The sequence below is a fragment of the Methylocystis parvus genome (assembly GCF_049675845.1).
GTDB lineage: Bacteria > Pseudomonadota > Alphaproteobacteria > Rhizobiales > Beijerinckiaceae > Methylocystis > Methylocystis parvus_A.
The window spans coordinates 1285001-1342671 of record NZ_CP187161.1 but is presented as its reverse complement, the minus strand read 5'-3'; the positions used below and the strand labels follow the sequence as shown (position 1 = coordinate 1342671).

At 61.0% G+C, this 57671-nt stretch carries 46 protein-coding genes, 1 tRNA gene and 1 pseudogene (2 of these 48 running past the window's edge); 34 read left to right on the top strand and 14 right to left on the bottom strand.

Annotated elements, in window-relative coordinates; translation table 11 throughout:
• The 3 genes in view from addB to ACPFMJ_RS06990 are tightly spaced (at most 57 nt apart) and all read left to right on the top strand, a layout consistent with a single transcriptional unit that may run on beyond the window.
• A protein-coding gene (gene addB, locus ACPFMJ_RS07000; RefSeq protein ID WP_424363106.1) for a double-strand break repair protein AddB crosses the window boundary here: on the top strand, positions 1–918 show its end. 2178 nt of this gene lie to the left of the window's left edge; only the last 918 of its 3096 coding nucleotides appear in the window; its start codon lies off the left edge, out of view; the stop codon is at positions 916–918.
• Complete coding sequence (gene addA / locus ACPFMJ_RS06995; protein ID WP_424363105.1) at positions 915–4355, top strand: double-strand break repair helicase AddA; 3441 nt, start codon at positions 915–917, stop codon at positions 4353–4355. The genes addB and addA overlap by 4 nt, the downstream gene beginning before the upstream one ends.
• A gap of 57 nt (positions 4356–4412) precedes the next feature.
• Positions 4413–5813, top strand: a complete 1401-nt coding sequence (locus ACPFMJ_RS06990) for an ATP-binding protein (protein WP_424363104.1) — start codon at positions 4413–4415, stop codon at positions 5811–5813.
• Between the two features lie 236 nt (positions 5814–6049).
• Here ACPFMJ_RS06990 and ACPFMJ_RS06985 read toward each other — a convergent pair whose 3' ends face one another.
• Complete coding sequence (locus ACPFMJ_RS06985; RefSeq protein WP_424363103.1) at positions 6050–6799, bottom strand: hypothetical protein; 750 nt, start codon at positions 6797–6799, stop codon at positions 6050–6052.
• Between the two features lie 141 nt (positions 6800–6940).
• Here ACPFMJ_RS06985 and ACPFMJ_RS06980 point away from each other — a divergent pair, with 141 nt between their 5' ends.
• The 8 genes and pseudogenes from ACPFMJ_RS06980 (at position 6941) to ACPFMJ_RS06945 (ending at position 16654) form a co-directional block, all read left to right on the top strand.
• Positions 6941–9046, top strand: a complete 2106-nt coding sequence (locus tag ACPFMJ_RS06980; protein ID WP_424363806.1) for a 4Fe-4S binding protein — start codon at positions 6941–6943, stop codon at positions 9044–9046.
• Between the two features lie 31 nt (positions 9047–9077).
• Positions 9078–11009: a TAT-dependent nitrous-oxide reductase gene (nosZ, locus tag ACPFMJ_RS06975; RefSeq protein ID WP_424363102.1), complete on the top strand. Its 1932-nt coding sequence runs from the start codon at positions 9078–9080 to the stop codon at positions 11007–11009.
• Positions 11006–12352: a nitrous oxide reductase family maturation protein NosD gene (locus ACPFMJ_RS06970; protein WP_424363101.1), complete on the top strand. Its 1347-nt coding sequence runs from the start codon at positions 11006–11008 to the stop codon at positions 12350–12352. The genes nosZ and ACPFMJ_RS06970 overlap by 4 nt, the downstream gene beginning before the upstream one ends.
• Positions 12349–13272, top strand: coding sequence for an ABC transporter ATP-binding protein (locus ACPFMJ_RS06965; protein WP_424363100.1), 924 nt, complete (start codon positions 12349–12351; stop codon positions 13270–13272). Before ACPFMJ_RS06970 ends, ACPFMJ_RS06965 begins: the two co-directional genes overlap by 4 nt.
• Complete coding sequence (locus ACPFMJ_RS06960) at positions 13269–14099, top strand: ABC transporter permease subunit (RefSeq protein WP_424363099.1); 831 nt, start codon at positions 13269–13271, stop codon at positions 14097–14099. Before ACPFMJ_RS06965 ends, ACPFMJ_RS06960 begins: the two co-directional genes overlap by 4 nt.
• Positions 14100–14114: 15 nt before the next feature.
• A complete protein-coding gene (locus tag ACPFMJ_RS06955) occupies positions 14115–15062 on the top strand; it encodes an FAD:protein FMN transferase (protein WP_424363098.1) in 948 nt (315 codons plus the stop codon).
• 286 nt (positions 15063–15348) lie between these two features.
• Positions 15349–15437, top strand: a pseudogene (locus ACPFMJ_RS06950).
• An 89-nt stretch (positions 15438–15526) separates the two neighbouring features.
• Positions 15527–16654 (top strand): tyrosine-type recombinase/integrase, encoded by a 1128-nt coding sequence (locus ACPFMJ_RS06945; RefSeq protein ID WP_424363097.1) that lies wholly within the window; start codon positions 15527–15529, stop codon positions 16652–16654.
• Between the two features lie 48 nt (positions 16655–16702).
• Here the strand turns inward: ACPFMJ_RS06945 and ACPFMJ_RS06940 are convergent, their stop codons facing one another.
• Genes ACPFMJ_RS06940 through ACPFMJ_RS06930 form a run of 3 tightly spaced genes read right to left on the bottom strand, consistent with a single transcriptional unit; the run spans position 16703 to position 20259 of the window.
• Positions 16703–18553 (bottom strand): AAA family ATPase, encoded by a 1851-nt coding sequence (locus ACPFMJ_RS06940; protein ID WP_424363096.1) that lies wholly within the window; start codon positions 18551–18553, stop codon positions 16703–16705.
• Positions 18554–19048 (bottom strand): ABC-three component system middle component 2, encoded by a 495-nt coding sequence (locus tag ACPFMJ_RS06935; RefSeq protein WP_424363095.1) that lies wholly within the window; start codon positions 19046–19048, stop codon positions 18554–18556.
• A complete protein-coding gene (locus ACPFMJ_RS06930; RefSeq protein ID WP_424363094.1) occupies positions 19045–20259 on the bottom strand; it encodes an ABC-three component system protein in 1215 nt (404 codons plus the stop codon). Before ACPFMJ_RS06930 ends, ACPFMJ_RS06935 begins: the two co-directional genes overlap by 4 nt.
• Before the next feature lie 333 nt (positions 20260–20592).
• Here ACPFMJ_RS06930 and ACPFMJ_RS06925 point away from each other — a divergent pair, with 333 nt between their 5' ends.
• Complete coding sequence (locus ACPFMJ_RS06925; RefSeq protein ID WP_424363093.1) at positions 20593–21042, top strand: hypothetical protein; 450 nt, start codon at positions 20593–20595, stop codon at positions 21040–21042.
• Positions 21043–21123: 81 nt separating this feature from the next.
• On the top strand, positions 21124–21210 hold the full coding sequence (locus ACPFMJ_RS06920) for a hypothetical protein (protein ID WP_424363805.1): 87 nt from the start codon (positions 21124–21126) through the stop codon (positions 21208–21210).
• Positions 21211–21326: 116 nt separating this feature from the next.
• Here the strand turns inward: ACPFMJ_RS06920 and ACPFMJ_RS06915 are convergent, their stop codons facing one another.
• Genes ACPFMJ_RS06915 through ACPFMJ_RS06905 form a run of 3 tightly spaced genes read right to left on the bottom strand, consistent with a single transcriptional unit; the run spans position 21327 to position 24584 of the window.
• The gene (locus ACPFMJ_RS06915; protein WP_424363092.1) at positions 21327–22328 is read right to left on the bottom strand and encodes an SIR2 family protein; all 1002 of its coding nucleotides are present in this window, start codon (positions 22326–22328) and stop codon (positions 21327–21329) included.
• 34 nt (positions 22329–22362) lie between these two features.
• Positions 22363–23565 carry a restriction endonuclease subunit S gene (locus tag ACPFMJ_RS06910; RefSeq protein ID WP_424363091.1) on the bottom strand — a complete coding sequence of 401 codons (1203 nt, stop codon included), beginning with the start codon at positions 23563–23565 and terminating at the stop codon, positions 22363–22365.
• Complete coding sequence (locus tag ACPFMJ_RS06905) at positions 23562–24584, bottom strand: HsdM family class I SAM-dependent methyltransferase (protein WP_424363090.1); 1023 nt, start codon at positions 24582–24584, stop codon at positions 23562–23564. Before ACPFMJ_RS06905 ends, ACPFMJ_RS06910 begins: the two co-directional genes overlap by 4 nt.
• Before the next feature lie 240 nt (positions 24585–24824).
• Here ACPFMJ_RS06905 and ACPFMJ_RS06900 point away from each other — a divergent pair, with 240 nt between their 5' ends.
• The 4 genes from ACPFMJ_RS06900 to ACPFMJ_RS06885 all read left to right on the top strand — a co-directional run bounded on the left by ACPFMJ_RS06900 (position 24825) and on the right by ACPFMJ_RS06885 (position 29638).
• The gene (locus ACPFMJ_RS06900) at positions 24825–26075 is read left to right on the top strand and encodes a type IV secretory system conjugative DNA transfer family protein (RefSeq protein WP_424363089.1); all 1251 of its coding nucleotides are present in this window, start codon (positions 24825–24827) and stop codon (positions 26073–26075) included.
• A gap of 31 nt (positions 26076–26106) precedes the next feature.
• The gene (locus ACPFMJ_RS06895; protein WP_424363088.1) at positions 26107–26460 is read left to right on the top strand and encodes a hypothetical protein; all 354 of its coding nucleotides are present in this window, start codon (positions 26107–26109) and stop codon (positions 26458–26460) included.
• Positions 26457–28529: a hypothetical protein gene (locus ACPFMJ_RS06890; RefSeq protein WP_424363087.1), complete on the top strand. Its 2073-nt coding sequence runs from the start codon at positions 26457–26459 to the stop codon at positions 28527–28529. Before ACPFMJ_RS06895 ends, ACPFMJ_RS06890 begins: the two co-directional genes overlap by 4 nt.
• A 221-nt stretch (positions 28530–28750) precedes the next feature.
• Positions 28751–29638, top strand: a complete 888-nt coding sequence (locus ACPFMJ_RS06885; protein WP_424363086.1) for a replication-relaxation family protein — start codon at positions 28751–28753, stop codon at positions 29636–29638.
• 32 nt (positions 29639–29670) lie between these two features.
• On the opposite strand, the gene ACPFMJ_RS06880 is transcribed toward ACPFMJ_RS06885, so the two are convergent.
• Positions 29671–29880 (bottom strand): hypothetical protein, encoded by a 210-nt coding sequence (locus tag ACPFMJ_RS06880; protein ID WP_424363085.1) that lies wholly within the window; start codon positions 29878–29880, stop codon positions 29671–29673.
• Positions 29881–29947: 67 nt separating this feature from the next.
• On the opposite strand from ACPFMJ_RS06880, the gene ACPFMJ_RS06875 reads away from it, so the two are divergent.
• Positions 29948–30736 carry a CHC2 zinc finger domain-containing protein gene (locus ACPFMJ_RS06875; RefSeq protein WP_424363084.1) on the top strand — a complete coding sequence of 263 codons (789 nt, stop codon included), beginning with the start codon at positions 29948–29950 and terminating at the stop codon, positions 30734–30736.
• A gap of 64 nt (positions 30737–30800) precedes the next feature.
• Here the strand turns inward: ACPFMJ_RS06875 and ACPFMJ_RS06870 are convergent, their stop codons facing one another.
• Complete coding sequence (locus tag ACPFMJ_RS06870) at positions 30801–32363, bottom strand: DUF4189 domain-containing protein (RefSeq protein ID WP_424363083.1); 1563 nt, start codon at positions 32361–32363, stop codon at positions 30801–30803.
• Between the two features lie 178 nt (positions 32364–32541).
• Here ACPFMJ_RS06870 and ACPFMJ_RS06865 point away from each other — a divergent pair, with 178 nt between their 5' ends.
• The 3 genes from ACPFMJ_RS06865 (at position 32542) to ACPFMJ_RS06855 (ending at position 34292) form a co-directional block, all read left to right on the top strand.
• Entirely contained in the window at positions 32542–33093 is a 552-nt protein-coding gene (locus ACPFMJ_RS06865; RefSeq protein ID WP_424363082.1) for a hypothetical protein, read from the top strand.
• An 18-nt stretch (positions 33094–33111) separates the two neighbouring features.
• Entirely contained in the window at positions 33112–33558 is a 447-nt protein-coding gene (locus tag ACPFMJ_RS06860) for a J domain-containing protein (RefSeq protein ID WP_424363081.1), read from the top strand.
• A gap of 227 nt (positions 33559–33785) precedes the next feature.
• The gene (locus tag ACPFMJ_RS06855) at positions 33786–34292 is read left to right on the top strand and encodes a hypothetical protein (protein ID WP_424363080.1); all 507 of its coding nucleotides are present in this window, start codon (positions 33786–33788) and stop codon (positions 34290–34292) included.
• A gap of 276 nt (positions 34293–34568) precedes the next feature.
• Here the strand turns inward: ACPFMJ_RS06855 and ACPFMJ_RS06850 are convergent, their stop codons facing one another.
• Together ACPFMJ_RS06850 and ACPFMJ_RS06845 are read right to left on the bottom strand one after the other, a co-directional pair.
• Positions 34569–35396, bottom strand: coding sequence for a hypothetical protein (locus ACPFMJ_RS06850; RefSeq protein ID WP_424363079.1), 828 nt, complete (start codon positions 35394–35396; stop codon positions 34569–34571).
• A 106-nt stretch (positions 35397–35502) separates the two neighbouring features.
• A complete protein-coding gene (locus ACPFMJ_RS06845) occupies positions 35503–39378 on the bottom strand; it encodes a DEAD/DEAH box helicase family protein (protein WP_424363078.1) in 3876 nt (1291 codons plus the stop codon).
• A 154-nt stretch (positions 39379–39532) separates the two neighbouring features.
• Here ACPFMJ_RS06845 and ACPFMJ_RS06840 point away from each other — a divergent pair, with 154 nt between their 5' ends.
• From ACPFMJ_RS06840 to ACPFMJ_RS06815, 6 genes are all read left to right on the top strand, one after another.
• Positions 39533–40201 carry a hypothetical protein gene (locus ACPFMJ_RS06840; RefSeq protein ID WP_424363077.1) on the top strand — a complete coding sequence of 223 codons (669 nt, stop codon included), beginning with the start codon at positions 39533–39535 and terminating at the stop codon, positions 40199–40201.
• A 68-nt stretch (positions 40202–40269) separates the two neighbouring features.
• Positions 40270–41742 (top strand): hypothetical protein, encoded by a 1473-nt coding sequence (locus ACPFMJ_RS06835; RefSeq protein WP_424363076.1) that lies wholly within the window; start codon positions 40270–40272, stop codon positions 41740–41742.
• Between the two features lie 738 nt (positions 41743–42480).
• Complete coding sequence (locus ACPFMJ_RS06830; RefSeq protein WP_424363075.1) at positions 42481–42804, top strand: hypothetical protein; 324 nt, start codon at positions 42481–42483, stop codon at positions 42802–42804.
• Between the two features lie 207 nt (positions 42805–43011).
• Positions 43012–46986, top strand: a complete 3975-nt coding sequence (locus tag ACPFMJ_RS06825; protein ID WP_424363074.1) for an immunoglobulin-like domain-containing protein — start codon at positions 43012–43014, stop codon at positions 46984–46986.
• A gap of 50 nt (positions 46987–47036) precedes the next feature.
• Positions 47037–48428 (top strand): glycoside hydrolase family 5 protein, encoded by a 1392-nt coding sequence (locus tag ACPFMJ_RS06820; RefSeq protein WP_424363073.1) that lies wholly within the window; start codon positions 47037–47039, stop codon positions 48426–48428.
• 292 nt (positions 48429–48720) lie between these two features.
• Positions 48721–49572 carry an ArdC family protein gene (locus ACPFMJ_RS06815; protein WP_424363072.1) on the top strand — a complete coding sequence of 284 codons (852 nt, stop codon included), beginning with the start codon at positions 48721–48723 and terminating at the stop codon, positions 49570–49572.
• A 90-nt stretch (positions 49573–49662) separates the two neighbouring features.
• Here ACPFMJ_RS06815 and ACPFMJ_RS06810 read toward each other — a convergent pair whose 3' ends face one another.
• Positions 49663–50058: a hypothetical protein gene (locus ACPFMJ_RS06810; RefSeq protein ID WP_424363071.1), complete on the bottom strand. Its 396-nt coding sequence runs from the start codon at positions 50056–50058 to the stop codon at positions 49663–49665.
• Positions 50059–50731: 673 nt separating this feature from the next.
• Between ACPFMJ_RS06810 and ACPFMJ_RS06805 the strand changes: the two genes are divergently transcribed.
• Positions 50732–51001, top strand: a complete 270-nt coding sequence (locus ACPFMJ_RS06805; protein ID WP_424363070.1) for a hypothetical protein — start codon at positions 50732–50734, stop codon at positions 50999–51001.
• 42 nt (positions 51002–51043) lie between these two features.
• Here ACPFMJ_RS06805 and ACPFMJ_RS06800 read toward each other — a convergent pair whose 3' ends face one another.
• Positions 51044–51604 (bottom strand): hypothetical protein, encoded by a 561-nt coding sequence (locus ACPFMJ_RS06800; RefSeq protein ID WP_424363069.1) that lies wholly within the window; start codon positions 51602–51604, stop codon positions 51044–51046.
• Between the two features lie 203 nt (positions 51605–51807).
• Here ACPFMJ_RS06800 and ACPFMJ_RS06795 point away from each other — a divergent pair.
• The 6 genes from ACPFMJ_RS06795 to ACPFMJ_RS06770 all read left to right on the top strand — a co-directional run bounded on the left by ACPFMJ_RS06795 (position 51808) and on the right by ACPFMJ_RS06770 (position 55766).
• Positions 51808–51882 (top strand) — tRNA-Gly (locus tag ACPFMJ_RS06795).
• Positions 51883–52010: 128 nt separating this feature from the next.
• Positions 52011–53351, top strand: coding sequence for a 3-phosphoshikimate 1-carboxyvinyltransferase (gene aroA, locus ACPFMJ_RS06790; protein ID WP_424363068.1), 1341 nt, complete (start codon positions 52011–52013; stop codon positions 53349–53351).
• On the top strand, positions 53348–53980 hold the full coding sequence (cmk, locus tag ACPFMJ_RS06785) for a (d)CMP kinase (RefSeq protein ID WP_424363067.1): 633 nt from the start codon (positions 53348–53350) through the stop codon (positions 53978–53980). Before aroA ends, cmk begins: the two co-directional genes overlap by 4 nt.
• Positions 53977–54972 (top strand): glutamate--tRNA ligase family protein, encoded by a 996-nt coding sequence (locus tag ACPFMJ_RS06780; RefSeq protein ID WP_424363066.1) that lies wholly within the window; start codon positions 53977–53979, stop codon positions 54970–54972. Before cmk ends, ACPFMJ_RS06780 begins: the two co-directional genes overlap by 4 nt.
• A gap of 240 nt (positions 54973–55212) precedes the next feature.
• A complete protein-coding gene (locus ACPFMJ_RS06775; RefSeq protein WP_424363065.1) occupies positions 55213–55476 on the top strand; it encodes an acyl carrier protein in 264 nt (87 codons plus the stop codon).
• Positions 55477–55505: 29 nt separating this feature from the next.
• A complete protein-coding gene (locus tag ACPFMJ_RS06770; RefSeq protein WP_424363064.1) occupies positions 55506–55766 on the top strand; it encodes a phosphopantetheine-binding protein in 261 nt (86 codons plus the stop codon).
• A 3-nt stretch (positions 55767–55769) separates the two neighbouring features.
• Here the strand turns inward: ACPFMJ_RS06770 and ACPFMJ_RS06765 are convergent, their stop codons facing one another.
• A protein-coding gene (locus tag ACPFMJ_RS06765; protein ID WP_424363063.1) for a M23 family metallopeptidase crosses the window boundary here: on the bottom strand, positions 55770–57671 show its 3' portion. The gene runs 162 nt beyond the window's last position; only the last 1902 of its 2064 coding nucleotides appear in the window; its start codon lies beyond the right edge, outside the window; it ends in the stop codon at positions 55770–55772.

Here is a 57671-nt window from a genome sequence, read left to right as displayed (position 1 = left end):
CTCGACATTGCGATGGCGCTCGACCGGCCGAAGGCTGCGGAAAACGTGACGCTGCCGCGCCCGGCGCCCCGTCCGCCGGTCGATCTGCGCCCGCAGCGGCTGAGCGTCACGCGCATCGAGGTCTTGCGCCGCGACCCCTACGCCATCTTCGCCGAACAGATCTTGAGGCTGAGACCTTTGGAATCGCTCGGCGTCGAGATTGGCGCGCGAGAGCTTGGCACCGCCATTCACGCCGCGCTGGAGGAGTTCGTCAGGCGCCATCCGAGCGGCCCCTTGCCGCATGACGCGCGCGACGCGCTTCTGGCCATCGCGCGGGACGGGCTTTCCGAGTTCTTCGCCGATCCTGCGTTCGAGACCTTCGCCTGGCCGCGCCTCGTCGCGGGCCTCGATCACGCGCTCGAATTCGAACATGAGCGGCGCGCGCAGCGCGGCGCGATTTACATGGAGAAATCCGCCGCCTGGCCGCTGACGCTCGGCGATGGGTCGATCTTCACGCTGACCGCGAAGGCCGATCGCATCGAAGTCGGGCCCGACAAGGAAGCGCGCGTCTTCGACTACAAGACCGGCAAGCCGCCGACGATGAAGCAGGTGCAGGCCGGCTTCGCGCCGCAATTGACGCTCGAAGCGGCGATGGTGGAGGCGGGCGCATTCGAAGAGATCGGCGCGCATCGCGTCGCGGGCGCGGCCTATGTGGGCCTCAAGGATGGCGGCAAGACCCAGCCGTTGAAATTCGACGCGCCTTTTGCCGATGTCGTCGGCAAGCATTGCGAGGAGCTCGTCAAAATGCTCTCGCAATTCCGTCAGCCCGAGACGCCCTATCCGTCGCGGCCCTTCGTGGCGCTCGTGGCCTATGAGGGCGATTACGACCATCTCGCGCGCGTGAAGGAATGGTCGCGCGGCGGCGGGGAGGGCGCATGAGCGACCTCGCCTTTGTCTCCATGACCGTCCGCGCCCAGCAGCGCGCTTCCGATCCGAATGTGTCGGCCTGGGTGTCGGCGCATGCGGGGTCCGGCAAGACCTATGTGCTCACGCAGCGCGTGCTTCGCCTGCTGCTCCAGGGCGTACGTCCCTCGCAAATTTTGTGTCTGACCTTCACCAAGGCTGCGGCGGCCAATATGTCGACTCGCGTCTTCGACAAGCTCGCGCAATGGGCGCTGCTCGACGATGTGGCGCTGATCAGGGAAATCGAAGAGACCGGCGCGGGAACGCCGGGCCGCGACCAACTCGACTTCTCGCGGCGCCTCTTCGCCCGCGCGGTCGAGACGCCCGGCGGGCTCAAAATCCAGACGATCCACGCCTTCTGCGAGAAATTGCTGCACATCTTCCCCTTCGAGGCCAACGCCCCGGCGGGGTTTCAGGTCGTGGACGATAGGGCGCGCGCGGAATTGCTCCAGTCCGCCAAGGCGCGCGCCATCGTCGAGGCGATGCGCGCGCCGGGGCCGTTGCACGACGCCTTGCAGCTTATTGCGGCGGAAACGACGAGCAGCGGTTTCGACGATCTTTGCGACGAGTTGCTGACCCATCGCGCCGCGCTCGCGCAAGCCTTCGAGCGCGACGATTATGCGCGCAGGCTGCGGCGACGGCTCGGGCTCGGCGGCAAGGAGACGCTCGCAGACATAGACGCCGAGATCATGGCCGACGCCGCGACTTGGCCCGATCTCGCGAGCATCTTGCGGCAGGGTTCGTCGAACGACCAGAAGCTCGCAAAGGCTTTGGACGAAGCAATTACGCTAGCGCCGGATTCCGAATGCGTGGACCCCTACATCTCCGTTTTCTACACGAATGAAGGAAAGCCGCGCGGCTCTGGCAAGCAGAAGATCGTCACTTCCGGTTTGGAGAAGCGCGCCCCCGGCATTCTCGACAGAATGGAGGCCGAGCGCGACCGGCTCGCCGCGCTGATCGACAAGCGCAAGGCGGCGGCGGTCGTCGAGCGCTCACTTGCGCTGGCCCTGCTCGGCGACGCGATCGTCACGGAATATGAGCGCGCCAAGCGCTATCGCAACCTGCTCGATTACGACGACCTCATCGACTGCGCGCGTCGCCTGCTTCATCGCTCGAACCCGTCCTGGGTGCTCTACAAGCTCGACGCGCAGATCGATCACATCCTGCTCGACGAGGCGCAGGACACAAGCGCGCGGCAATGGGACATTCTAACCGCTATTGCGAAAGAATTTTGCGCGGGCGTCGGCGCGCGTCGCATCAGCCGCAGCTTCTTCGCCGTGGGTGACGACAAGCAGTCTATCTTCTCCTTCCAGGGGGCCGCGCCGGAAAAGTTCGACGAAATGCGTCGCGCGTTCGAGCGAGCCTTTTTGACTGTCGAGCAACGCTTCGAATCGGTGCGCCTCGTTGAATCCTTCCGCTCGGCGCCGGGCGTCCTCTCGGCCGTGGACGACGTCTTCAATTTTGGCGACAACGGCCTTGGGCTGACATGCGATCCGGACCCAAACAAGCCGCCGCTCGCGCATGAGGCCGCGAAGAAGCACGTTGCCGCCCTGGTCGAGATCTGGAAGCCGATCGGCCCGCTCGAAAAGCAGGAGCCCGAGGACTGGCGGCTGCCGCTGGATTACGCGAAATCCAGCGACCCGGCCGAGCGGCTGGCGCAGAATATCGCCGGGAAGATCCGCGATCTCCTCGACCCCGAAAGCGGCGAATGCGTCGAGGACAAGGGAAAGATGCGTCCCGTCGAGCCGCGCGACATCCTCATCGTCGTGCGCAAGCGCGGCGCTTTCTTCGAGGCGCTGATCCGCGCGCTGAAGACGGCAGGCGTGCCCGTCGCCGGCGCTGACCGGCTCGATCTCGCCAACCACATCGCCGTGAACGATCTCGTCGCGCTCGGCCGCATGACGCTTCTCGTCGAAGATGATCTCACTCTTGCGACTGTGCTCAAATCGCCGCTGATGAGTTTCGACGATGACGACCTCATTCGTCTCGCGCCGCGCCGCCGGGGCTCCCTTTATGAAGCGCTCGCGCAAAGCGGCGAGGAAAGGGATCGCGCGGCGACCGCGCGGATCGACGCCTGGCGCGGGGACGCGGCGTCGATGGCGCCCTTTGAATTCTTCAGCAAAGCGCTCGGCCCCGGCGGCGGGCGCCGCCGGCTCGTCGCGCGGCTGGGTCCGGAGGCGAATGACGCGATAGACGAATTTCTGCGGCTCGCCATGTCGTTCGAACGTGAACAGTCGCCTTCTCTCGTCGCCTTCCTGGCGATGGTCGAGACGCTCGATCTCTCGATCAAGCGCGATATGGAGGCTGCGGGCGATTCAGTGCGCGTGATGACGGCGCACGCCGCGAAGGGGCTCGAGGCGAAGATCGTCTTCCTGCCCGACACTTGCGGCGCGCCGGCGGGAAAGCACGATCCCAAGCTCTTTGCGCTCGGAGAAGCGGAGGAGTTGTCGCTTGTCTGGGCGCGGGGCAAGGACCAGGATCCCGTCGCGGTCATGGACGCCCGCGAAGCCAATCGCGACGCCGAGCGCGCAGAGCATCGCCGCCTGCTCTATGTTGCGATGACCCGGGCCGAGGAGCGGCTTTATATCTCCGGCTACCATGGCGAGAAGGGGCCCGCCGAAGGCTGCTGGCACAATATGGTTGTGGAGGCGCTGGAATCGGGTTGCGAAAGACTTTCTGATCCAGGCGATCCCGAGGGCTATATTCTGCGGCGCGGCGACGCGCCCCGGCGACAGGACCTTTCTCGCGCCGTCGCCGCCGAAGGTGAAACGCTCATCCCCGCCTATGCGATGACGCCGGCGCCGCCGGAGACCGCCGCTTCGCCGCCATTGCGTCCGTCGAGCGCGTTGGCCGGCGCTGACGCGCTCGCGTCCATTGGCGGGAGCGCGCCGACGCGCCGAGACGCCGAGCGCGCCCTTGTCGGCAGGCTGACGCATGCGCTGCTTCAGCACTTGCCCGGCTGCGCGCCCGGGCGCCGGTTCGACGCCGCCATGCGCTTTCTCGAATTGCGCGGGCCGGGTCTCGGCGAGGAGGCGCGCCGGGCTGTCGTCGACGGCGCCCTCGCCATCATTGAAGACCCGAAACTTTCGTGTCTCTTCGGGTCGCAATCGGCGGCCGAGGTGGACGTCGTCGCGACGTTGAAGGATGGGCTTGCGATTTCAGGTCGCATCGACCGCCTCGCGGAGACCGAGGACGCGGTTCTGATCGCCGACTTCAAAACCGGCCGCCCGCGCGACGTTCCCGGATCTGCGCAACTCCGCCAGCTTGCGCTTTACCGCGCCGCCCTGACGCCGCTTTATCCCGCCAAGCCCATCCGCTGCGTCATCGTCTGGACACAAAACGCGTCCGTGGTCGAAGCGGAGGACGCGGCGCTACGGGAAGCGCTGGCGGCTGCCCTCGCAAGCGTCGCCTAGCGGCGCGGTGTCTCGCGTCCAATGATGCGCGCGGCAGAATCTTGAAAGTTAGCACAAATGATCCTGTCGGATTTTTTCCGCCGTTTGCGACCCGATCATCTGCTCGGACAGATCTCGCTTCTCATCCTTGGTTCGATTGTCGTCTATCAGATCGGCATCATCGTCATGCTGCATGTGATGGAGGCGGAGGGCCGCAGGCATTATGTTTCGGAGGCTGATTTTCTGACCAGCGTGCTGGTTGCGCTAGATTCCGTTGCGCCGACGGATCGCGGCGCGCTGATCCACAAGATCCATTTCTCCGCTCCCTATACGAACATTGTCATTCGGGACGACAAGCCGGTAGGGCTGCAAACCGACGAGCCGATTTTCGCCGCCGAGATCCGACGCATCAACGCTCATCTGGTCGGGGTCGAGAAGGCTTTCGCAACGACGCCGCTCCACAACACGCACGACACGCTGGCGCTGGCGCTGGAAAAAGGCGGCTACGCGGTCGTTTCGGTCGCTCAGCACCGCAAGCCGTCGCGATTGTTGTGGCGCTGGCTCTCGGAGCCGGAATCCCGCTATCCGTTTTTCATGACGCGCTGGGGGCGCGCTGGCTTCCTGTTCTTCGTCAGCGCCTCGATCATTTTGATCTTCCTGTCGAACTACATCATCGCCCCGCTGGACGAACTTGCGAAACGGGCTGAATCCTTTCCGAGCGGCGACCGTCTCAAAACGCCGCTGATCGAGCGCGGGCCGCGCGAAATTCGTGATCTCGCCCGCGCCTTGAGGGGCATGAAGACGCGCATTCTCGACATGATTGCGGAGCGCACGCATATCCTCGCGGCGGTCAGTCACGATCTGAAGACGATCATCACGCGCATGAGCCTGCGGACGGAATTCATCGCCGACGAGGAACTGCGCCGAAAGATGCAGAAGGACATCCATCTGATGGACGCCATGCTGCGCAAGAATCTCGAATATCTGCGCACGCAGGACAAGCGCAGCGACCATTCGATGATCGATCTTGGCAGCGTGATCCAGACGGTGACTGACGAGTTCAACGACCTCGGTTACAAGGTGCACTACGCCTGCGACAAGACGCTCATGATGCGCGGCTCCCTCACGGAGATGCACCGGGTCTTCACCAATCTTGTCGAGAACGCCGTCAATCACGCCGACCATGTGGAGATCGACGTCGCGGAGGGGCCCGACGGCTTCTTCGAAATCGACGTCGCCGACGACGGCCCGGGCATCCCCGATGCGGTCAAGAAGACCATGTTCGAACCCTTCGTGCGCGGCCAGTCGGGCCGCACTGTCGGCGAGAAAAGCGGCTTCGGCCTCGGCCTCTCCATTGTCCGCTCGCTCGTCGAGGGGCATGGAGGCTCGGTGCAGATGCGCGACCGTGCGCCCCACGGGCTGATCGTACGAGTGACCTTGCCGCAGGTCAGGGCGGAAACGGAGCGCGAGCCGGTGTGACGGGACGACCGCGGTAGGCTTTCCCCGAGCCGCTCGATGTTCAAGGCGGCGGAGAGAAAGAAAGGGCGAAAGCCTGCGGACAGAAAGATCGCCCACGGGGCGTCGCCCTGGGCGCGGTAACGGGGAATGGGCGCCATGTCGCCTCCGCCGAACTTGGAATTGCTTATGAAGAAATTAGGCGGGTCGGCGCGTGAGACTCTACCCGCTGGCCAGGCAGAGCCCTAATTGGCTGTCTCTTATGCTGTCTTTTCGTGCGCCGCGCGGCGTAACGCGCTTAGGCGTTGCAATGAAAGCGCCGCGCGTCGCCGCGCACGACTTGCGTCTGCGGCGTTCTCCGCCTTCGTCACACGGTCGATGTAGATGTCAGCGAGTTCTTCCGCATAACGGGCCAGTCGCCCCGGCACGGGGGCGCCAGGTCGAAGCGCCTGTCGCGCCGGAAGACTGCGCATTTCCGCGCGTAGGAGCCGTTCCTTCTCGGCTACGCCCCCCGCCATGCGCTCCCCCATGCCCGCGCGCTCGGCCCGCCAGGCCAGGCGCCGCTCTTTGCGAAGCGCGCCGGCGCGCGTGAGCGCATCCAGCGCTAGCTCTTCCGCGGCGGCGCGGGCGGGCGCGTCCTCGAGCTCGGCGGCGACATAGGCCCAGGCGACGAAGGCGCGGTCGCAATGGCTCACCGCCGCGCACAATGCGCGGAAAGGGGAGGTCAGCGCCGAGCTTTCAAGTTCTAGACGCTCCTCGGCGCCTATTATGGATAGCGCGGTTCGCGCGCCATTTTTGGGTCGGGCGTCGCCGCAGCGGTCCGAAAGGCTCCGCATGCGCGAGCGCTCCCAATCCGCGAGGGTGCGGAAAACTTGGCCTGTGGCGGCGCGATCGGCGCCCATCGCCGCCGCAAGGCCGTCATAGGCGCGCGCAACTTCGCCGGACGTGCAGGCGGCCAGACTATAGACATCTTCAATGCCGACTGGCGTTTGTGACGAAAAGACGGACATGTCCCCTCCTGCCATGGAAACAGTCTGGCTCGCTTCCCCTCGCGCTCTTTCTAACTATCGACGGCGACACCCGATCCAAGCCCTTCACATTCTAGAGCACGGGAGGCCTGTTTGCGCCGCAATCCGCTTGCCCGGCTTCTTATGCTCGCCGCTATCCTAATCGCGGCGTCGGCTCCCGCGGGTGCGACGACGCTGCGCGACTATCTCGGCAGGGCCGATCTGTCGACTCTCGTGCCGGGCGCAGAACGGCTTGGACCGCCCGCGGGCGAGCCGCCCATCGCCCCCGCGCTTTCCGGCGACAAGACCGTCGGATATGTCTATCTCAATACGGATTTCGCCGAGTCGACGGGCTACTCGGGAAAGCCGATCCGGCTTCTCGTCGGCCTCGGCGCGGGCGGCGTGCTGACAGGCTTTCAGCTCGTCGAGCACAAGGAGCCGATCGTTCTCGTCGGCATCCCCGAGAAACGCATCGTCGCCGCCGTCAACCGGCTCATCGGAACCGATCTTTCGAAGATCGCCAGCGGGGCCGCGACCGCGCCGCAAGTGGATATCGTCAGCGGCGCGACAGTGACGGTTCTTGTAATCGGCGACAGCATCGTCCGTTCGGCGACGCGGCTGATCCACAGCGGACGCCTCGCGGCCGTGCAGGGACAGACCGCCGCGCCGGCCGAGAAGGCGCCCGCGAAAATCAATCCGGATGTGACGCAGACGCTGGACTGGAACGCGCTTCTCGCGGAAGGCGCCGTCGCGCAGCTGCGGCTGACGGTGGGCGCCCTCAATGAGGCCTTCGCCAAGGCCAATCCCAAGGCCGCCACGGCGCCGGAAGCCGGCGCGCCGGACGATGTTTTCATCGATCTCTACGCCGCGCTCGTCAGTGTCCCGGCGATCGGCCGCAGCCTTCTCGGCGAGGAGGAATACCGCCGCCTCGCGGAGCGTCTGCGGCCGGGGCAGGGCGCCATACTCGTGGCGGCGAACGGGCTCTATTCCTTCAAGGGCTCGGCCTATGTGCGTGGCGGAATCTTCGATCGCTTCGAGATATTGCAGCACGGATCGGGCTTCCGCTTCCGCGACAAGAACCACCAGCGTCTCGGTGCGCTCGCCGCCGACGGCGCGCCGGGGTTCAACGAAATCGGTCTTTTCGTGGCGTCGCCGGAAACGGACTTCGACCCGACCGAACCCTGGCGGCTGCAATTGCTCGTGCAGCGCGCCGTGGGCGAGGACAAATTCATCGTCATCGAAGACCTGAACTACAGGCTTCCCGAGAAATATCTCGTGCGTCAGGCGCCGGTTCCGCAAGCGGCGCAGGCTCCGGCGCCGGCGCCCGAGGCCGCGCCGCTCTGGGAGCGCATGTGGCGCGGCAATGTCGGCGAGATCGCCATCACTGTCGCGGCCCTCGTCGCGCTCACGGGAATTTTCTTCTTCCAGAACCATCTCGTGCGGCGACCGGCGCTGTACGCGCGCATTCGCGGCGCTTACCTCATCTTCACACTGGTCTGGCTCGGCTGGTGGGCGAATGCGCAGCTCTCCGTCGTCAATGTGCTGACCTTCAGCAATGCGCTGCTCACCGGTTTCAACTGGACATATTTCCTCACCGCGCCGCTCGTCTTCATTCTCTGGTCAGCCATGGCTGTGGCCCTGCTGTTCTGGGGTCGCGGGCCGTTTTGCGGCTGGCTGTGTCCCTTCGGCGCGTTGCAGGAGCTGACTAATCACGCCGCACAGCGACTCAAAGTGCCGCAATATCGCGTGCCATGGGGGCTGCACGAACGATTGTGGCCGATCAAATACATCATCTTCGTCGGCCTCTTCGGCCTGTCGCTGTCCTCGCTGGCCTCAGCCGAACAGCTCGCCGAGGTCGAGCCCTTCAAGACGGCGATCGTGCTGAAATTCATGCGAAGCTGGCCCTTCGTGCTTTATGCCGTCTCGCTTCTCGTCGCGGGCCTGTTCATCGAGCGCTTCTTCTGCCGCTATCTGTGTCCGCTCGGCGCCGCGCTGGCCATTCCGGGGCGCATTCGCATGTTCGAATGGCTGCGGCGATGGCCGGAGTGCGGGTCGCCCTGCCAGCGCTGTGCGGCCGAATGTCCCGTGCAGTCGATCCACCCGGAAGGGCACATCAATGTGAATGAATGCATCTATTGCATGCACTGCCAGGAGCTCTATTTCGACGACCAGCGTTGCCCGCACATGATCCAGTTGCGCCTCAAGCGCGAGAAGCGCGAGGCGCTCTCCTCGCCCTCGATGAGACGGTGAAATCGCCGTAGTGACTTCTCCGGAGCACAAGATGAATGAAGATCGTCCCCATCAACCGAGCCGGCGTCGCGTCATCGGAACATTGGCCGCTGGCGCGGCGGGCGGCGTCATCGCCGAGAGCCAGCTCGCGCAAAGCCAGACGCCGCCCGCGCCGCCGACCGGCCCTCGGAAGGAAGGCCCCGCGCACAAGACGGAAGTGCCGCCCGGCCAGCTGGACGATTATTATGTCTTCTTCTCAAGTGGGCAGACAGGCGAGGTGCGCATTTATGGCCTGCCGTCCATGCGCGAACTCATGCGCATTCCCGTCTTCAACCGCGACAGCGCGACAGGATGGGGCCTGACCAACGAAAGCCGCAAGATTCTCCAGGAAGGCGTGCTGCCGGAATACCGCCCGCATCTCGCCGCGCGTGGGGGGATTTACGACAATGGCGATCTCCACCATCCGCACCCGTCTTTCACCGATGGCACCTATGACGGGCGCTATCTCTTCGTGAACGACAAGTCCAACACGCGCGTTGCGCGCATCCGTCTCGACGTGATGCGGTGCGATCGCATCATCCAGTTGCCGAACCAGCACACCGTGCATGGCCTGCGCGTGCAGAAATATCCGCGCACGGGGTACGTGTTCTGTAATGGCGAATATCGCGTGCCCGTGCCCAACACCGGCGCCGTGCTCGACGAACCGAAGAAATACGCCGCTATGTTCACCGCCATAGACGGCGACACGATGAAGATCGCCTGGCAGGTGATGGTCGATGGCAATCTCGATAATGTCGACGCCGACTATCAGGGCAAATACGCTTTCTCGACCTGCTACAATTCGGAAGAGGGCGTGGCGCTCCCCGAGATGATGGCGAAGGATCAGGACTGGGTCGTGATTTTCAATCTGCCGCGCATCGAGGAAGCCGTGCGAAAGGGCGACTACAAGGAGATCAACGGCGTTCCCGTCATCAACGGGCGGCATGGCTCGCCCTACACCCGCTATGTTCCCGTCCCCAACAGCCCGCACGGCATGAATACGGCCCCCGACGGAATCCACGCTGTCGCCAACGGCAAGCTCTCGCCGACGGTCACCGTCTTCGACGTGCGGCTCTTCGATGATCTCTTCAATGACAAGATCAAGCCGCGCGACACCGTGGTGGCCGAGCCGCATCTGGGGCTTGGACCGCTGCATACGGCCTATGACGGGCGCGGCAACGCCTTCACCACGCTTTTCCTCGACAGTCAGGTCTGCAAGTGGAACATCGACCTGGCGCGCCGCGCCTACAAGGGCGAGAAGGTGGACCCGATCATCCAGAAGATCGACGTTCATTACCAGCCCGGCCACAACCACTCCTCCATGGGGCAGACCAAGGACGCCGACGGAAAGTGGCTCATCTCGCTCAACAAGTTCTCGAAGGACCGCTTCCTCAACGTCGGTCCGCTCAAGCCCGAGAACGATCAGCTCATCGACATTTCCGGAGATCGGATGGTTCTCGTGCACGATGGGCCGAGCTTCTCGGAGCCGCATGACGCGACCATCGTGCACCGCTCGAAGATCAATCCAAAATCGATCTGGTCCCGCGACGACGCTTTCTTCGCCGACGCGGTGGCGCGGGCCAAGAAGGACGGGGTGACGCTCGAGAGCGACTCCAAGGTGATCCGGGACGGCAAGAAGGTGCGCGTCTATATGACCTCCTCCGCGCCCGTCTTCGGCCTCACGAGCTTCGAGGTGACGGAAGGCGACGAGGTGACCGTGCATGTCACCAATATCGACGATGTGGAGGATCTCACGCATGGCTTCTGCATCGTGAACTACAATGTTCAGATGGAGGTGGCGCCGCAGGCCACGGCGTCCGTGACATTCGTCGCGGACAAGCCCGGTGTCTATTACTATTACTGCACCTGGTTCTGCCATGCGATGCACATGGAGATGCAGGGGCGCATGCTGGTCTCGCCGGCCAAGGCGGCCGCGCCGAAATGACGGCCGACGTGGCGGCCGCGCTGCTCCTGCTCATGACGACGGGGGCGTTCGGCAAAGTGCTGCCCGCGCCGGCCGAGGCGCCTCTTCAGTCGATCATCGATCAGGCCGCGCCCGGCGACCGCATCGAGATCGGCGCGGGTGTGCGCCAGGGCAATTTCGTCGTGACGCAGCCGATCACGCTGGCGGGCGCGCCCGGCGCCGTGCTGGATGGCGGCGAACAGGGTACGGTCCTGCGCGTTTCTGCGCCTGACGCAACCATCTCGAACCTTGTCGTCCGCAACTCCGGGCGCGACGGCGCTGCAATGGATTCGGCCATTTTTCTGGAGGAGACGGCCGCGGGCGCGACGGTTACCGGCAATCGGCTGGAGGGCAATCTTTTTGGCGTCTATGTGCATGGCGCCGCGGGCGCGGTTGTTCGAGGAAACAACATCGCCGGGCTGACGCACATGCGCCGCAACGAGGCTGGCAATGGCGTCTCCGTGTGGAACGCGCCGGACGTCACGGTGGAGGGCAACCGCGTCACGGGTGGGCGCGACGGGATCTTCGTGCTCGCGAGCAAGCGCGACAGGTTCATTGGCAACCGCTTCGAAGGGCTGCGCTACGCCATCCACTACATGTATGCCGATGATGGCGAGATCGACGACAATCTGTCCATCGGCAATGACGCCGGCTTCGTGCTGATGTTCTCGAACAATCTCGAAGTGCGACGGAACCGCTCTCTGCACGATCGCGACTACGGGCTCATGTTCAACTTCGCCAATCGCTCCCGCGTCGCGGAGAACGTCGTCGAAGCCGGGCCCTTGGCGCCTGGCCAGCAGCGCGGCGCCGCCGCGCCCGATTCCGAACATGCCGCGCTCGAAAAGGAATACCCGGGCATCGCCGATCACGGTCCGGGAAAGTGCCTCTTCATCTACAACGCCAATCGCAATCGCTTCATCGGCAATTGGTTCCGGGGCTGCGACGTTGGCGTTCATTTCACGGCGGGTTCGGAAGGCGACGTCATCGCCGGCAACGCCTTCATGGGCAATCGCGCGCAGGTCAAATATGTGGGGACGCGCGCGCTGGAATGGTCTCTCGACGGCCGCGGCAATTACTGGAGCGACCTTGCTGCTTTCGATCTCAACGGGGATGGTCTCGCGGATGAGGCCTATCGCCCCAATGACGTCGTCGATCAGGCGCTGTGGCGCGCGCCGCAGGCGAAGCTTCTTCTCGCGAGCCCCGCGCTGGCGCTTTTGCGCTGGGCGCAACGGCAATTTCCGGCGCTGTTTCCCGGCGGCGTCGTAGACAGCTATCCGTTGATGACGCCGCCGCCGCGTCCCTCAGAGGGGGAGGGGGGCTCATGAGCGCGCCGCCGGCTGTGAATGTCGCCCGCGTCAGCCGGCGCTTCGCGGATCGCGTCGCCGTCAGCGACGTGAGTTTTCGCCTTGCGCCCGGTGAGAGCGTGGCGCTCGTCGGGCATAATGGGGCGGGAAAAACCACGCTGATGAAAATGATGCTCGGCCTCCTCGCGCCGGGTGCAGGCCACCTCGCCATTTTCGGCTCCGATCCGCTGCGCACGCCTCAGGCGCGCCTTCTGATGGGCTATCTCCCGGAGAACGTCGCTTTCGGCGCGACTCTCACAGGCCGGGAGACTCTGCGGTTCTGTGCCCGCCTCAAACAGGCGCCGTCGCGCCAGGTCGGCGAACTGCTCGGACGCGTCGGCCTCGACGCCGCAGCCGACCGGCGAGTTGCGAGTTACTCCAAGGGCATGCGTCAGCGCCTCGGCCTCGCGCAGGCGTTGCTCGGCGCGCCACGCCTGCTTCTGCTCGACGAACCGACGAGCGGTCTCGATCCAGAGGCGCGCCGCTTCCTGCTCGACATTCTCCGCCAGCGGCGCGAGGCCGGCGTCGCCCTGCTCATTTCGTCGCATGCGCTCGCCGAGCTCGAAGGCGCGGTCGAGCGAATTCTCGTCATGCGAAACGGCAAGCTGCTCGCCGACGGCGGCGTCGAAGCCCTGCGCGCGGCCGCCGATCTGCCGACGCGGCTGCGCGTCTTCGTGCGGGATGGGGAAGCGGGCCTTCCCGATTTTGGAGGGCGGGAGAAATTCTGGCGCCTCGACGGCAATGTCTTCGAAATCGAGACAGGCGCCGGGGAGCGCTTCGCCTTGCTGCGGCGGCTGGCGGAAAACGACAATGTCCTGGACATCGAAACGCTTCAGCCCTCACTCGACGCCGTTTACCTCGATATTCTCGCGCGGAGCGCCCTGTCGGAGACGCGGGAATGAGGCGTATCGTTGCGATCGCCGCGAGGGAAGCTCTAGAGGGCTTTCGCAATAAATGGGCGGCGGCGGCGGCGCTGCTTCTCGCAGCGCTGGCGTTGACGCTTGGGTTTCTGGGCTCGGCGCCGGTCGGCGGGGTGAACGCTTCGCCCCTCGATGTGGAGATTGTGAGCTTGTCCAGCCTCACAATCCTGCTGTTGCCGCTCATCGCGCTCGTCGTCTCGCATGACGCCATTGCGGGTGAGGCCGAGCGTGGCACGCTCGCGCTTGTTCTCGCCACTCCGGTCGCGCGATGGGAGGCGATTGTCGGCAAATTCCTCGGGCACATGTTTCTTCTGGCGCTCGCGACCATCGCCGGCTTCGGAATTGCCGCGGCTGCGCTCTGGGCGTCGGCCGCGGAGATCGACGCGAATGGCTGGCGCAGCTTGGCGGCAATGATTGCGCTCTCCGTCCTGCTCGGCGCCGTCTTCGTCGCGCTCGGCTACGTCGCCAGCGCCTGGGCGCGCGATCGCGCAACGGCGGCCGCGATCGCCGTCGGCCTTTGGCTCCTCTTCGCGATCCTGTTCGACATGGCGCTGCTTGGTCTGTTGGTCGCCGACCGGGGGCGGCATCTGGATGCGACGGCCGTCGCTGCGCTGCTCTTCCTCAATCCTTGCGACCTTTACCGCCTGCTCACGATCGGCGACGCGACCGGCGCGGCGCGCTTCTCCGGCATGTCCAGCCTCGCGGCCAACGCGTCGCCATCGCCTCACTGGCTTCTCGCCGGTCTCGTCGCCTGGGTTCTCGTTCCCTTGTGGCTAGCGATCCGGCTGCTCGAGCGCCGCGATATCTGAAAAAAGGAGAAGGCGATGGCTGCACCTCTCACACGTCGCCGGGCCATCGTCATTCTGGCGGCCGCGTTCGGCTTTTCACCGCTTACCGCTCGAAGCGCGCCGGAAGCGGTCCGCTGGCGCGGCGTGATGCTCGGCGCCCCCTGTGCGATCGATCTCTATCATCCCGATCGAGGCCGCGCGAAAGCGTCTCTCGACGCGGCCCTCGCGGCGGCGCGTCGGCTCGAAGGGTTGTTCAGCCTGTATCAGCCGCAATCGGCGCTGCGCCAACTGAACCGCGCCGGCGCCCTTGTAGCGCCGGCGCCCGACTTCGTGGCTCTTTTGAGAGCGGCGCAGGACTATACGCGGCTCACGGGCGGGGCCTTCGATCCAACCGTGCAGCCCTTTTTCACGCTGCTCTCCCGCCATTTCTCGACGCCGGACGCCGACCCCAACGGCCCGTCGCAGGGCGATTGGGAGGCCGCCCGGGCGCGTGTGGGCGCCCATCACCTGATCGTCGCCGACGACCGTGTGGTGCTGTTGGGCGGCGCGCAGGTGACGCTCAACGGCATTGCGCAGGGCTATGTTACAGACAGGGTCGCCTCGATCTTCGCGGAAGCGGGCCTCGCCAACGCGCTGGTGGACATGGGAGAGATCCGCGCCCTCGGCGCCCGCCCCGACGGCGCCCCGTGGTCGGTTGGCCTCGAAGCGCCCGACGGCGCAATCTGGAAAAGGATCGATTGCAAAGATCGGGCTGTCGCGACCTCTGCCGGCGGCGGCTTCGTCTTCGACCGAGCAGGACGCTTCAACCACATCTTCGACCCGGGCACGGGCGCCTGCGCGCATCGCTCCCGCGCCGTTGCGGTCGCGGCGCCGACGGCGACAGCGGCGGATGCGTTATCGACCGCTTTCACCCTGCTTCCGCCAGAAGAGATCATCAGGATTTCCGGCGAGATTGAAGGCGTGACCACGCATCTAGCGGCATAGGCGCGTGGACCGCTTTCATCTGCGGGCCGACGCTTGCAACTTCGGAGATGGCGGTGAAGGCCGGCGACGACGACTACCTGCGGACGCGCCCGTCTTTCAGCTTGACAAACAGACGAACAGCCAGCGAACCCGGTCGGGTTGGGCCGTGACTTTGTCGTGACTCTGGATGTGTTTTCGTTGTCGAAAATGACGTTTGAACGCCCTCTGTTCTCTTTCGGCCTTTTTCAGGCGGGCTTGCCAACCCCCCGGAGTTTCGCTAGAAAAACCGGGCCAAAAAGAACAAATCGCGGGCGTAGTTCAGTGGTAGAACGACAGCTTCCCAATCGCTTTCGAGCTGTTTTCATTGTGTTTTATACCGCTCCTCAGTCTCCCGCATCTCGTTGATCTTCCAGCCAGTCACGTCGCATGATCTTTCATGGCGTCTCCCTGCTACGCGCGTTATTTCGGAGACTGGAAAGAGACTAATGCGTCAACAGCTCACAGATCTGTCTGTCCGGGCACTCAAGTCTGAGACTGGCAAACAGCTCAAAGTTTGGGACCTCAAAACCCCTGGTTTTGGCGTCCGCGTGAACGCGCAGACCAAGAGCTGGATCGTCATGTTCGGGGCCGCGCGGCAGCTCAAGGTCCTCGGCCGCTACCCCGACATGCCTCTCGCCGAGGCGCGCAAGAAAGCGCTCGCGATTCTCTCCGCCGTGAACGCGCCCACCACAGCAGCACCGCTTGCGCCCACCTTCGATGAGGCGCTTGAGCGCTACCTGGAATTGCATGGGGTCGGGCTCTCCCCGCGGTGGCGCAAAGAAAACGAGCGGATCATAAAGAGGCACTTTGGCTCCGCATTTGCGGGCAAGCGGATTGACGCGATCGGGCACGGCGACGTGGCGCGCGTGCTCGACAAACTCGTGAAGACGCCCGGCGAAGCGCTACACGCCTTCACCGCCATCCGCACCTTCTTCCGCTGGTGCGTCCCTCGCTATCTCCCCCATGCGCCGACCGACCGCATGAAGCCGCCGGCAAAGTATGTCCCCCGCAAGCGCGTCCTCTCCGACAATGAACTGGCCGCCGTGTGGCGCGCGGCTGACGGCTACCCGTTTGGGACGATCGTGCGGCTCCTCATTCTCACCGGACAGCGCTGGAGCGAAATCGCGTCGCTGCGATGGAGCTTCATCGATCCTGGGAAGAAAACGATCACGTTGCCGGAGACGAAGAACGGTCGCGTGCACTCGTTCCCGCTCGGGGACATGGCGGCGCAGATTATCGGCGGCGTACCTCACCTTGCCGAGACGACCTTCCTCTTCCCTGGTCGCGACAAGGAGAATTTTTGGAATGGCTCGGGCAAGGCGAAGTGGCTGCTCGACAAGGCATTGCCGCTTCCACCATGGGTGCTGCACGATATCCGCCGCACGGTCGCGACCAATCTCGCCGCGCTCAAAGTTCCACCCCATGTCACTGAGCGTTTGCTCAATCATTCATCAGGAACAATCTCAGGTGTGGCCGCAATTTACAACCAGTTCACTTACCTCGAAGAGATGCGGGAAGCGCTTGCGGCATGGGAAGCAAAGATTGCGGCGTTACTCTCCGCCCCTGAAAAGTAGCAGGACGGCGCGTCGACACACTCTGGCCTTTACGAGGATTAGCTGCGGTCAGTTCAGCGGAAAAAATCCATAGCGTCCGTCGGATGGGTTCTTAGTGAAGACGGTGACGGGGGCACTCCCTTCTACAAATGCAGGCGGATGCTCGTTTTCAATAATGATTACCTGGTTGTCTTTCGACATACCCAGTAAGTAGCGGTAGAAATTCTGCTTCAGAGAAGTCCCTCGCAAGTCATCGTCTTTGCCCTCGGGTTTCCAATAGGCTAGCAATGGAGAATCCAGAACGACAAAGCCCGGATGCGGCAAATTCCGCTCGCGACAAAACTGCATGAGGCCAATTGTGAACGCCGCATGCGTGATCGCGCGCAGACCCTTCCCGGTGCTGCCGCGCTCTTTGCCCGATATCTGGATATCCTTCTTGCCTTCATCAAAAAAGACGCGCGATGCATCAGGATAGTCCCAGTCCTCCAGTATTTGTTGAATTTCACGAGCAAACTCATCCAGCACGGATTTTGAAATCTGAGTCTTAGTCTCCTGCTTCGATCTACCCGAGCCATCATCTTCCACGTCAATGTCGGCGCGGCGCTCGATCAGGTTCTTCAGCCTGGAAATCTTTTCCAGAGAAGAGCGGACTGCAGACATCTTACTCATCAGCTCATTATAGGAGGCGCGTTCTTCCGAGAGAGCCGGCACCATGAGTTCGCGGAGCTGGGATTCGACATTGTCGTAATTTTTCTGTGCGACCGGATGCGCGGCCTCTAGTTCCATGTATTCCGCGCGCAGAGAAGCGATTGTCTCGGCGAGCTCTCGGCGCAATCGTTCGATTTTCACCAACTCTGCATTAGCCGCTCTGACGACGGCTTCGGTGTTTGCGTCGCACTCGGTATCAAGATGTTGATTGCCGGGAAGCGCTCCGCAGAGGGGACAAGGCTTCGCTACGAGATGTACGAAAAGCGTTCCAGACTCATGGATTGCACGCAGCCTCTGAAGGTCGGTACCATAGTGTTTATCCAGCAGAGTGAAGCGCTCGACAAGCTCCGTAATCTCCAGCATGCGTGCCTTGGTGCCGCGCAAGGTCTTGGCGGCTTCCGCCCGCGATGACATCAGCTTGTTCAGCTCCCTTTGGGCCGATTGGAGCGCAGCGGCTTGATCTTCCAGCGAGGCGTTCAGCCGCTCTTCCTGATCCCTGAGCTCCTGTTCCTCTATCCCCTCTTCATCAAGCTCGGCCTGGAGCTCCGTAATCATCTGATCGAGAAGTTCGACTTTCCCATCATCGCGTTCCCGCCGTGCAGGAATATCTCCGGCCAGAACAAGCGCGCTGTCGTCGTTACCCGTGAGCATAAGCTTGAATGCGGAATATTCGGATGTCGCGGTAACAAATTGCCCGGAAAGCACGGGTGAGCCCCGGCGTTGAATCTCCTCTTCGGTAACGACGCAAAGACGCGCAAGATCGCGGAAGCTCAACGTGCGCATCTTGCCACTTGCATTACTGCGCAAGACCTTTCCAGCATATCCGATGCGACTCAAGAGTTCGTAGGATAGCGTATCGGTGCGCGAGGCGGCATGCTTCCAACGCACAATTCGGGCCTCTATGCTTGGCTGCCCATCGAAGAGAAGCTCGTCATAGGCACGATAATGGCCACCCTCGACACTGCGATCGAGGGTCAAGGGCGGATATCCTTCACTCTCAATTACCAGCCGGGCGCGGTCATATCTGGCGCGCTCCGGAATATCTCGTACAGGGTTTTCCTGCCCAAGCATAAAATCGATGCTCTCAGCGATAAAGGATTTGCCGGTCTCAGATGCACCGCAAATGACATTTAAACCAGGCTCGAATTCCAGGTAAGCAGGTTTGCGCCCCGAGCCAAAAAAAGCGAGATATCGGATTAATAGATCGCTCATTCAGAAAAGCTCTTCCTGTTTACCAAGTTCAATCGGTTGAAACTCGGTAGTCCATGCAGCAAAGAGACCCTTGATCACCACATCGAGCTCGCCCGGCTCTAGCACATCAAAGGTGTGTGTTACCCATTCAGCGCGTGCGCGCAACTCGCGCAGATATGGCGCTGTCAAGTTATCGAGAAAGGCCCCGGCCAGCTCCTCGGCGCGGTACAAGACGCCCTCGCTGCTTAGCACGCGACCGGTAAGTGAGCGACTCATCAATAGCTGAAGACCGGATTCGACCAGCCCACGCCGCACCAGAAGCTCTCCGGAGCGCAGTGGCAGCGGCGGGTGCAGGCTGGGCGGGCCATTGGCGTCGGCAGAATGCACGACCAGGTAATCGTATTGCACAAGCCTGCTTAAGTCATGAGCGTTCGGATAGGCCGCGACGAGCACGGTGAGGGTGCGGATGCCGGTTTCCAGCGCACTGTTGAAAGGTGACGGGTATGGCTCGCTCATGACTCCTTGACCCAACTCAAACGACTGTCGTTCGCAAGCTGATGACAGATTCCCTGGCGGTCAGCCACACTGGATACAGAAAACAACGCATTGCCGCCTGCTGCAACCTGACCAGCAGTCTTGATGACTTCCTTAAGACGGGCGAGCCCATCGTCGTGGTCATCCTCACAAGTATCGATGATGCCGTGGTAGATGTCTTCCTGCAACGAGGCGAACGTTTCCGGCGGAGTGCGGTCACGGGCGAAGTTTCTCAAGGATTCAGCGCTGTAGAAGAGAACGCGCTGGCGATCATAGTGGCGGACGAGGTGCTCGGCGAGCCCACTGGTGGATGCCACGGTAGCGCCGAGATGGTCGCCATACGCGTCCAGGAGTTTCTGCAAATACACGCTCTCCTCGGGAGCCGCTTCTGCGGGTGGTGGATCGGCAGGCGCTCTCGGCGGAAGCCCGCCGCCAAAACGCGGTGCGTAAAATGGCGTCTTCGCGTGTGTGGCAATCAAATCCACTGCCGAAACGTCCTCGAAGATCGAGAAGTCGAAGGCATTGAAATAGGCCAGAAGATCGCCTGTCAGCGGCGCGACGAGACCCTTTTCGATGTTGGGAACGCAGTCCTTCTCCCAATGATCCCTTACCTCTTGCTTGAAGCGATTAGGGTCTTTCAGCCATCGTCCAACTGTGATGCCAACACCGTGCGGGCAGACAAAGACATGACGGCGCGGGACGCGCTCGCTCTGGTTGAAGGGGGGCCTCTTCTTGAACGAGTGATAGATAATCTTCCCAACTTCGGCATAGATGTCGCTGGGCCAGAGGGCGTGATCATACTGTTTGCATTGGTAACTGTCCCACGGTGCATCAAAACCCCGGTCGGAGGTGAACGCAACGACGTCGAGGCCGAGATCACCCGCGCCTGAATATTTGTTCACGTCACTATAGTCGCCCGCATTCTTGTAGAACCAGAGCCATTCATGCGTGAACTGCTCCCAATCATCCGGCGAGAGGATAGGCAGCAGACTGACAGGGGGAATAGGGACGCCGTTCGCCACTTGAGCCGCACTCGGCGTTGCGCTGGCTGCTTTGGGGTTAATACTGGTGAGCACGATGCGCGCCGCCTCCCTCCAAGCAAAATATAGAAACGATAATAATTGGCGCTCTCTGTCGACACAACGCCACATCAAAAGAATGAATGTCCCTGGAGCCTCGCCGAATCCTCGCATAGACTTTCCCGCTACCATACGAGACGGGGCAAGCCTACCCCTCTCGACCATCCTTTTCCTTCCTAGGGAACTGCTGCGGCAGCGCGAACGGCCGCTCTGGTTCACCTAGAACTTGTGTTCGGGAGAGAGTGGGCGACGAGCTTGCCCCGGCTTTCCATCCGAACACTCGGTTCCCGGCAAGACCGTGACATTCATGTGACGGATACGCCGACCCGTGCTACGCTCGGTCGCCCGCTAGCGAGCGATCTGGGCATCGCGATGCCTCTTTACGGAGGACATCACGATGTTCGAGGAGCGCATGCTGGTGGATTGGAAAACCTTGAAGAAGCTTGGATGGCCTTACTCACGAGCGCACACGACGATGCGGTCGAGACGCTCATGAACGAGCGTTTCTACCATCGCCCTGAGATGTTCTATTCGCCCGACAAGCTGATCCGCTCCTATGGCGTTCCCGCGCCGACGCCGGCGTTCGTCTACAATGCGGTCGGCAAGAAGCCCCTCCCGACAAAGGATGCAATTGTCGTCGATACGGTCGATTCGATCGCCGCCCGGTTCAATCTCCGCTACAACGAACAAAAGTGGCTTGACGCCACGGTGCAGCTCGTGGCGGATGATCCGAGTGCATTGCATCGGTTCATATCCGGCGACATGACGCTCTTCACTGCGAGTCAGTTCAATAAGCTTGGTGGTGTACGAGCGCTGTCCCAATTCGAAGAACGAGACGAAGTCTTCGAGGCGCTGCGCCAGTCGACACTGGTACGCCAGTCCCTTCTCACCGTCTAGAGTATGATCCCAATGGCAGTATCGAACGGTAACGGTTCAAACTTTTTCTCCTCTGGCCTACGCCAGAGAGTTGACCAGTTGATGGATATTCTGTGGGCGGGCGGGGTCAACAACCCGATGGACTCCATCGAGCAGATTTCCTACCTGCTCTTCCTGCGATCTCATTAGGGATCAAGACGTACGCGTTTATACGGGGAAACCCAGTCGGCACGCCGGTGTTTAGCGCCGTCGCTTGCGGCGTATCGTTGAAGAGCGAGATCCGGACCTCTTCGGCCGTGACGTATTCAACGCGCCCCACCGAGAGTGTGCCAATGCGTTCGACGATCGACGTCATATGGCATCGCCGTCATTTGCATCGATTCGGTCATCAACCGCCCTTCGCCAGTCTCAGTGTCCTTGGCCGCGTTAGGATAGATCATGACAGACTCGGTGGGATTTTTCGGCACCGCAGGGTGCTTGCTTTCTGCTCCGAATGGTAGCCCGGTGCGATATAGCCGTGGCTGCTCGTAACGCCAATCGAGCGAGCCGTGAAGTTTGGTCAGATGAACTACGCCCTCCAGGTGACGTGGCTCTCCCCTAACCCCTGGTGGGGTATAGTGCATATCGACTTGCAGACGTGAAGACCTGAATTCTGGCTCGATGATCCCTACAAAGCGGTCGACAACGCGTACACCGGCGAGATCGCACGCGGTCTCTACCAGACGATCGTAGTTCGTCGTGAAGATTTGAAGCCGCTCTCGTGAGGCGGCACGACTCGCAAAACTCATCAGAAATGAGATTAGGATCTCGCGTGCCAGCGGCCCATCATCAGAGGGCGCTTTTTCTAAACCATCGCGTATGCTTTTTTCCGTTGCGAGCACGTCCTTTATGAACCCGCCAAGAATTGCCTCAGTTGCGGATTCCCATGCCTTTGCATCAGCGTGCTCCAAGACCCGCAAACCAGATAGAAGCGTTAGCGCTGAGGAGAGGCAATCCTCGATGTTGGGTTCACCACGTCCCATCGCCTTTGCCATCTTGGCCGCGTGGGCTTTCACTTGGTCCTCATTCGGAGCACCATTGAACCCAGACCCCGCCATGCTGACCGGCGCACCACCCGCACGATTGGCGATCGCCGTAGTGAAGCCATTGCCGAGAAGAAGCGAGAGGTGCTCCGCTTGAAAGACCGCGGAGAGCCACGGCTCAATGCGCCTTCTAAGCCTCTTCGTCTCGCTTTCCGGATCGGCTGGTGTCTCTGTCTCACCCGCGACGTGAACAATGTGGTCGTGATACCATTCTATGTTTTTCATTGTATCTCGCGCCATGATTGTAAGCGGCCCAATATTAAAGCTCGCCCGCGAAAGCTCGATGCAGCATGGATTGGAACAGGGCGTCGAGCTTCTCGCGGCTTTTGACTTGCTCAGCCTGCATCGAACGAATTCTCTCCGCTTGCCGGGCGAATTCTTTTTGTAGGTTGAGAGGCGGGACTGGCACCTTCAATGTCATGACTTTGGGCTTTGAGATATTCTTCATCGAGCCGCCAGTACCCGTCGCTCTCTTGCCAAGCTCGCGTCGTACGCTGGCTGCTTGGAATAGCCACCATACAAAAAGAGGATCAACAACGCGCGGTTCCTTCCACACGAATCGCCAAAGCTTGTCAGGAAGTAACAAGTTCGGTGGTGTCTCAAAAACATAACTTGTCGCACCAACAAGCTCGGTAGTGTTAGCACGACTGAACAAGAGGTCACCTGCCTGAACGATATGTGCCATTGGCGGTTTGTAGTCAGCTGCGACAGGTTTGCTTTCCTCCGGCCTAAAATCCCTCCAAGTCACGGCGCTGATTTTCAATACCCGATACTCGCCACCGGCCTCATCCGAGCCAATTGGGTTGACACTGCGGCCACCGAAAAGCTCTGATACAAAGGATGAGACCGGGCGCATTTCCCATCCTTTGGAGTTTTCAAACGGGTCACCGAACATTTCATTGAATAGTGCCGGAATCAGAACGGCCATGCGACCATCAGCGTGCGCCCGCAGCTTGCGCAGCTCATCCGCTTCGTCGAGCAACATTACAATCTGCTCCTGTTCCGCAATCGGTGGAACAGGAATCGCAAATTTGCGAAGTGAACCGCGAGCAACCTCTTTGAACGTTGTTGACCCGGCAAGCTGCGCAATCGCACTGCGACGATACCATAAACTGTATGCGAGGAACTTGGATATCAACACCTTGTTGGGGACGAGGTTCACGAACCCTTGATTAGTAGCTAGTGGTACATCGGCCACCGCGACTTTGCCGATTGTCGCACGTGAAGAAAAAAGAACAGTTCCTTCCGGAACTATCCTAGCAGCGCATCCATTCAAACCTGCTTTCGTGATGCATTCACGCGTTTTACTTACAATTGAAATTCCTTCATCTGGCATAGGCAGGTCGGTAGGTGTAACCCAAGGAATGTCACCGCCCCAGAATTCAGGATTACCACGTGACGGAGTGCTGCCACCGGATAATTGTGTAACTTCTTCCAATGGCTTCAAGGGCCAACGCGTCATAGGCCGCTCTCAAGTTTGGCATGCAGAGCGTTGCCGCGCCGGATAATCTCACCTTCGATTTTCATTACCTCATTGAGAATTTCGGCCGGCACGTCATGATCAACGGCTTCTGCCGTCGACGGCTTGTAACGGCCTGCTGCTAGGCTCCAGCCATGCTCCTTTATCTTTTCGATCGGCACGCGATAGCTATTTGGCCCCTCCTCGCGTGTCGGCCATTTCGCTAGCACGTCTGGAATATCGTTCGCCGCGATCGGCGTTCGCTTATCGTCGAGACTGAAGCCGTCCGCTGTCAGGTCATAGAACCAGACACTTTCGGTCGCTTTTCCCTTCTCGAAGATCAATGCGGCTGTTCCGACACCAGAGTAAGGGCGGAAGACGCCGCTAGGCAGATTGATTACAGCCTGCAGATCGCATTCCGTTAGCAGCAGTTCACGCAGTTTGGTCGCTGCGTTCGTGGAACCGAAAAGCACACCAGCCGGCACGATGACGCCCCCACGCCCACCAGGAGTTAGGTGGTCGATAAACCATTTGAGGAAAAGCAATTCCGTCGCGCGCGTGTTCAGTTTGTAGTTGAGGTCGGACAGGATGCTCTCTTCCTGCACCCGGCCCGAAAACGGCGGGTTGGCGAGTATGATATCGAAGCGCTTGCCGGGATAGATGCCCCCGAAACCAGTGGTCAATGGGTTGCGCATCTCGATGTGCGCCCGTTCAAGCTGGTGAAGATAGAGGTTGAGAATTCCAATCTTAACCATGTTCGCATCGTTGTCGTACCCGGTGAAGGCCTGTTCTTCGAGAAATTTCCATCGGGCAGGCTTGAGCATCGAGCCGTCGATGAGTCCGCGCTTTAGGTCGGCCGGCACTGGCGCGGAATCAGTGGGATATCGTCCCTTGATAGGGGAAACGAAATCCCCGTGTGTTTCCCCGTCAATTTCCTCGCGTGCGCTATCGCGCCCGACCCAATAGCCTTTCTGTCTCCTATCGGACGCCAGCGAGCCACGCGCGCAACCCAGACCGGGCATGCGCTGGGGAAAGCCTATTGGGTCGGCCGCTTGCGCGGCACGACGAACTGGCGCGGACGGTTCACCGTATAATGGACAGCAGACAGTTCTTCGCGCGGGCGACCGCGTACAAAGGTCGACCACCGGCACCGACTGAAGCTCGTACAAGCGCACGAACACTCGGCACGGCTCGGCGGCCGGCCTATGCACACGGAGTATCCGTATGTCGTCGGCACGCTCTCGTCAGGCGAGAGTGTCACCTTGCTGCAGTCCGACCGCAGGCGTCACCTCTACTGTGCCGGGCAGACGGGCACCGGCAAGACCGGACTGCTCACTAATCTCATGCGAGCGGACCTCGCCAGCGGCGCGGGCTTCTGCTTCCTTGATCCACACGGCGACGCGAGCAAAGCAATCGCCGCCGCCACCCCGCGCGAACGAATGAACGACGTGATCTACCTTGATCCGTCCGATCCCACCCACACCTTTGCCTACAATCCCCTCTCAGGCATCCCACGAGAGAGGCGGCCGACGGCTGCAGCCAACATTGTCTCGGCATTCGAAAACATATGGGCGCAAAGCTGGGGGCCGCGTCTCGCGTACATCTTCACGAACGCGCTTCGGCTCCTCCTGGACTCGAAAGACCAGACACTTCTCGGTCTCCCCCGTTTGCTCGTCGATGACGCGTATCGCGACTGGCTCATCAAGCGCTGCGATGACCCAGTCATCCGCGCCTATTGGCGAACCGAGTACGCCGCCTATGACAACCGCTTCCGCAACGAGGCGATCGCGCCGCTGCAAAACAAGATTGGCATCCTCCTCGCCAATCCGTTCTTGCGCTCCATCCTCTGCCAGCGCGCATCCACTATCGACGTGCGCCGCGCGATGGACGGCGGACGCGTTCTCATCATCAACCTTTCCAAGGGGAGCCTGGGCGCGGAGCCGGCGCACCTTCTCGGTGCGCTCCTCATCACCGCATTCGCGCAAGCGGCCGAGGCGCGACAGGATACCCCCGAAGAAAAGCGGGGCGACTTCACCCTGTATGTTGACGAGTTCCAGAACTTCGCGACCGAGAGCTTTACTTCGATCTTGAGCGAGGCCCGCAAGTGGAGGCTATCCTTGGTGTGCGCGAACCAACATGTGCGCCAGCTACCTGAACCGCTGCAGCACGCTATCTTCGGCAACGCCGGGACGATCATTGTCTTTCGCGTCGGAGCGCAAGATGCCGGTCTCCTGGCCGACGAACTCGGACTCAAGCATCGAACGATGCTCGCTCAGACCGACAACTTCAAAGCATGGGCGCGCCTTATGCGGCGGGGCATTCCAACCGATGCGAAACTCATCCATATGCTGCCGCCACCCGAGCCCGGAGATCGGTTCGCATCAGTCGTCGCGGCTAGCCGAGCTCGTTATACAGTGCCGCGTGAAATCGTGGACAAGCAGATCGGCACCTTCTTCCCGAAGACACCTCCCGCGCGAGGAGGGCGAAGACGATATCGTAATCCGGACGCTTGACCGGTCGCATATCCGGGCGCACGTTCGGCGCATGCGCGTCTCAGTCTCCCACGATGACATCGTGGTGCGGAAAGGGTTCCTCGGCCGCGAGACCCGATACCGCGTCACGGCATACATCGACTTTTCGCATGAAGAAAAGGCGATCATTCAGCGATTCACGTTGGGTCGTCACGAGGCATACACGCCCAAAGAAGCGATCGACTTCCCCAACTTCACATTCACCATCAACGATTTACTCTACAAGCGTCCGCACGTCCGCATCTTCCCCACTGTGCTGTCGGCACGTCTCTTCGAGCAGGAGCTCGCCGAGCAAATCCTTCCGCGCGTCAAAAGTTACATCCTCGGCAACGCCGGCGCGCGGCATTCATCGAGCTACGAGATATGATCTCCCGCGTCTTCATCGACAGCCATCGCAACGCCCCCGCGACGGTGCGGCAGCAGGCGCAGAAAAAGAATGCCGCGCTCTACGACAAAGCGCGCTCCCTTCTTGCGAAGGCTCAGCTGCCGAGCGCCACGGATTTCGGAGAGCGTGTCGCCGCGGGCGCACCGGCGCATCTGCATCCAGTGCTCTGCGATATCGCGGCGCAGTTGTACCAAGCAGAGGGCTTCGACCCTGGCTCCGTCCCCGCTCCCCCGCCCATTCCCGAGAGCATCGAAGCCGCGCGATACCGCGACGACCTCTCGGCCTTGATCGACCGGATTGCAGACCCGAACCATATCGAGCGCTTCGAAACTGCAGTCACGCGAGTGATGCAGTTGATCGTGGATTCGGTGCCGCGGATCCAGGAGGGGCCATTTACGGTCGGGCTCCTCGACGTAGTGCCGGAGGCAGGACGATTGATCGAGCAGGTTGCTGAGCACCTGTCCCCTGTCTCGAAGGCATTCCGCGATCAGTACGATGAGAACCGCTGTGCGATCTCACATCTCCCCTTCACCAAGGAGGGCCGCGCGTCGCCAAAGCTGGTCCGCCCGTCTGCATATAGCGGCCCCGCGCGCGAGGCAGTCGAAGCCTTCTTCAAAGGCACGCCGCTCTCCGCGATCGCAGACGCGCGCCTACCGTTCGACTTCCCTGAAGCGCAGCGCGGCGAGCATTGGCACCTCTTAGGCGGGAGCGGACACGGAAAAACTCAGACACTTAGCCGCATCATTATCAATGACTTGTCGAAGCCTAATCCACCGGCTCTCATCATCATCGACAGTCAGAATCAGATGCTCCGGCAGATTCAGCGCCTGTCGCTCTTCGATCCGGATTCGGGGCCGCTCACTGACCGGCTCGTCATCATAGACCCGGAAGATGATGCGTCGCCGGCGCTCAACATGTTCGCGATGACGAATACGCGTCTTGGCGGCTATTCCCGCGTCAATAGAGAAATCGTCGAAGGCGATATCCTGCAACTCTTCAATTACATATTTGCGTCACTTGCGTCAGAGCTCTCGACGCAGATGGGAACCGCGTTTGCGTATGTTACGCGATTGATGCTTTCGATACGGCCGACTGCTACGATCCACACACTCTTGGATTTTCTTGAAGAGGACGTGAGACGTGCCGACCAGAGCAAATACTTTGAGCACATCGCTGCACTAGATTCGACAGCTCGCGGCTTTTTTGAGAAGCAGTTCTACAAGAACGCGACATTCGTCCAGACGCGGTCTTCGCTTGCCCGACGCCTTCATGACGTGATCAAGACGCCCGCCTTCGAGCGCATGTTCGCGGCACGCCAGAACAGGCTTTCGATGTTTGAGGCAATTCAGCGCAAGAGCATCATCTGCGTCAATACAAGCGATGCTTTGCTCAAGGACGCCTCACCCCTTTTCGGCCGCTATATGATCGCCTCGACGATGGCGGCCATCTTCGAGCGAGTCGCCATACCTAAAACAGAATGGCATCAAGCCTATCTAGTTATAGATGAGGCTGCCTCGTATTTCGATGAAAGCCTCGAAAAACTCCTACGAAAAGCACGCCAGTACAAGCTTGGCGTTCTCTTCGCGCACCAGCTCATGGATGATCTCAAGAGCTCGATGCGGGGGCACGTGTCCTCGAATACAAGCATCAAGATGTGCGGAGGAATCGGCGCAGGCGACGCGCGGCAGCTCGCCAGTGATTTCCGCTGCAGCCCGGATTTCCTCCTTTCACAGATCAAAGACAACCGCGTTCCAGAAAATCCGCAGTGGTCAAACTGGGCTTGTTATATTCAGAACCTTACTCCGCGCGCCGTGTCCTTACGAGTCCCATTCCATGCACTACGCGATGCACCGAAGATGAGCGAGGCAAGCTACCAGGAGCTTCTCGAACGCAATCGCGCGCACTATGCGGCAGACACAGCACCCGAACCTTCTGCACCCGAAGCTCCGGCTTCCCCCACTGCGCCGGACGCCACATCTTCCGCTTCCCTATCTACAGGCACGCCACCCCGCTCATCCAAGACACGCCCACGCCGCGATCCCGACGCCTAACCCGAACTCGCCTATGACGCACGTGGAGTGTTCGGCCGCACCTGCCAAGTGATACAATTTTTTCAGCGTACACCGTATCGCCCCATTGCTCACCGCTCCTCACCCTGTCGCGTGGCTCCCGTTTACTTCAGCGACGATCTGCTGTTGTACGCTCGTTCATGAGCTCGACATCCTCTAGGAAAAATCGCTCGCGCTCCGTGCCGACTCCGAACGGCCGCCGCATGGCGATTACCCCCAATGACATCTACGGCGTTTTCGAGCCACTCAGCCGTCACGGGCAACTTACGACCAAGCAGCTCGTGGCGTTCGACCGCCGGTATGCAAAAAAGACGCGCGACCGGCTCACGGCACTTTTCCATGATGAACGTCAATGGCTTCGCCGTCTCAGCCAAGAAGTGCAGTTTGCGAACTACGTTGTCCATGACGAGTTGCATCAATTGGGCGAGGACGCGGCGCTGCTCCTTATCGAGCACGGCGTCATCCCTAAGGCCGAGTGGGTGTTCAATTCAAGAATCGGCGGACATGCCAACACGGCGTCGCGCATCTTTCGACTCGCTCATGATCACATGGCCTCCGATATCGTCCTCGATATCGAGATCGGCGCACGCGAGGATGAAGGCGCGAAGTTCGTCAACCACATAGACATCATCAAGGCCGCGCCGCCGCGCACGCGCACGCTCAAGCATCCGCTGCGTGTGTTGGTGCCCGAGACCCTGGGCGCGCCAAAATGGATCGAGCCGGACGCGCTCTTTGCGCTCGGCAACCGCTACTTCGCGCTCGAAGCTGACATGGGCACCGAGAGTATCGACCCGATCATTCGCGGCAAGATCCTTTCCTACCGAGAGATCGTCGCCTCCGGCACGATCGACGAGCATTTCGGGATAGACAATCTCACGGTGCTCTTCGTCACAACAAACGAAGCGCGCATGCGCAACATCATGAGCGAGCTCGCTACGATCGCTCGCAATGGTCGTACACCGAACTTTGCCTTCGCCTGCAGACCCGACCTCGCGAATTTCTTGCAGGCACCTGCGCCGACGGGCTCGATGTTCGCGACAACTTGGGAGCGCGTGGGCTTCGAGCCGCTCACGTTGAGCGCAATGCAATAGCATGAGCCACACGTTTGCGTGTGGCTCCATTTTCACTCGTCGCGATCCTTCGGCGGAACAAGGATGAATTGGCCGTCGAGCGGCAGGAAGTTCAGACGAACGACGAGTCCTTCCCCTTCCTTGAACTGCCAGGCCGCCCCAATCGTCGTCATGTAATCGCTCTCCGGCGATTGCTTCGCCCGCGCATGATACACGGGTCGCGAACCCTTGGCTTTGTCCTCGCCTCGTTTCTGAGTCGACATGTGCACAACCTCCATCTCATGTGCCTCTGCCTCCTATACTACCAACAGAACAGAGAAGGAGGACGCCATGTCCACTGCAACACTCTCGTTTTCCGAACTAAAGGAACGCGTGAATATCGAACAAGTGCTGCCCCTCGTGGGCATATCCTTGAAGAAACACGGCACACAACTTCGTGGGGCGTGCCCCATTTGCAAAGACGGCGGCGACAGAGCTTTTGTCGTCACGCCCGCCAAGGGTCTGTACTATTGCTTCGGCAAGTGCCGGACGGGCGGCGACATGATTTCCCTCGTCGCTCGTATCCGGAGTTGCACGGTGCGGGAGGCGGCTGAATTCATCGCCGAGCGCATGGGTATGACCAGCAAGCAAACTACGCCACCGAGGACGGTTCCTCAGGACGGTTCCCCCCAGCCCCTCTCCCCGAAGGAAGGGCTCAAACCACTTGAGTATCTCGAAGCAACGCACGAGGCCGTGCAGGCACTTGGCGTTGCCGCAGAGACGTGCACGCATTTCGGCGCGGGCTTCGCACCGAAGGGCATCATGCGCGGGAGGCTGGCGATCCCAATCCACGACCGGGCGGGTACGCTCCTCGCGTACTGCGGCCGAACGGTGAAGGGCGAGACGCCGATGCTCACCTTCCCCAACAGCTTCCAGGCCGAGTCGGTGATCTTCAATGCGCACCGGATAGAGCAGGGCGATACGATCTTCGTCGCTCGCGATCCGCTCCAGGTGCTGCTGGCGTTCGAGCACGGCGTGACCAACGTCGTCTCGTTCCTCGGGGACATCACCGTTGACGCCTTGCATGTGCTCACCGTCCTCATGGACGAGAAGGACGTGCCGAGTGTCGACATCATCTGAGCGCCTTCGGGCGCTCAGTTTTTTGTCTGCGTTTGCGAAACGATCGGATCACCAATCCCTACGATTACGCGCCGCCGGTTGTACGAATCGGATCCGCCCTCGATGCTGACGCGCCGAGAATGATCGCAAGCAAGTGCATGACCGTCGGGACAAGCGGGATACTGCTCAGTACAGGAATGAAATCAAAAACGATCGCCAAGAATGGAAAGGTTACCAGCCATGGCTTATCGACATGTCTTCCGCGTACCCACGTAAGAAGAGAAAGCATTATCATGAGTGCAAAGTGGAACCAGAACTGTGGCGAAATCCCCGCACCGGTAGAATTCAACAAAATCGAGTTCGATCCAAGGATCGCGAGAAAGTACGTCGGTATCATGAAGAGTAGATAGAGGACGACATACACGGGCGCGCTTGCGATGTACTTCCCGACGGTATCCAGCGGTTTTGCGCGCATTGCCCCGAACGACGACGCACCCGTAACGTGAGTCGATATTTCTGGGCGCAGTTCGTCCGCAACAAGCGGTCGCGGCTCGTTCGATCCCGAGCTATCAGAGTTCGTAATGGAGACCTCTTCGCCTGCGGCTTTGGGCTTTTCTGCAGGGAAAGCGATTAGTCGGCGTTCAAAGCTGATCATGGGCCGCTTGCGCTGCTGGGCGAGGGTCACCCCGAGAAGGACTGCCAAGACGCCAGCAACACTGCCCGTGATCCATGTGGAGAGGGGTATTCCTCTCAAAGCCTCGTGGAAAGTCATGTTCAAGGTCGATGCCGTCGGCCGCGTGACGGTGTCGAGAGCCCTTCCAGCATGTCGGGTGTCAGGTTGAGCGATGATGCGGGCCTCCTCTCGGGGCTCCGCTTCACCTTGAGTTTCTGGGGCTTGATCTCTGCGGAAGGCTTCCTGCGCTTCTCGCGCAAGCCGCGCCTGTTTTTCCTCCCGCGCCATGCGTTCGTGAATTTCTTGCTCCTCGCGCGCCAAGCGCTGCCGATTCTCCTCTTCTTCGCGCTCGCGGTTCTGGCGGGCTGTCTCTTGAAGCGCGAATAGCTTCTCACGCTGCTGTGTAAGCCTATCGCGATCAGTTGGCTGAAGAGCGGAGAATCCGGCAGCTTCATCGCAGGCGAGAATTTCGCTTGGGGTGTCTCTGCTCGCGCCACCCGCCCCAAAGCACTTCCGCCACTGTCGCTGGAATGCCTGCTGCTCAGCATCGCTCTTCTTGCGCTCTGCAGCCAGGATCTCTGTCTCGCTTATATTGTCGCAAAAGGCTTCTGCGATTACGCACTCAAGCCCCTTCTCCTCGCATTCGGCCATGGCGGTGCGGCGGGCCACATTCAGATCGCGGTTGACGATGACGGCGTATTCGTTGTCGCCATCTTGGGCAGCTACGGCCACGCAACTCTTGTTGAATGTTCGCACGATCGTGCAACGCTGTCCGCGAGCACGACAATTCTGCATGGCTTCGTCTTGCGCTGCGGCACTTGTTCGCACATTGCTCGCCGCCCCTGATGACCACTCTCCCAAGCCAAACTGCCCGAATGCAACCGCCGCTTCCCCACGAGCGGCCGTTGAGAGGATGGCGAGAACCGACGCTGCGATCGACAGCAACAGAGTGAGACGCTTTGCATAGCGAAACATGCAGTACGCCCTTCATGAGAAATAGATGCAATATCAAAGAAGAACGAGGCCTCTGCGCCTTCTCGACGAGTCCTGCCGCCCGGCAACACTATGCCTGCCGATGCATGCGGGCAAGCTCGCACGCCTTGACTATCCCCCTCTCTCACGCTTCCCTTGCTCATTGCTGAGGAGAACTGTCATGCGCTTTTTCGCTTTCGTGTTCCTGCTTCTCCCATCGATCGCGATCGCCGACGACATCACGCCCGACAGTTTTGCAAATCGTCTCAAGGCCGACGCACTCAAGCTCACGGTGAGCAGCGTGCTGGTGCAGAGCCAGACTCTTTATATGCAAGGCACGCCCATGGGTGATCCGGAACCGCTCCCCGCGCGCATCAGCTATACGATCGAAAACAACTCGGGCATCCCCCTGGGTATGGCGATCAAGCGCACCGGCGTCACGGCCGGCCCATGCGCCGAAGTCGAGAGCGGGTCAGGCATCGAGCTCTTCGACGATGCGCTGGCAGTCCAGCTACAGCGGAACAAATCATTCCGCGATCGCGTGTTGCGGCTGGTGCCCGACAAGGGTCGCGTGTCCGGCACGATCATGATGGAGAAGTGGGGCTGCAAGCCGAGTGACGTGACCGGTATGACAACGGTGCCCGTGACGATCACCGTCGTGATTGCAAACGAGAATAACTTTCTCGCGGTGCCACTTCAGACCGACGCGCATCTGACCGTGCGCGGGAACTGAGAGCGTCTGCGTCGCAGCATGGCGAGCGCCGACCCCTACGCCGTTCTTGGCGTCGCGCGAACCGCGACCAAGGCGGAGATCAAGTCTGCCTATCGGCGGCTCGCACTAAAGCTGCATCCCGACAACAAGGTGACCGGGTCGCACGAAGCGTTCATCGAACTATCCTCAGCTTATGAATTCGTGCTCGCCCGCTGCGGCCAGCGGGAACCTCCGCAAGCGAGATCAGCGGGTGGCGCGCGGCGATCCTCCGGCCCATCCGGTGCTCCTCCCCCGCCGCGCGAGGAGACGTTCGAAGAGTTCATGGCGCGCACGCGCGGCGATCGCGAGCGCTTCGCCAAGGAGCAGGAGGAATTCTTCCGACGCATGCATGCGCGCGAACCTTTTCGTCTCTTGGGGCTGCGACTCGCCGGTGCCTTCCGCACTGCGGTGCACGACCTAGCCGTGTTATTTGGGCTTAAGCTCTGACGGATTGGTGTCGGGGCCGCCCGGACGAGCCGCGTCCCAGCGCGACGGGCGTCGACAGGCCACGACCACGTGTCGCTTGTCGCGACATGTCGCCGGCTTCGTGAAAAAATTTCCTTTTCTCACTGCGGCGCACCACGTCGCGTCGGCCAATACTCCTTATAGTTCAGAACGTTGTGCGCACGAGAAACGTGTGATGAATCAGATGCCTTCCGCCAGAGGAGGGCATCATGGACTCGACATTTCGTTTGCCCGACACCGAATTCGATGCCGCTGTCGTACGCCTGTCGCGGCTCACCGCGGGCAACTTCCTCGTCGCCGACGACGCGCCGCAAACGTATGAAGAGTTGATCCGCCAGGTCGAGGGGCAGGGTGTCTTCATCGTCTGGTCGGGAAGCTCCGAACAAACGATCTACTCCGACCCGCAGATCAACTTCGCCTTTCGCGCTTGGCACGACTGGTGCCATTGGCGTGGGCGACATGACTTCTCCCCTGCAGGGGAGATCGCGGTCGCACGCATGCAGCGCAAGCAGCTCATCGCTCTCTATGGCGACACGCCTCACACCCGCCTCTGGTGCAGGATCATCGACGCAGAGGTCGTCGGGCAGATGCTCTACCGGCAGCTGCACGGCGATTTTCCCGCCGACCAACGCGCCTTCGTTGCGACCTATTTGGACGTGCGCGCCATCGCAGCCGACACGCGGCATGGTCGCTCGGGCCGCCAGTCCTCTTGGTAAGGAAGAGGTCGAGAGTTCAATCCTCTCTTGCAGCACCACTCTTTTCCTGAGAAATCAGATACGGGATCGACCGAAAACCCGATTCGGCAAGTGCAGGCAGAACGAAGCAGGAAGCTTCACGCAAATCCGTGCAGAATCCGTGCAGGCAGTTCATTTAATGTTCCCAGCACAGCGACGGCGCACCGATTCGCGATACCACGCTACCAAGATCCTTTGCGCTGCGACTGCACCTGAGGGACGCGCCTCTACGGCCAGACTACCTACGGGACTCACACCTCATTCCCGTTTGTCGCGCGCCTCGCGCTCTCGGATTGCTTGGCCGCGCATCTGATCAAGGAGTGCCTGAATCCTTCCGTCATCTTTGCCAGGGTACTTCCCGCAGCCACATCCGTTATCGATTACGAAGGTTGCGCAGCATTCTTCGCAGACGCTTGCGTCCACCGTAGTGTTGCAATGAAAGCAGAACGGCTTCTCATGCCACCCGATCACCAGCCAATCCTGTCGGCATTCCGGGCATGGGAGTGTACCCTCAAATTCTTTTGGTGTGTCTTCCTGTTCCGCGTTCCAGTCGGGCCATCGCGAGTGCAGCCATTCATGCAACCGGTGCTCGGCCAAGGCCGAGCGCTCGTTGTACTCGAAAACTCGATTATTGATTTCTCGAAGTATGCTTGCTTCAATATGGCCGTCTAGTTTGCGCTCAAGCGCGAACTCTACAAAATACATAATGAATTTTAGCGACGCCGCGATGGTTGCGTTGTCTTCCTTCTCGCTGTGATCGTACCGGTGATGTTCGATCCGATTTCGGATTCTTTGGATGTCCTCGATAATCTTCTTCTCGTCGGCAGGGACGCCGAGGCCTAGGTTCTCTAAGCGTGCGAGCGCTTCGCGCACACCAACTGTCTGGGAATCGTCCGCGATCTTCACGTCGATGTTCTTGTAGATGAGAAGGGGGTTTGCCTGTGCGAGACGCTCCTTCAAGAACAGCTCAATCGCGTGGAACAACGTTAGGATCGCGTGCTTGTGGTTTGAGTAGCTTCTTTCTTCCAAAAAGAACTTCATGCCGATCCGCAGTGAATCAACTGCATTCTCATAGATCGCGCTCATATCGCACCTACCAGCACATAGGTTTAGCACCTAACACAGCACAGCAACGAATTGGTCTTGGTCTACCGACAATTAACTATTCCCGGCGAGCCCCTCCTCATTTTTTCTATTCACCAGAACCATGGGAGCCACTTTCTTCCGCCTGCTCCCAATCAGAAGCTAGGGATGACCAATCAGGAGGGACTCCCTCCTTCCGTAGCCACGTAGCCCAGAATTTCGGATCGTCCGAACGGGGCCGTTGCGACTTCGCCAAATCGCGCACGCGGACAAGAACCGGAGTCGGTACGGCCCACCCTAAAAGGATAGCCTGTTGAGACGGGAGGGTCGGCAGCTCCCCCAGGAGCCCCCCAAGCGCATCCGGAACAAGCCGTCGTACGAGATTCTGATCCACGTCGTTGACGATGCGATGCAACAAGAAGGAATTGCATTGGGCAAGAACAGTCGGTGACAATTCCGAAGGTCGCTGAGAGGCTAGCATCAACCCGAGTCCGAATTTCCGACCCTCCCTCGCAATCCGTTCGAATGTTTGGCGACATAGGTCCGCCGCCTGCGCGCTGGAGCCAGCGTCGGCGTCCTTACGCACGAAACTATGTGCCTCTTCGAGTACCAGTACTGTCGGAAGCGAGGTGCTCGTTGAGTTCAGATGGCGCTGGAGCGCCTCAAAAACCAGACGCGATATGACGGCGACTGCCACGTGCATGACATCCGACGGTACGAGAGAAAGATCGAGGATCGCAAGTGGCTCGGGAGACTGATCGCTGGGGCCTAGCAGGTTGTCCAACCAATCACTCAATGATGCAGCGCCATCTGTGTCGATCACTGGCCGTAGCCCCGAGTCTCCGAGCATTACCTGAATGCGGTTGATCAAGGGCTCGACATTGTTGAGAGCTTGCCCGCCAGTTGCGAGAGCGACCTCGCGGATTCTATCTGGCAATGCCGCTACATCGAATCGAACCGGCGCATCCTCACTGATCTCACCGTGAGTGACTGTAATCGGAAAGGCATCTGCTATCGATCGAAGCGCCGTGAGGACGGCAACAAGATCGTTTGGTTGGAAGTCGTTGTAACCCGACGAACTAGAAGACGTCCAATGACGTGTACTACGCACTTGCTCAACAGGCGCACGCAAAGCAACTATCGCAGCCGCGAGATCAGCAGCCTCCGCTCCATACCCCGCCAACGCTGCTTGGTCCGTTTCCGTAAGCCCCAAGAGTCCTTCGAGGAGCGACCCGAAATCGCGTCGGCCCTGCCAACCGGTAACGCTTTGCGGCAAGTCAGCAAATAGCTGTTCAACCTGGCGGATATAGCCCAGATAACGTCTTATCGTCTGTGCTTTTGTCGCTGAGATAGATGAACCAACATTCCGCAGCTGCCGCAAGGAACGGAGCAACAATGGCCGCTGTACGCCCGGTTGAGCTGACGTAAATGCGGCCCACTCTTGCCCGTTCCAGAGCCACCCCGGTACAGTGAGAGGCTTTGCTCCTCCGGCACCGCCAACCGCGAACCGGCGTACAGGAATTAGTCCGTCTTTGAACGCGTCAGCGTATTCACCGTTTGGGTCGAGAATAATAAACCGTGTGTTGGTTGGGCCTGAGGGCACCCGTCCCTCGTCCTTCGCGGCCGCTGCTTCCAAGGACCAGCGGATTATCCCCGCCACAGAACAGGACTTACCACTCCCGGTGTTGCCGAGGACGGCAACATGACGACCAAAGAGCTTGTCGGGATGAACCCAGACGCGAGCATTTCCTGCAAATGGCGCAGTGCCGATTTGGACAAGCCTGTCATCTGACTTAGATTCGACGATCGACCGCAACTGTGCTGCGCTTGGCAGCAGGACAGGGTCTCCAACTGACGGCAACACGGGCACACCGCGCTCAAGCGCGTAGAGTGGCTGGTTATTCTCATCATTAGTTTCGCGGAACAAGGTGCCAAACGGGATGGTGACGATAATCCGAGCTGGAAATGGCAGGTCAACTAAACTTTCATCACGCTTGAATGACGGCGTTTTTGCAGGTGTTATTGAGATCTCCGCCTGCATGTCGGCGTCTTGCTCAGCGAACGAACGCAGATCTTGCTCGAACGAACCGCGGAATGTCATCACGTCGACCTTCTGCCCATCGGGGCCGACTTCGACAACTTCTCGGGTCACCAGGGTATCGGTGCCTTCCCAGACAGGAATCTCTCGCGGTGCATTGCCGGTTTGCTTGTCCTCGCCGGTGCCTTCATGCCCATCGCCAGCGTGTCCCGCCTCTCCAGCAGCGCCAGCCTTTCCCGGAGCGGCGTCCTTCTCGCGCGGGATCTTCAGTGGTATCGAGTAGTCATATTTTTCCTCGAAATACTCCGCGACGCCGCAAAAATCGAGAAGGAAATAATTCTTTTTCTCGTATTCTGTGTGGTCGATTTTGAACGTATATCGACGCGTGCCACGGCCTTTAATCTGAATGTATTCCGTCGGCGAGAAGATCGGCCGCATCAGCCCGATATTGAGAACGTCCCGACAGTTGTAGCCGGTCGAGAGCATGTCGACGGAGACGGCAATCCGCTCTTTGCGCTTACCATCGCGAAACTCTTTGGCGATCGACGACGCATCCTTGATGCGTGATGTAATGGTTACGGCCGACTCCGGCTGGAGCTCATTGAATATCTTCGTGAGTGTCGTCGCATGCGCCTGATTGACGGCAAAAACGATCGAGCGGCCCAGTTTGCCGGTCGGATCTTTCTGCGCCTCCTGTAGGAACGCCTCGCACATCAGCCGATTGCGCGCCGGCGTGAAGACTTTCCGCTCCAAGTCCTGAACCTTGAAATTTTCTTCCTGCTCATTGATCGTCACGGACCAACCGGAGTCGGCGAGCGCCTTGGTGGTGATGTCGGAGCGCACATCGAAAATCTTGGGCAGGCAGAGGAAAGGTCCTTCCGGATCTTTGACGGCGTCGACAAGGTCGTAACGGAATGTGGGGAATCCCGGTTTGCAGCCGAAGTAATGATAGGTGTCCCGTAGCTGGCGCGCTTCGAGCGACTTCGGGTCCTGTTCCCCGAGCTCCTCGATATTAATGTTTTTTAGATACGCCTTGGGGGTCGCCGTTAGCCCAACTCGCGTCGCTTGGAAGAATTGCACAACCTCCCGCGCGTCGCCGTAGATAGAGCGATGCGCCTCGTCGTTGATGACAAGATCGAAATAGAAGGGCGTGAACTCCTCCCTGTAGCGACGGTCGACCATCAGCGATTGGATCGTGGCGACGACGACCGATGATCCCAGGAGCTCGCCGGTGCGACGCGCGGTCTTGAAGATGACCGGCTTAAACTCCGGCAGGACGACGGCGAAGTCTTCCATCGTTTGCTTCGCCAGTTCGATTCGGTCGACAATGAATAGAACTCGCTCGGCGTTTCGGGTCTGCAAAAACCGACGGATGAGGGCGGCGCACAGAAGCGTTTTGCCGGTACCGGTCGCCATCTCCAGGAGAAACTTCCGCCCCCCTGCACCGTCGTACTGTTTGGCGATCTCATCGAGGGCAGCAATTTGATACCCGCGGAGTGTCAGGTCGTACTTCAGCTTGGCCATGTAATCTGGCCGCACGATCTCGCTCCCCAACGGCCGCGGGGGCTGCATATTTTTCAGCCGTACACGTTCGAGATCGTCGCGCGACGGCAAGCGCTCGATGCGATAGGCGTCGCGCTGATCGGCGCGCTCGTAATTCCAAAACCAGTGCTCGCGCCCATTCGACAAGATGACGAAGGGGGCCTTCAGGTTCTCCGCATACCCACGCGCCTGCTCCTTGGCGTCATACGGATCGAGCTCTTCCCGCTTCGCCTCAAGCACGCACAGCACGCGGCCGAGCTTATCCTTCAGCAGGTAATCCGCACGCCCCGAACCGGTGTGGAGCTCGAATGTGACTTGCTTCGGGTCGAGCAGATCCCACGCGCTGAATTCGAGCGCCTTGTCGATAAGGATGCGGGAGAATGCTTCGCTCTGTCCGTTCGTCATAGCAATTGATTCGGTGGGGGCTTCACAGTCAACTATACCACCGGCTTTTCCTACCGCACGCCTCGCCGCGACAGAGGCGCGACATCCCCCGCCAGGCCGGAATTGTGGGGATAACCCGGCGAGGCGTGGAACGAGCTCGGGTTATGATTCGCCCATGGATGACACGTCACGACATGCCGCGACCGGCCCCGACAACGACTTTACTCTGAGCATCGACGAGACCGTTGAACGCTACGCTCGCGCTGGGCTTCCCCGGACGCCGCGCAGCGTGCAGCGCTACTGCGCCAAGGGCCACCTCGACGCTCGACTGATTGAGACACCGTTCGGCGAGAAGTATCTCATCTCGCCCGCATCGGTTGATAAGCACATCGCCTACATCCAGGAGATCGCCGACTCGACGGGGCGCGACATGTCGCGACCCTTCGCGCAGGATGGCGCGGGCTATCCGCCGCGCGACACCGTACGACAAGAGCCGCCGACGATTGTCGACGAGCCGCGACACGTCGCGACCAATGTCGCGCCAGAGTTCTCGGGGAGCGACATGCCGCGCCCGCCTGCGACACCTGCCCCGGCGCAACACGACGAGGCGCGACAGGTCGCGACTAGCATTGCCGAGTCGCGCTATGTCGCTCGCCTGGAGAGCGAAGTCGATTTCCTGCGCGGACAGGTCGCGACAAAGGATGCGCAGATCAAAGAGCTCTCCGAGCGCAGCCGCGAGACCAATGTCTTGATCGGAGGATTGCAGCGGATGCTCTCTCCGCTCCTCGGATCACCAGACCCGCATAAGCCAGGACAGAGCTACGACGAGCGCTCGCAGCAGTAAGCGTTCTCCACAGTGTCGCGGCGTGTCGCGACCAGTTGCGCCCCCGCTGGGGGATATACTGACCGCATATGGACGCGGCTCCCGACAAGGAGAAAGCACAAGCTCAAGACAAGCTGTTCATGGAGAACACCTTGCTGCGCGTCGCCGGCGCGCTCTTCTGCCATGACGCAAAGCGCGCCGCGAAGAACACGGGCACCATCGAGCTCAACCGGGGAGTGAAGGAGAAGAACATCATCATCCGCCCCGATCCGGAACTCGGGCAGCCTGGTCCTCTGGCCCACAAGATTTTCGTCGCACTCGTCAAAAAGCACTCCGACTATGGTCGACCGATCCAAAAGGAAATCTCATTCACACAGCGTGAGCTTGGTAGGCTGATCGGCCGCAAGTCGTGGAGCGGACGAGACAGCGAACAGTTCTCCCGCGCCCTTCACGAAATCCACTTCACGTTCATCAAGGCGCACTTCCGCAACAAGGCTGGCCGCTTCATCGAGCAGTCCTTCAATATCTTCCCGGAGATCCTTTTCGAGCGCCGGGAGTTTTTGAGCGACCCGATCGAAGCTTGCACGATCACGCTGGCCGAGCCGATCATCGCTTCGCTCCAGGACGAGCACTTCACCTGCCTGAACCATGCTCTGATGATCAGGCTGGGCACTATCGGCCAGGCGCTGTACATGCGCAGCTTTTTCCATTTCGCGAACCTGTATGACGGCCGCAACAAAGCAAAGCTCAGCTTCAAGAAGCGCTACGACGACATCTGCAGCGAGTGGCTCGGCGGACTTAAGGTCCTCCAGCACCGGTCGAAGATCATCGGAGAGCAGCTTGGGCCGCACCTCGACCAGCTCGTGGCCGAAGGCGTCCTCGCCTCATATGCAATCGCCAAGTCGGCAAACTCTGACGACTTCATCGTCTCGTTCCGACCGGGGCCTGTATTCTTCCAGGACTATGACCGGTTCTACCGTCACCGGAAGCAGGGCGAGCTTCAGTTCGAGTTCCACGGCGAGCAGCGCGACATCAGCGAGCCGCTCCGCGTGGCACAACTTTTCGTCGCCAAGCGCACCGGCCAGCCGGTCGGCCAGATCGCGTCCTTCCCCTCGAAGGACGTAGCGACCGCCAAGGAGATCCTCCAGGTCATTCCGTTTGCAGAGGTCAGCGACTTCATCGACTACGCGCTCGCCGAAGCCAAGCGGACGAACTTCGACGTGCAGACTCTCGGCGGCATCCGTCAGTACCTCGCTGGCTACCAGGCCGCTAAAGCCTCCAGAAGGACGGCTAAGGCACAGCAGACATGCGCAGCGCAAGAACGGCAGACCGAAGACGAAAAGACAGCCTACGAGGCGTATAGGCGGAAAGAGGCGCGACGCATCCTCGCGACTCTGACCGCCGAAGAGCAGGCGGAAATCGACGCCGAAGCGACCACCAGGGCGGCGGCATTCTCAGGCTCGCTCCGGAAAATCATGACCGAGCGCAAGCGCGAAGAGATCGTGATCGAGCGTTACAGCGACTCGATTCCGTGCCTGGAAGAGTGGCGAGCCAGCCGGTAACGGAGTCCCAAAGGGGTGGGGGGTTTGACCGAAAACTGCGTGGGCGCAGGCCGGCAGGGTGGGTGTTTTGACCGAAAAAACGACCCGCCTAGCTGCCGTCGGATGGGTGTTTTCACCGAAGAGAGTGGGTGTTTTGACCGAAAAAGGTGGGTGTTTTGACCGAAAAAATCAAAGGCCGAAATCGGCGTTTCGTCGCTCCAGTCCTCGCTCGTTTGAAACCGACTCCGGCTCTCTAATATGTATTTAATATATTCAACACAGCGTGTGGCTTTGAAAGAAGGAGGAATCCGCCGCCATCCAGGTATCTACGAGGCAATCACCCGTTTGTACCCCTTGAATTGCGTTTATGCGAAAAGCTCCCCCGGACGGGCGTACGGGCGCGACAGGTCTCCGCGCCGCGACACGTCGCGACAGGACAGGAGAAGCCGCGGCGTCGCGATCTCCTCCGCAGATCTAGCCTTCGAGGTTAAGGGCGGTTAGGTGTTCTCGCCAGCCAGCCGACGCGCGCCGTCACACAAAGCGGTCGCAACTTCCGCCGCCCAGGAATCGCGATCGTGTGGACGTAAGGCCCCAGTCTCACTTCGAGAAGAAAATTTCAACACAATGAAAGTGGCGACTTGTCAAACAGACCGCCTGCTTCAAAGTCGAATTTTTGTCGGGAAAAGCAGCTGTACAAATTGCAGACGATCGAGAGCGGCGGTGGGGTAGGGGGGAGGGGTTGTGATAGAATGCCCGCATATGGACAAGAATACCGCGGACATTCTTGAGGCAGTGAATTTCATCAAGGATCACATGGCGACGAAAGACGACCTTGGTGATGTGCGCGCCGAATTGAAAGGCGATCTTGCCGGGCTGCGCACGGAATTTGAGGAATTCCGCGAAGAGACCCGTGAGAATTTTGCGTCGCTGCGCGCCGAAATCCGCGACATCAGGCATCGGCTCGACGCGCTCGAAGAAGCTGCGCGCAACAGCACTGGGCTCACGAAGGAGATAGATCACTTGATGGAGCGCATCCGCGCAATTGAGAAGCACCTGGGTATCCAACAAAAGATTGCAGCGTAGCAATCGGCAGGGAATGGCTCAACAGAGCCATTTTCAAGCGTCGCACAATATCTGTTTCGCGACACGAAATCCTAGAAAGTCAAGGCGGCCGCCCCTTTCATTGCCGCATTTTTGCTCAGCGCAGGAGCGCGCGCGGGCGGAAAAAGTAGCCGAATTTATCCACTCACCGCGCCGAATGCGCGATTTCGCTTGCTATAATTCCCGTATATGCACGCCATCGCCGCGTTCTTCGCGGGCATCCTTGCTTCGCTGAGCGGATTGATCGCGCCGACTATCGCCACCAACTCGCCCGCTCATGTGCGGACGACCCAGCCAGCAGCCGCAGCCCTCACGCAGACAGCGCCTGCCGACAGTCCTTTTAGCGATCCTGCGGCAGCGTCGCCCGCAGCGGCAGCTACCCCTGGCACCGCCCCCGCGCCGGTGCAGACAGTCATCACTCAGCCAGTCATCGAGCGCATCATTGAGCGCGTGGTGCCGCAGGGCGGCGCGAGCATATCCACAGAGACCCTAGCCGCAATCCTCGCGGACTTTGAACGTTCGATCAGCTCCCGTATCGGGCCGCTCAATCCCCTACCTGTCGTGATCCCGGCTCAGGTTGCCGCCAGCGGCAACCCCGGCACCTACGCCTTCTTCCCTGCCTCGCAACGCATCGACCAGCTCACGAACACCATGATCAGCACGCCGACGATAACCGGAGGCACGATCAGCAACGCGTCGATCAGCGGAAGTATCTCGGGCTACCTTCCCCTCTCGGGCGGCACGCTCACGGGAGCACTTTCTGGTACCGACCTCTCGCTCTCCGGCACTCTCTCGGCAGGGACCCTCGTAGTCTCGTCGCTGTCGACCGGCGGCGCACTTACTGCCCCAAACTTCACCGCAACATCGACCAGCGCGACGAGTACGTTTGCGGGGCCACTGTCCATTTTGGGAACTCCCGTCTTTAGCGGCGGCTTCCTGAGCTTTACCGCAAATTCAACCACCACCATCCCCAACAACACCCCATACGCCTGGACGATCGCCACTTCCACTACCGGTACGCCGCTTTTGAGCATCGATACTACGAGCGGTTCAGAAAGCGTGTCGTTCGGCTCCGCTGGCTCCGATGTGATCATTGGCTCCTCTGGCCAAGCGGCAAATCTCCTCTTCCAGGAGAACTCGACTATTTCAGGTATCGCTCCTGGCCGGACGATCACCTTCGGCGCAAATAGCGATATCCTCAATTTTGCCGTGAATGTCGGTTTCGGGACGACAACGCCGCTCTCGAACGTCGCCATCTCAGGAGGCGCGTCGATCGGCGCTGATTACAACATCGCGGCTCCGACCAACGGTCTCATCGTTCAAGGCAAGGTCGGAGTCGCGAATTCATCGCCGTTCTACCCGCTCGATGTGACTGGCTTCATCAACAGTGCCGCGGGCGGATATAAGATAGACGGCGCAAACGCGCTCTACGCTTCATCATCCGCTTCGTATCTCGTCGCCGTCGGCCCTGGAGCAGGAGCAGCCATTCTTTCCAGCGCAACGTCGAGCGACCCGACCTCCGGCCCCTACAACACTGCAGTCGGTTACCAGGCACTCAATCTCGCTACCTCCAGTCCTTATAACACCGCGGTCGGCTATCGTGCGTTCAGGAGCCTGGTTGCACAGGACGGCACATTCGGTGGCACTGCTGTCGGCTACCAAGCCTTGACCGCCAACACTACCGGAACGGCAGTCGACGCTTTCGGCTATAACACACTCTCGACTAACACGACAGGCAGCAATAACGCAGGCCTCGGCACTCGCGCTCTCGAAAGCAACACGACCGGGTCGAACAACGTAGCGATTGGATTCCGCGCCGCAAGTAAGAATGTCACAGGTTCTAGCAACATCACCATCGGCATGGATGCCATGCGCTTCGCGACGTCCTCTCACAGCAGCAACGTCGCAATTGGCTACTCGGCGGGCCTAGGAAACAGCGCCGATTACGCAAACTCAACGGGCAACGTTCTCCTCGGACATCAAGCCGGATACATGTTCGGCAATGGCTCGAATTACAACACGCTCATCGGGTATCAGGCAGGGTACGATGTCACGACAGGCTCTCACAACATCATCCTCGGCGACTGGACGACGACCGCGGTCGGCCCGACCACCGGCTCCAACAACGTCTTCATCGGTCAGGCCGTGCGCTCCGGCCTCTCGCAGAGCGGGAGTAATCAGCTTAACATCGGCAACCTCATCTTCGGCTCCGGGCTTGCGACGGACGCAACTCTCTCCACCGGCAACGTCGGTATCCGCCTGTCCTCTCCCACATATCCGCTCGATGTCTCGGGCGCAGGCCACTTTTCCTCGTACCTCGACGCCTCATACATTGTCGCGACTACATCCTCGGCCACGAGTACCATCGCTGGCGGCTTTACAGTTGGCTCTGCCACATCACTCTTTTCGGTCTTCAATAATGGCACCTTTTCAACCACCCTGGATCCCGGCATATCCCGCATATGGACGTTCAACGGTCAGCACTTTCTCTCGGCATCCACCACCAGCAACGTCGGAAATATTGCTTTTGGCTATAGGAGCGCTTCGTCGCTGGATAGTAGCGGAGGCACGCTTAACACCTTCATCGGTACACAAGCCGGCCAGGCTGCCACCTCCACCGGAAGCAACACTGGCATCGGCTTTCGCGCGCTTTCAAATGTGTCAGCGGGCCCGAATTCTTGGAACGGCTCAAGCAACACTGCGATTGGCGCGAACGTTGGCGCAAATATAACAACTGGCTTTTACAACAACCTCTTTGGTGTAGGAGCCGGAGCAGCGCTTTCCACGGGTGCCGCAAATACACTCATCGGTTACAACGCAAATTCCGCGCTCACCACTGGATCGCACAATGTTGCAATCGGCGGTCTCAACTCTGCCGTTGGCACACTGCGCTATAACGTCACCGGCAGCAGCAACACCGCGCTCGGCGCGGGCGCATCCGCCTACAACGCTTCCGCCACTAGCACGACAGCTGTCGGCTTTCAGGCCGCATACGGCAATGGCGCTCAGTACAATAATCAGGGCGGAACGGTAATCGGATATAACGCGGGGTACGGCTTCCAGGCAAATTCCGACTACAACACCTTGCTTGGATACCAAGCCGGTTACAACATCACCACGGGCAGCAACAACATCTGGATCGGCACCGCGACTTCCTCTAACGCGATTGCCAACCTCACCACTGGTTCTCAGAACATCCTCATCGGCAACAACATCTCGCTGCCAAGCGCGATCGCAAGCGGCCAGCTCAACATCGGCAACATCATCTTCGGCACCGGCGTCACGAGCACTGGCTCGACAGTGTCGAGCGCGAATATCGGAATTGGCACCAGCTCCCCTACTGCCCAGCTGCACACCACCGGCACCGTGCGCTTCTCCAATTTCGGCGCAGGCACACTCACGACAGACGCGTCGGGCAATGTGTCCGTCTCATCCGACGAACGCCTCAAGTCGATTGACGGCGCATTCACCCGCGGCCTCGCCGACATCGTGAAGCTCTCCCCCATCAGTTACCACTGGAACGACATCTCCGGGCTCGATAAGATGACACAGTACTCCGGCTTCTCAGCACAGAACGTCCAGGCAGCCATCCCTGAAGCTGTCGGATCGAGCACGAGCGGCTATCTCACCCTCCAGGATCGCCCGCTTATTGCAGCGATCGTCAACGCCATCAAGGAGCTCGCACTGCAAGTCGGAGATTTCGCCGACCGGATCACCACAAAAGAACTTATCGCGACCAATGGCACCTTCCAACACGTACGCGCCGGGGATGTGTGCGTTGATAGGTCCGACGGCACACCGGTCTGCATCACCGGAGATCAGCTGGCGGCTCTGCTCGCGGCTGCTGGTCAGCAGACAGTCCCTACACCCCTACTAACGCCACTTTCAACGCCGATTATCCCGCCCGTGATTCAGGTCAACGGTGCGAACCCCGCTGTCATCCAAGTCGGCGATACCTATGCCGACCTAGGCGCACAGATCACCGGCCCCCAGCAGGATATCAATCTTGGCTTCAGCACCTTTCTTGACGGATTGAAAGTCGACCAAATCCAGCTCGACACTTCCGCCACATCCACACACACGATCGACTACGTCGTCACCGACACCTTTGGTCAGACGGCGACCGCAACGCGCGTGGTGCAGGTGATTGACGCATTTCAATGATTATGTCCGCATGCAAGCTCTTGAGCATCCTACTAATCGCAGCGAGCGTGATGCCGGTCTTCGCCGATGCTTCGTCCGTCCGACTTAAAAATGGGCGCTTGACCAAAGGTACGCGCTTAAGCGGCATGAATAGGACATACGGCGCACCCACCCTCTCGACCATTTCCGCGGGCAGCCCTGCGGCAGCATCTGCTAAGATCGTGTGGCGTACGAATACTTCGTCTGATTCCAAGGTTGTGTACGGCACCACGACCGCATATGGGCTCACAGCGACGAGCAGCAGCATGGTCGGCGCGCACTCCACCACACTCATCCGCCTCTCCCCTGCCACCACGTACCATTACGTGGTCGTTTCAACCGACACACTCGGTAGAACGTCGACCTCGACCGACCGGACATTCACTACGTCATCAGTACGGATTGGCGTCGGCATCGCAAGTGCCCTCTATCAGCAGCAGAATTTCACGATGCCGGGTCACAATGATATTGATTATCTGAGCTCTCGCGGATTCTCGACCATTCGTTTGTATCTGTGCTGGCAAAAGATTCAGCCGAGTCTCAACACGACCCTGGATGCAACGTATGTCTCAGAAATACAATCACTAATGAGCTATGCTGCTTCACAGAACATCGACGTGATTCTAGATATTCATAATAACGGCCGCTACAGCACCGACTCTGCGAACTGCAGCGGTAACGCGACTGGAGACCCGATCGACAGCGCGCAAGTCCCTATCAGCTCTTTCGCCGATCTCTGGACCCGCATGGCAACGACATTCTCGGGCAGCCCGGGACTGCATGGATACGGCCTCATGAACGAGCCGCATGATATGCCGTCGAGTTCCTCGTGGCCAAATGCGGCGCAAGCTGCAATCAACGCGATCCGAGCGATCGACGCGACGACAACAATCTATGTCGCTGGCGATGCGTGGGACACGGCGGTAAATTGGGCGACGGTCAACCCGTCATTTCCGCTTTCCGATCCTTCGAACAGCCTAGTGTACGAGGCTCACGTCTATTTCGACAATGCAGGCGGATACTACCCGACGTCGTTCGAACAGCAGGGAGCGTCGCAGAATATTGGTATCCAGAGAGTATCTTCCTTCGTGACATGGCTCCAGCAGCACAATGCAAAAGGATACATTGGCGAATTCGGCATTCCTTCCGCCTCGTCACCGCAGTGGGATCCAGCCTGGCTGGGCGTCACACAAAGATTCATGACGTATCTAAAAAGCAATAACGTCGACATGTCCGTGCATAGTTTTGACACCTATCAGACCGGCGACTATATCGGCACGAACGGAATGTGGTCATGGGCGAATCCGTATTACTACCTGCTAAACATTGCTCCTGTCTCGAACGTCAATGACGCGTTTCCGCTCAACGAGTCCGGCACCACACCACTGCTCGATCTCCTCACAACGTACACCCTCGGGCACTGACGTCTCCGTTCAACGCCTTCATCATGAGCAACGCGGCACCGTGGCACGCACCGTCATCGTCTCCCTCGCCGACACGGGCAACCCCTTTGATTCATCAGCGGAAGCCATGAACGACAGCGCCTCGTCGACCGACCAATCCATCGCCCTTTAATCCGCGCCCACCGCATCGCGCACCCGTGAAGCGGTATAATGCTGCTTAGCAGCCTCCCCCTCCCCATTCGGCGCACGACTAGCGCGCGTCGATTGTGAGGAGGAGCAAACCAATGACAGGTTCGTTGACACGGAGGCGGCCATGCACATAGCCGCCGTCTACGAGAACGTCACCAAGTCCATCATTGCCGAACTCGAAGGAGGAACCGCACCATGGGTGAAGCCATGGAAGAGCGGCACGCGCGTCGGCATTATGCCGGCCAACGCAATCACAGGCCATCACTACCGCGGCATCAACGTCCCGATTCTCTGGCACGCAGCCGATGAGCGCGGCTTCCCCACCAACGCGTGGCTGACCTTCAAGCAGGCGCTCGATGGGGGCGGCCATGTCCGCAAGGGCGAGAAAGGCACGCAGATCGTCTTCACGAAGCGGATCAGCGTGACCGACGACGATGACGAGGCACGCCAGATTTCCATGCTGCGCGCGTTCACCGTGTTCAACATATCGCAGGTGGAAGGGATCGAGACGCTGGCTCCCCTGCCGGAGCCACCGCCGCCTGGCGCAGTCGAGACATTCGTCTCGGCGACCAGCGCGGACATCCGCCACGGCGGCGACCGCGCCTGCTATGCCCCCTCTCGGGACTTCATCTCGCTGCCGAATGCCAGCGACTTCGAATCAGAGCAGCACTATGAAGCGACCAAGCTGCACGAGCTTGTTCACTGGAGCGGCAACGAAAAGCGCCTCAAGCGCGACCTCGGACACCGCTTCGGCACGAGGGCGTATGCGGCCGAGGAGCTCATCGCCGAACTCGGCGCGGCGTTCCTGTGCGCACATCTCGGTGTGGAGGGACGCCTTCGTCACGCCGAGTACCTCGCGAGCTGGTTGTCGCTCCTCAAGGAGGACGACCGAGCGATCTTCACCGCCGCATCGAAAGCGAGTGCCGCGGCGGACTACCTGCGCTCTTTTTCAGAAAACGTTGAAGAGTCAGCATGAACAACTTCGACGCCAACAAGCCGCGAGCCCGCATATTATGCGGGCTCGCTTTCTTGTGGTACGCACATACGCGATGCCGATACACGTACGCTACATGGCTCTCCAATAGTTCGCTTCGGGCAACGAGCGAACGGTCGTTCGATAATCAGGGCAGAGACGACGAGTTGGAAATGTTCCTGGCTTCCTGCCAAAAGTGTGCGCGATCCGCGCTTCGGGATGTTTGGAGAGAAACAACCGGAGCACAAGAAGGAGATCCGCAGCATACTTCGATGCGTCCAGGTCGATCGCCGCGCGAAGATCTCCGACGATCAGCTTGCGTACGGCGATAGGGCCGCGCCACAAATTCAACGCATAGCTCGACAGCAGCGATCGATGCCTGGCGGAGAGGATTGCACCCGTGAAGAGCTCACTCGTTTCGAGTGCTGCGAACTCTGCGCATTCTTCAAGGGTAATCATGGGAATGCCTCCGCGTACGACGACCATCATTCATTGTTTCGTTATGTGCTGACCCCCGTGTTGCTCGCTGTTGCCTGCATCGCCGCACACAGGCTGCGCGCGAGCGTGGCAAAGAGCCGTCGAGGAATGCGTCTGTTCTACCAGGGCATTGTGAACGTGCGATGGCGTTGATCGCACGAAGTCATTAAGAAAATTTAATCGCGCTTCGATGGAACCCTCGCTTCTACCGTCCCGCTCGTGGAGGTACCGGCACCCACGCACGTTCGCCCCGCACGCCGTGCAGACGAACAAGCGCTCGCGGACTCCGTGCACCACACTGCCGACACACGAGACGCCGACGGACGGCTGATACGAAGCCGTCCGCTCCATGTTGCTCAACCAACGCGAGCACATCGACTTGCGATAGTCGCCGACAATTCCGACACTCGAACGCCAAACTCCCACGCTCGACGACTATCCGCAGCGTCCATCGATCAACCGGCAACTCGTTACAATCGATGATCGACATCTGCGCCGTATCACATGTTCCCTGTTTGTTCGCAAGCCCAAAAACGTCACAGAGTTTGTTGTTGGGGCACTATTTTTCGCTTCCATATCCAAGTGCATTGTTGATCGCGATAGCAGGCGGTGCACCACCGCGAACGGTTTCGTCAGTCGCTTTTGGGACTACAGAGAATGTCCCCCCTCACGGAGGACACGCCATATGACGAACATCGAAGACCGCATCGCGCTCGCAAAGGAGCTCATCCGCAAGCGCGAGGAGATAGACCAGCAGCTCGCGGAACTTTTCGGCGGGCACGCGCCGAAGAAGCAGAAGTGCTCGATTTGCGGAAGCACCGAGCACACCGCGCGCACTTGCCCGCAGAAGGCTCAGTCGGAAAGACCGTCGCAGCCGGCGACCGCAGCCATCCCGACCTCATTCGACGCGCTGTCGCGCCTCACGGCAAGCGACCAGGAGCACGTGACTATTTGACGTTCAGACGCCCTCGCTGCCGACGCGCGGCGAGGGCGGTTTTCAATCGCTCATTTGATCTACGAGGACGTCGACGACCTCATTGCATGCGACCACCTGGTTCGCGTCGCCGGCACCCGCGATCGTGAATCCCCGCCGGTCGCAGTTCAGCTTCACGACCCCGCCCGAGTAGACAGTCACGGCTCCGCCGAAGACTGACACGTGCGCTCGCTTCCCCGTGGGTATGCGGAAGAGTGGGCTGCTCTGGCCTGGCTCAAGGTGGAACGAGCTTCCCTGCGCGACCACCTGCGGCAGTACCGCGGGCGTTGAGACTGCCGCAGGCTTCGGTGCCACGCGTGGCGCAGGACGGGCAGGGGCCTCGGGAATTGCATCTGCCATACCGGAACTGCTGCTGTTATCTCGTACGCCCCCCGTCTCCCTTGAGACCGGCGCGGCCGGGTCGCTCGAAAACGCGAGCCGCGCCCCCAAGATCAGGACGCCAACGAAGCAGACCACCGCCGCGCCGGAAAAGAGGAGGCGCAGCCCGTCCTGGATCGCCCCGTATGCGAGGACGGAAAACAAGAAGAGGAGCAGTGTGAACACGATGGTCAGGAAGACGAGCATGTCCCGAGCGTAGCCATCACGAGGACGTGAGTCGATGGCCGTCAGTCTCAGACCTTCTCTCGTGCATTCTGCCACTGGAAGCGCGCGCCGATCTCTGCTATTTCGAGACTGTCGTTTCGACGCGCGATGGCCAGCTGTTTTCGAGACTAAGAAGAGACTGGGCAAAGTTGCGGGCTTCGTAACAGGCTGAAAAGAAACGATTTGCGGGCGTAGTTCAGTGGTAGAACGACAGCTTCCCAAGCTGTATGTCGAGGGTTCGATTCCCTTCGCCCGCTCCAACGCCGCAATATTCGCCCGCCTTGGCTCTGGATTCCCGCTCCTGCGGGAATGACAATGAGCGGCCTCCCGGTTAGAAGTCGGCCGATAAGGCGGGCATGACCGCCGCCATTCGCCAGGGAATTACGCTTTGACCGCCGCCACCCATGCTCCCGCCGCGCCGCTGAGCGCCTTCCGTTCGGGCCCGCTTTCGGGCCGCGTCCGGCCGCCGGGAGACAAATCCGTCTCGCATCGCTCCATGATCTTCGGCCTTCTGGCCGTGGGCGAGACGAAGATCGAGGGGCTGCTGGAGGGCGAGGACGTGCTGCGCACCGCCCAGGCCGCGCGCCAGCTCGGCGCCAAGGTCGTGCGCCATGCGCCGGGGAGCTGGAGCGTCTGGGGCGCGGGGCTGGGCTCCCTGCTGCAACCGACCGAGACCCTCGATTTCGGCAATGCCGGCACCGGCTCGCGGCTGATGATGGGCGTCGTCGCCGGCCATCCGATCGTCGCCCGCTTCGACGGGGACGCCTCGCTGCGCAAGCGCCCGATGCGGCGTATCCTCGATCCGCTCGCGCTGCAGGGCGCGCAGGTGCTGGAGCAGGCGGAGGGCGGCCGTCTGCCGCTCGTGCTTCAGGGCTCGGCCGAGCCGCTGCCGGTCGAATACAAGACGCCCGTCGCCTCGGCGCAGATCAAGTCCGCCGTGCTGCTCTGCGGCCTCAACTCGCCCGGACGCACTGTCGTGATCGAGGCGGAGGCATCGCGCGACCATACCGAGAAGATGCTGGCGCATTTCGGCGCCAGGGTCGTAAGCGAGCCGCATGGCGCGCATGGCCGCAAGATTACGCTGGAGGGCCGGCCCGAGCTTGTGGCGCGTCCGGTGCGCGTGCCGGCCGATCCGTCCTCGGCCGCCTTCCCGCTGGTCGCGGCGCTGATCGTGCCGGGGTCGGACATCGTCGTCGAAGGCGTGATGACCAATCCGCTGCGCAGCGGCCTGCTGACGACGTTGCAGGAAATGGGCGCCGACATTTCGCTCGACAACAAGCGCGAAGAAGGCGGCGAAGAGGTTGCCGACGTGCGCGCGCGCTTCTCGTCGCTGACCGGCGTCGACGTGCCCGCCGAACGCGCGCCGTCGATGATCGACGAATATCCGATCCTCGCGGTCGCAGCGTCCTTCGCCAAGGGCGAAACGCGCATGCGCGGACTCTCCGAACTGCGCGTGAAGGAGTCCGATCGCCTCGCCGCGATCGCCGCGGGCCTGAAGGCGAATGGCGTGGACTGCGAGATCGTCGGCGACGATCTCATCGTGCGGGGCGGGGCCGTGAGCGGCGGCGGGATCGTCGAGACGCATCTCGATCATCGCATCGCCATGAGCTTCCTGGTCATGGGCCTCGCGGCGCGGGAGAAGGTGACGGTCGACGACGAGACGATGATCGCGACGAGCTTCCCTTCGTTTCGTCCGCTGATGGAGGGCTTGGGGGCGCGCTTCTCGTGAGCTTCGTGATCGCCATTGACGGGCCGGCGGCGTCCGGCAAAGGCACGCTGGCGCGCAAGCTCGCCGAGCATTACGGCCTGCCGCATCTCGATACGGGCCTGCTTTATCGCGCCACCGCCTGCGCGCTGCTGGACGAAGGCCTGCCGCTCGACGATCTCCACGCGGCGGTCGAGGCGGCGCGCGGCCTTTCCCTTGTCGATTTCGACGAGGCGCGACTGCGCGCGCGCGAGATGGGCGAGGCCGCGTCGGTCGTCGCGGCCATGCCGGCGGTGCGCGCCGCGCTGATAGATATGCAACGCGCCTTCGCGGCGCGTCCCGAGGGCGCCGTGCTCGATGGCCGCGACATCGGCACGGTGATCTGCCCCGATGCGAGCGTCAAGATTTTCGTGACCGCAACACCCGAGACTCGCGCGCAAAGGCGCGCGCTCGAGCTCGCGTCGCGCGGCGAACCCGTCGACTACGCCGCAATTCTCGATGATGTGAAAAAGCGCGACGCCCGCGACAGCGGACGCAGCGCCGCGCCGCTGAAGGCCGCGGACGACGCCGTGACGCTGGACACGAGCGAACTCGACCGCGACGAGGCTTTCGCAGCCGCGGTGGCGATCGCGGAAAAGGCGCGGAGCGCTTGAACGAAGCGCGACGCGTCTTTCGCTTCGCGCCGTCTCCCAACGGCTATCTGCATCTTGGCCACGCTTATTCGGCGTTGCTGAATTTCACGCTGGCGCAGCAATGCGGCGGGCGCTTCCTGCTGCGGATCGAGGATATCGACCGCGGCCGCGCGCGCGCCGAATTCGAAGCGGCGATTTTCGAAGACCTCTCCTGGCTGGGCCTCCAATGGGAGACGCCCGCGCGTCGCCAGTCCGAGCATTTCGACGATTACGCCGGCGCGCTGGAGCGGCTCGACGCGATGGGGCTCCTGTACGCCTGCGACTGCAAGCGCTCCGATATCGCCCATTTCGCCGCCGCCCATGCCGACTGGCCCCGCGACCCGGATGGCGCGCCGCTCTATCCGGGAACCTGCCGGGACATGCCCCGTCGCCCCGCGCGCGAAGTGTTGGCGCAGGGCGGCGTCGCGCTGCGGCTCGACATGGCGAAGGCGGCCGGGCTGGCGGGGGAGGGGGTCGGTTGGCGAGAATATCACGATCCCTGCGATGCGATCCCCTCCCTCCCCCTTGCGGGGAGGGCAGGGTGGGGGGAGCCACATTCACGTTCGGCATTGTCGACCCCCACCCCTAGCCCCTCCCCGCAAGGGGGAGGGAGAAGCGGCTCGCCTCCGGGCGGCGGCGATTTCATCACCATCCCCGCCGACCCGTCGCAATGGGGCGACGTCATTCTGGCGCGCAAGGACACGCCTGCGAGCTATCACATCGCCGTCGTCGTCGACGACGCTCTGCAGGGCGTGACCGACGTGGTGAGGGGGCGTGATTTGTTCCAGGCGACCAGCCTGCATCGGCTGTTGCAGCGTCTGCTCGATTTGCCGGAGCCGCGCTACCGGCATCACGGGCTGGTGCGCGACGAAGGCGGCGAGAAGCTCGCCAAGAGCCGGGGATCAGAGACGTTGCGCGCCTTGCGGGAGGCGGGGGTGAGCGCGTCGGAAGTCCGCCGGCGCGTGGGCTTCTGAAGAGCCCGGCCTGATTGGCCCCCTCCCTGGCCCTCCCCCGCAAGCGGGAGAGGGGACGCTCGCGATCAGTGCAGCCGACGAAGGCTTCAATCCGCTCCCTCTCCTGCAAAGCGGGGGAGGGTGGGGAGGGGGCGGTTCAGCCTACGACGATGATTCCCACGTGCGCCCCCACACAGTCTCAGGCGCTCCGCGTCGCTACCTTCCAATCATCGGAATTCAAAAGCGGCGCGGAGAAAGAAAATGATCAACGCGATCCAGACCATCATCGACCAGGAAGTCGCTCTCGCTATCCCGGCGGCCCATCTGACCCCGCGGGCCGACCTCTATGCGCTGGGCCTGAGCTCATTCGACGCCATCCGCCTGCTGGTCGCGATCGAGCGCGCCTTCAAGGTCGAGCTGCCCCGTGAGATGCTGAAGCGCGAGACCGTGGCGAGCATCGCTTCCATCGCAAAGGCTGTTGCGGCGGCGAAGCCCGCGCAGGCCGAGATTCGCCTGGCGGCCTAAGAAATTCCATTCATTCGGGAACCCAGAAAATGTTCGCCGTCATCCAGCGCGTCATCGACCAGCAGGCGCGCCTCGCCATCCCGGCCTCGGACATTTCGCCGGGCGCCGATCTCTACGAAATCGGATTGACCCCATATTCCGCCGTCCGCGTGCTGCTGGCGCTGGAGCGCGAATTCGGAATCGAGCTGCCGCGCGCGCAGTTGAAGCGCGAGACCATGCAGTCGATCGAAGCGGTCGCTTGGGCCTTTCATCTCGCAATGGCGGCGACCGCGACGCATGACGCGGCGTAGCGGTTAGCGGCTCGCCGTCGGGGTCAGGCCCGTCGGACCGCGCGCAACCTTGCTGCTGTTCGGCGCCTTCGCCATCAGCGAGTCGATCCGGTCGCGCTCTTTCTTGAACTCCATCAGCATGCGGCCCTCGATCTCGCGCGTGCGCGCGAGCTTCACGCGCATGGGATCGACGAAGTGGCCATTGACCATCACTTCGTAATGGAGATGCGGCCCCGTCGACAGGCCGGTGGAGCCGAGGAAGCCCACAACCTGGCCCTGCTTGACGCGAATGCCTTCCGTGATGCCGCGCGCGAAGCCGGACATATGGTTGTAGGTCGTGATGTAGCCATTGGCGTGCTGGATCTCGACGCGGCGGCCATAGCCCGAGTCCCACTGGGCCTTGATGACGGTGCCGTTGCCGGCCGCGAGAATGGGCGTGCCGATGGGCGCAGCCCAGTCGACGCCCGTATGCATCTTGTAATAGCCGAGGATCGGGTGACGGCGCATGCCGAATCCCGAGCGCGTCTCGCCGATCGAGATGGGCTTGCGCACGAGGAATTTGCGGCTCGAACGGCCGTTCTCGTCGTAATAATCCACGAGGCCGTCGTCGGGCGTCTGGAAGCGGTAATAGCGATAGGTTTCGTTGCGCGTGGTGAGCGACGCGTAGAGGAGCGAATCGCGATTTGGCCCCGAGCCGTCCTCCGGCTCGTCATAGAAGAGGTCGAGCGAGTCGCCGCCCGAGACGCCGCGTTGCAGGTCGACGTCATTGGCGAAGACGCGCACGAGCTCGTTCACGATGGGCTTGGGAACCTGCTGCTTGAGCGCGGTCTCATAAAGCGAGTCGTAGAGGCGCATGGCGCCGGAATCGTCGTCGTCGCCCTCGGTCGCAAATTCGTCGATCTGCTGGACGCGCTTGGGCGCACGGCGAGAGACGGCGGTCGGCGCGGTGGGCGTCTGCACGAATGTGCCCTTGTCCGTCGCGGCGACGATCGATTCGATCTCATCGTCGTTGTAAACGGACATGCGCGCGAGCTGCATATTCTTGCCCGATCCATCGAAATCCGCAAAGAGCAGCTTGACGCGCTGGCCTTCGCGAACCGGTTCGCGCTTGCCCTTATAGGCGGCCGCGACGGCGGCGATGCGGGCCCGGGGCACGCCATTGGCGGCGAGAATGTCTTCGAGACCCTCGCCGTGGCGCGCCACGGCGAGCTTTTCTTCCATCTGCGTCGGCTGCGGCGTGTCACGGGGCGCTATGGTGACGTTCTCCGGCACCATGCGCACCTCGATGGACGAGAACGGGGCCGTCAGCGACGTGCCGGGCGTAGCGTAAGCGAGCGCCTGCGGATCAATGGCGGCGGCGCGGCTCGTGCGCGACAGCAGCATCTGGCCGGGCAGGGGAAGGGCCGCCGCCTTCGGGCCAGCCGCGATCGAGCTTTTCACCTGCTCGAGCACCTGCGCCTGCGCCTCGTCGAAAGAAAGCAGAGCGCTTTGCGCCTGGATGTCCACGGAGGACAGATCCTTCGTGACGAAGGAGACCTCCGCCTCGTCGAGCGCCATGTCCGACTCGCCGCCATTGTTCTCCGGCGCGCGCGGGTCGCTCACCAGCTTGAGCGGATTGAAAGCCGGCACCTCGTTGGCGAAGCTCGTCGGCGCGAGCGTCAGCGTCGCCGCCACATGGGTGAAGGCGCGTGTGCGGACAACTTCCTTCTCGCCCGATTTCGAGGTCGTCGCCGCTCGGAAGGTTTGCTTGGCGGCGACGACGTCGACCGCGCGCATGAGGCGGTCGCCCTTCTTGGGATTGACGACGTTTCCTTCCGCCTCAACTTGGCGAGGGGCTTGAGCGCGCTGCGGCGCTTCAGCGAAGCGGGTCTGCTGATCGAGCGCCGTATAGGCCGCCGCGCTGATGAGCAACGCGCCGGAAAAGCC

Excerpts from the sequence above, each read along its gene's own strand:
- addA (WP_424363105.1), top strand. The coding sequence starts at position 915 with ATGAGCGACCTCGCCTTTGTCTCCATGACCGTCCGCGCCCAGCAGCGC.
- ACPFMJ_RS06990 (WP_424363104.1), top strand. The coding sequence starts at position 4,413 with ATGATCCTGTCGGATTTTTTCCGCCGTTTGCGACCCGATCATCTGCTC.
- ACPFMJ_RS06985 (WP_424363103.1), bottom strand. The coding sequence starts at position 6,799 with ATGTCCGTCTTTTCGTCACAAACGCCAGTCGGCATTGAAGATGTCTAT.
- ACPFMJ_RS06980 (WP_424363806.1), top strand. The coding sequence starts at position 6,941 with ATGCTCGCCGCTATCCTAATCGCGGCGTCGGCTCCCGCGGGTGCGACG.
- nosZ (WP_424363102.1), top strand. The coding sequence starts at position 9,078 with ATGAATGAAGATCGTCCCCATCAACCGAGCCGGCGTCGCGTCATCGGA.
- ACPFMJ_RS06970 (WP_424363101.1), top strand. The coding sequence starts at position 11,006 with ATGACGGCCGACGTGGCGGCCGCGCTGCTCCTGCTCATGACGACGGGG.
- ACPFMJ_RS06965 (WP_424363100.1), top strand. The coding sequence starts at position 12,349 with ATGAGCGCGCCGCCGGCTGTGAATGTCGCCCGCGTCAGCCGGCGCTTC.
- ACPFMJ_RS06960 (WP_424363099.1), top strand. The coding sequence starts at position 13,269 with ATGAGGCGTATCGTTGCGATCGCCGCGAGGGAAGCTCTAGAGGGCTTT.
- ACPFMJ_RS06955 (WP_424363098.1), top strand. The coding sequence starts at position 14,115 with ATGGCTGCACCTCTCACACGTCGCCGGGCCATCGTCATTCTGGCGGCC.
- ACPFMJ_RS06945 (WP_424363097.1), top strand. The coding sequence starts at position 15,527 with ATGCGTCAACAGCTCACAGATCTGTCTGTCCGGGCACTCAAGTCTGAG.
- ACPFMJ_RS06940 (WP_424363096.1), bottom strand. The coding sequence starts at position 18,553 with ATGAGCGATCTATTAATCCGATATCTCGCTTTTTTTGGCTCGGGGCGC.
- ACPFMJ_RS06935 (WP_424363095.1), bottom strand. The coding sequence starts at position 19,048 with ATGAGCGAGCCATACCCGTCACCTTTCAACAGTGCGCTGGAAACCGGC.
- ACPFMJ_RS06930 (WP_424363094.1), bottom strand. The coding sequence starts at position 20,259 with ATGCGAGGATTCGGCGAGGCTCCAGGGACATTCATTCTTTTGATGTGG.
- ACPFMJ_RS06925 (WP_424363093.1), top strand. The coding sequence starts at position 20,593 with ATGGCCTTACTCACGAGCGCACACGACGATGCGGTCGAGACGCTCATG.
- ACPFMJ_RS06920 (WP_424363805.1), top strand. The coding sequence starts at position 21,124 with ATGGATATTCTGTGGGCGGGCGGGGTCAACAACCCGATGGACTCCATC.
- ACPFMJ_RS06915 (WP_424363092.1), bottom strand. The coding sequence starts at position 22,328 with ATGAAAAACATAGAATGGTATCACGACCACATTGTTCACGTCGCGGGT.
- ACPFMJ_RS06910 (WP_424363091.1), bottom strand. The coding sequence starts at position 23,565 with ATGACGCGTTGGCCCTTGAAGCCATTGGAAGAAGTTACACAATTATCC.
- ACPFMJ_RS06905 (WP_424363090.1), bottom strand. The coding sequence starts at position 24,584 with ATGCCCGGTCTGGGTTGCGCGCGTGGCTCGCTGGCGTCCGATAGGAGA.
- ACPFMJ_RS06895 (WP_424363088.1), top strand. The coding sequence starts at position 26,107 with ATGCGCGTCTCAGTCTCCCACGATGACATCGTGGTGCGGAAAGGGTTC.
- ACPFMJ_RS06890 (WP_424363087.1), top strand. The coding sequence starts at position 26,457 with ATGATCTCCCGCGTCTTCATCGACAGCCATCGCAACGCCCCCGCGACG.
- ACPFMJ_RS06885 (WP_424363086.1), top strand. The coding sequence starts at position 28,751 with ATGGCGATTACCCCCAATGACATCTACGGCGTTTTCGAGCCACTCAGC.
- ACPFMJ_RS06880 (WP_424363085.1), bottom strand. The coding sequence starts at position 29,880 with ATGTCGACTCAGAAACGAGGCGAGGACAAAGCCAAGGGTTCGCGACCC.
- ACPFMJ_RS06875 (WP_424363084.1), top strand. The coding sequence starts at position 29,948 with ATGTCCACTGCAACACTCTCGTTTTCCGAACTAAAGGAACGCGTGAAT.
- ACPFMJ_RS06870 (WP_424363083.1), bottom strand. The coding sequence starts at position 32,363 with ATGTTTCGCTATGCAAAGCGTCTCACTCTGTTGCTGTCGATCGCAGCG.
- ACPFMJ_RS06865 (WP_424363082.1), top strand. The coding sequence starts at position 32,542 with ATGCGCTTTTTCGCTTTCGTGTTCCTGCTTCTCCCATCGATCGCGATC.
- ACPFMJ_RS06860 (WP_424363081.1), top strand. The coding sequence starts at position 33,112 with ATGGCGAGCGCCGACCCCTACGCCGTTCTTGGCGTCGCGCGAACCGCG.
- ACPFMJ_RS06855 (WP_424363080.1), top strand. The coding sequence starts at position 33,786 with ATGGACTCGACATTTCGTTTGCCCGACACCGAATTCGATGCCGCTGTC.
- ACPFMJ_RS06850 (WP_424363079.1), bottom strand. The coding sequence starts at position 35,396 with ATGAGCGCGATCTATGAGAATGCAGTTGATTCACTGCGGATCGGCATG.
- ACPFMJ_RS06845 (WP_424363078.1), bottom strand. The coding sequence starts at position 39,378 with ATGACGAACGGACAGAGCGAAGCATTCTCCCGCATCCTTATCGACAAG.
- ACPFMJ_RS06840 (WP_424363077.1), top strand. The coding sequence starts at position 39,533 with ATGGATGACACGTCACGACATGCCGCGACCGGCCCCGACAACGACTTT.
- ACPFMJ_RS06835 (WP_424363076.1), top strand. The coding sequence starts at position 40,270 with ATGGACGCGGCTCCCGACAAGGAGAAAGCACAAGCTCAAGACAAGCTG.
- ACPFMJ_RS06830 (WP_424363075.1), top strand. The coding sequence starts at position 42,481 with ATGGACAAGAATACCGCGGACATTCTTGAGGCAGTGAATTTCATCAAG.
- ACPFMJ_RS06825 (WP_424363074.1), top strand. The coding sequence starts at position 43,012 with ATGCACGCCATCGCCGCGTTCTTCGCGGGCATCCTTGCTTCGCTGAGC.
- ACPFMJ_RS06820 (WP_424363073.1), top strand. The coding sequence starts at position 47,037 with ATGCCGGTCTTCGCCGATGCTTCGTCCGTCCGACTTAAAAATGGGCGC.
- ACPFMJ_RS06815 (WP_424363072.1), top strand. The coding sequence starts at position 48,721 with ATGCACATAGCCGCCGTCTACGAGAACGTCACCAAGTCCATCATTGCC.
- ACPFMJ_RS06810 (WP_424363071.1), bottom strand. The coding sequence starts at position 50,058 with ATGATGGTCGTCGTACGCGGAGGCATTCCCATGATTACCCTTGAAGAA.
- ACPFMJ_RS06805 (WP_424363070.1), top strand. The coding sequence starts at position 50,732 with ATGACGAACATCGAAGACCGCATCGCGCTCGCAAAGGAGCTCATCCGC.
- ACPFMJ_RS06800 (WP_424363069.1), bottom strand. The coding sequence starts at position 51,604 with ATGCTCGTCTTCCTGACCATCGTGTTCACACTGCTCCTCTTCTTGTTT.
- ACPFMJ_RS06775 (WP_424363065.1), top strand. The coding sequence starts at position 55,213 with ATGATCAACGCGATCCAGACCATCATCGACCAGGAAGTCGCTCTCGCT.
- ACPFMJ_RS06770 (WP_424363064.1), top strand. The coding sequence starts at position 55,506 with ATGTTCGCCGTCATCCAGCGCGTCATCGACCAGCAGGCGCGCCTCGCC.